This is a genomic window from Cetobacterium sp. ZWU0022 (assembly GCF_000800875.1).
GTDB lineage: Bacteria > Fusobacteriota > Fusobacteriia > Fusobacteriales > Fusobacteriaceae > Cetobacterium_A.
This window is the reverse complement of record NZ_JRJZ01000041.1, coordinates 115,343-156,932: the sequence shown is the minus strand read 5'-3', so window position 1 is coordinate 156,932 and position 41,590 is coordinate 115,343. Positions and strand designations below refer to the sequence as shown.

37 protein-coding genes, 1 tRNA gene and 1 riboswitch (1 of these 39 only partly in view) are annotated in these 41,590 nt (G+C 30.0%); of the genes, 11 read left to right on the top strand and 27 right to left on the bottom strand.

Annotated features, from left to right (window positions below; all coding sequences use genetic code 11):
• Positions 1 to 60 precede the first annotated feature (60 nt).
• The 8 genes from L988_RS04530 to recQ form a co-directional block, all read right to left on the bottom strand.
• Positions 61 to 846 (bottom strand): peptidylprolyl isomerase, encoded by a 786-nt coding sequence (locus L988_RS04530; RefSeq protein ID WP_047382007.1) that lies wholly within the window; start codon positions 844 to 846, stop codon positions 61 to 63.
• 45 nt (positions 847 to 891) lie between these two features.
• Positions 892 to 1,665, bottom strand: coding sequence for an ABC transporter permease (locus L988_RS04525; RefSeq protein ID WP_047382005.1), 774 nt, complete (start codon positions 1,663 to 1,665; stop codon positions 892 to 894).
• Positions 1,658 to 2,503: an ABC transporter permease gene (locus L988_RS04520; RefSeq protein WP_047382003.1), complete on the bottom strand. Its 846-nt coding sequence runs from the start codon at positions 2,501 to 2,503 to the stop codon at positions 1,658 to 1,660. The genes L988_RS04525 and L988_RS04520 overlap by 8 nt, the downstream gene beginning before the upstream one ends.
• The gene (locus tag L988_RS04515; protein WP_047382001.1) at positions 2,504 to 3,622 is read right to left on the bottom strand and encodes an ABC transporter ATP-binding protein; all 1,119 of its coding nucleotides are present in this window, start codon (positions 3,620 to 3,622) and stop codon (positions 2,504 to 2,506) included.
• 130 nt (positions 3,623 to 3,752) lie between these two features.
• Positions 3,753 to 4,313 (bottom strand): ribosome hibernation-promoting factor, HPF/YfiA family, encoded by a 561-nt coding sequence (gene hpf / locus L988_RS04510; RefSeq protein WP_047381999.1) that lies wholly within the window; start codon positions 4,311 to 4,313, stop codon positions 3,753 to 3,755.
• A 52-nt stretch (positions 4,314 to 4,365) separates the two neighbouring features.
• On the bottom strand, positions 4,366 to 5,046 hold the full coding sequence (locus L988_RS04505) for an ABC transporter ATP-binding protein (protein WP_047381997.1): 681 nt from the start codon (positions 5,044 to 5,046) through the stop codon (positions 4,366 to 4,368).
• On the bottom strand, positions 5,039 to 6,205 hold the full coding sequence (locus tag L988_RS04500) for an ABC transporter permease (protein WP_047381995.1): 1,167 nt from the start codon (positions 6,203 to 6,205) through the stop codon (positions 5,039 to 5,041). The genes L988_RS04505 and L988_RS04500 overlap by 8 nt, the downstream gene beginning before the upstream one ends.
• A 16-nt stretch (positions 6,206 to 6,221) precedes the next feature.
• Positions 6,222 to 8,141, bottom strand: coding sequence for a DNA helicase RecQ (gene recQ / locus L988_RS04495; protein WP_047381993.1), 1,920 nt, complete (start codon positions 8,139 to 8,141; stop codon positions 6,222 to 6,224).
• A gap of 134 nt (positions 8,142 to 8,275) precedes the next feature.
• Here recQ and mnmH point away from each other — a divergent pair, with 134 nt between their 5' ends.
• Both mnmH and L988_RS04485 read left to right on the top strand, forming a co-directional pair.
• Positions 8,276 to 9,316, top strand: coding sequence for a tRNA 2-selenouridine(34) synthase MnmH (gene mnmH, locus L988_RS04490; RefSeq protein WP_047381991.1), 1,041 nt, complete (start codon positions 8,276 to 8,278; stop codon positions 9,314 to 9,316).
• Positions 9,279 to 9,854: a hypothetical protein gene (locus tag L988_RS04485; protein WP_052191686.1), complete on the top strand. Its 576-nt coding sequence runs from the start codon at positions 9,279 to 9,281 to the stop codon at positions 9,852 to 9,854. Before mnmH ends, L988_RS04485 begins: the two co-directional genes overlap by 38 nt.
• Here the strand turns inward: L988_RS04485 and L988_RS04480 are convergent, their stop codons facing one another.
• The 9 genes from L988_RS04480 to yedF form a co-directional block, all read right to left on the bottom strand.
• The gene (locus L988_RS04480) at positions 9,855 to 10,421 is read right to left on the bottom strand and encodes a xanthine phosphoribosyltransferase (RefSeq protein WP_047381990.1); all 567 of its coding nucleotides are present in this window, start codon (positions 10,419 to 10,421) and stop codon (positions 9,855 to 9,857) included. It abuts the gene before it with no gap.
• On the bottom strand, positions 10,418 to 11,695 hold the full coding sequence (yqeC, locus tag L988_RS04475; protein WP_047381989.1) for a selenium cofactor biosynthesis protein YqeC: 1,278 nt from the start codon (positions 11,693 to 11,695) through the stop codon (positions 10,418 to 10,420). The genes L988_RS04480 and yqeC overlap by 4 nt, the downstream gene beginning before the upstream one ends.
• Before the next feature lie 28 nt (positions 11,696 to 11,723).
• Positions 11,724 to 13,976: a xanthine dehydrogenase family protein molybdopterin-binding subunit gene (locus L988_RS04470; protein WP_047381988.1), complete on the bottom strand. Its 2,253-nt coding sequence runs from the start codon at positions 13,974 to 13,976 to the stop codon at positions 11,724 to 11,726.
• The gene (locus L988_RS04465) at positions 13,963 to 14,427 is read right to left on the bottom strand and encodes a (2Fe-2S)-binding protein (protein ID WP_047381986.1); all 465 of its coding nucleotides are present in this window, start codon (positions 14,425 to 14,427) and stop codon (positions 13,963 to 13,965) included. Before L988_RS04465 ends, L988_RS04470 begins: the two co-directional genes overlap by 14 nt.
• The gene (locus tag L988_RS04460; RefSeq protein WP_047381984.1) at positions 14,427 to 15,221 is read right to left on the bottom strand and encodes an FAD binding domain-containing protein; all 795 of its coding nucleotides are present in this window, start codon (positions 15,219 to 15,221) and stop codon (positions 14,427 to 14,429) included. Before L988_RS04460 ends, L988_RS04465 begins: the two co-directional genes overlap by 1 nt.
• Before the next feature lie 28 nt (positions 15,222 to 15,249).
• On the bottom strand, positions 15,250 to 16,599 hold the full coding sequence (locus L988_RS04455) for a uracil-xanthine permease family protein (protein WP_047381982.1): 1,350 nt from the start codon (positions 16,597 to 16,599) through the stop codon (positions 15,250 to 15,252).
• Positions 16,600 to 16,743: 144 nt separating this feature from the next.
• A riboswitch (purine riboswitch) is annotated at positions 16,744 to 16,841 on the bottom strand.
• Between the two features lie 387 nt (positions 16,842 to 17,228).
• Positions 17,229 to 17,322, bottom strand: a tRNA-Sec gene (locus tag L988_RS04450).
• 29 nt (positions 17,323 to 17,351) lie between these two features.
• Positions 17,352 to 17,627: a DUF3343 domain-containing protein gene (locus L988_RS04445; protein ID WP_052191685.1), complete on the bottom strand. Its 276-nt coding sequence runs from the start codon at positions 17,625 to 17,627 to the stop codon at positions 17,352 to 17,354.
• Complete coding sequence (gene yedF / locus L988_RS04440; protein ID WP_047381979.1) at positions 17,627 to 18,214, bottom strand: sulfurtransferase-like selenium metabolism protein YedF; 588 nt, start codon at positions 18,212 to 18,214, stop codon at positions 17,627 to 17,629. The genes L988_RS04445 and yedF overlap by 1 nt, the downstream gene beginning before the upstream one ends.
• 170 nt (positions 18,215 to 18,384) lie before the next feature.
• Here yedF and L988_RS04435 point away from each other — a divergent pair, with 170 nt between their 5' ends.
• Complete coding sequence (locus L988_RS04435; protein ID WP_047381977.1) at positions 18,385 to 19,809, top strand: amino acid permease; 1,425 nt, start codon at positions 18,385 to 18,387, stop codon at positions 19,807 to 19,809.
• A 39-nt stretch (positions 19,810 to 19,848) separates the two neighbouring features.
• Here L988_RS04435 and selB read toward each other — a convergent pair whose 3' ends face one another.
• From selB to aroB, 4 genes are all read right to left on the bottom strand, one after another.
• Positions 19,849 to 21,684 carry a selenocysteine-specific translation elongation factor gene (gene selB / locus L988_RS04430; RefSeq protein ID WP_047381974.1) on the bottom strand — a complete coding sequence of 612 codons (1,836 nt, stop codon included), beginning with the start codon at positions 21,682 to 21,684 and terminating at the stop codon, positions 19,849 to 19,851.
• Positions 21,681 to 23,072: an L-seryl-tRNA(Sec) selenium transferase gene (gene selA, locus L988_RS04425; protein ID WP_047381972.1), complete on the bottom strand. Its 1,392-nt coding sequence runs from the start codon at positions 23,070 to 23,072 to the stop codon at positions 21,681 to 21,683. Before selA ends, selB begins: the two co-directional genes overlap by 4 nt.
• Before the next feature lie 10 nt (positions 23,073 to 23,082).
• Entirely contained in the window at positions 23,083 to 24,060 is a 978-nt protein-coding gene (gene selD / locus L988_RS04420; protein ID WP_197053376.1) for a selenide, water dikinase SelD, read from the bottom strand.
• 94 nt (positions 24,061 to 24,154) lie between these two features.
• On the bottom strand, positions 24,155 to 26,134 hold the full coding sequence (gene aroB, locus L988_RS04415; RefSeq protein ID WP_052191684.1) for a 3-dehydroquinate synthase: 1,980 nt from the start codon (positions 26,132 to 26,134) through the stop codon (positions 24,155 to 24,157).
• 130 nt (positions 26,135 to 26,264) lie between these two features.
• Here aroB and htpX point away from each other — a divergent pair, with 130 nt between their 5' ends.
• The 5 genes from htpX (at position 26,265) to L988_RS04390 (ending at position 31,193) form a co-directional block, all read left to right on the top strand.
• Positions 26,265 to 27,101: a zinc metalloprotease HtpX gene (htpX, locus tag L988_RS04410; protein WP_047381968.1), complete on the top strand. Its 837-nt coding sequence runs from the start codon at positions 26,265 to 26,267 to the stop codon at positions 27,099 to 27,101.
• Between the two features lie 96 nt (positions 27,102 to 27,197).
• A complete protein-coding gene (locus L988_RS04405; RefSeq protein WP_047381967.1) occupies positions 27,198 to 28,046 on the top strand; it encodes a DUF2156 domain-containing protein in 849 nt (282 codons plus the stop codon).
• A gap of 28 nt (positions 28,047 to 28,074) precedes the next feature.
• The gene (locus L988_RS04400) at positions 28,075 to 29,493 is read left to right on the top strand and encodes a leucyl aminopeptidase (protein ID WP_047381966.1); all 1,419 of its coding nucleotides are present in this window, start codon (positions 28,075 to 28,077) and stop codon (positions 29,491 to 29,493) included.
• A 64-nt stretch (positions 29,494 to 29,557) separates the two neighbouring features.
• Complete coding sequence (gene eis, locus L988_RS04395; protein WP_047381965.1) at positions 29,558 to 30,700, top strand: enhanced intracellular survival protein Eis; 1,143 nt, start codon at positions 29,558 to 29,560, stop codon at positions 30,698 to 30,700.
• A 19-nt stretch (positions 30,701 to 30,719) separates the two neighbouring features.
• Positions 30,720 to 31,193: a DUF2628 domain-containing protein gene (locus L988_RS04390; RefSeq protein ID WP_047381963.1), complete on the top strand. Its 474-nt coding sequence runs from the start codon at positions 30,720 to 30,722 to the stop codon at positions 31,191 to 31,193.
• Between the two features lie 56 nt (positions 31,194 to 31,249).
• On the opposite strand, the gene L988_RS04385 is transcribed toward L988_RS04390, so the two are convergent.
• Both L988_RS04385 and L988_RS04380 read right to left on the bottom strand, forming a co-directional pair.
• The gene (locus L988_RS04385) at positions 31,250 to 31,936 is read right to left on the bottom strand and encodes an SIMPL domain-containing protein (protein WP_047381962.1); all 687 of its coding nucleotides are present in this window, start codon (positions 31,934 to 31,936) and stop codon (positions 31,250 to 31,252) included.
• A gap of 12 nt (positions 31,937 to 31,948) precedes the next feature.
• Positions 31,949 to 32,527, bottom strand: coding sequence for a nitroreductase family protein (locus L988_RS04380; RefSeq protein ID WP_047381961.1), 579 nt, complete (start codon positions 32,525 to 32,527; stop codon positions 31,949 to 31,951).
• 143 nt (positions 32,528 to 32,670) lie between these two features.
• Between L988_RS04380 and L988_RS04375 the strand changes: the two genes are divergently transcribed.
• Entirely contained in the window at positions 32,671 to 35,184 is a 2,514-nt protein-coding gene (locus L988_RS04375) for an AMP-binding protein (protein WP_047381960.1), read from the top strand.
• Between the two features lie 135 nt (positions 35,185 to 35,319).
• Positions 35,320 to 37,782 carry an AMP-binding protein gene (locus L988_RS04370; RefSeq protein WP_047381959.1) on the top strand — a complete coding sequence of 821 codons (2,463 nt, stop codon included), beginning with the start codon at positions 35,320 to 35,322 and terminating at the stop codon, positions 37,780 to 37,782.
• A 49-nt stretch (positions 37,783 to 37,831) separates the two neighbouring features.
• Here L988_RS04370 and L988_RS04365 read toward each other — a convergent pair whose 3' ends face one another.
• From L988_RS04365 to L988_RS04350, 4 genes are all read right to left on the bottom strand, one after another.
• On the bottom strand, positions 37,832 to 38,176 hold the full coding sequence (locus L988_RS04365) for a histidine triad nucleotide-binding protein (protein WP_047381958.1): 345 nt from the start codon (positions 38,174 to 38,176) through the stop codon (positions 37,832 to 37,834).
• A gap of 19 nt (positions 38,177 to 38,195) precedes the next feature.
• Positions 38,196 to 38,624, bottom strand: coding sequence for a ribose 5-phosphate isomerase B (gene rpiB, locus L988_RS04360; protein ID WP_047381957.1), 429 nt, complete (start codon positions 38,622 to 38,624; stop codon positions 38,196 to 38,198).
• 40 nt (positions 38,625 to 38,664) lie between these two features.
• The gene (locus L988_RS04355) at positions 38,665 to 39,150 is read right to left on the bottom strand and encodes a peptidylprolyl isomerase (RefSeq protein ID WP_047381955.1); all 486 of its coding nucleotides are present in this window, start codon (positions 39,148 to 39,150) and stop codon (positions 38,665 to 38,667) included.
• Positions 39,151 to 39,245: 95 nt separating this feature from the next.
• Complete coding sequence (locus L988_RS04350; RefSeq protein WP_231549753.1) at positions 39,246 to 39,860, bottom strand: DJ-1/PfpI family protein; 615 nt, start codon at positions 39,858 to 39,860, stop codon at positions 39,246 to 39,248.
• A gap of 137 nt (positions 39,861 to 39,997) precedes the next feature.
• Here L988_RS04350 and L988_RS04345 point away from each other — a divergent pair, with 137 nt between their 5' ends.
• Positions 39,998 to 41,590: the 5' portion of an aminotransferase class I/II-fold pyridoxal phosphate-dependent enzyme gene (locus L988_RS04345; RefSeq protein ID WP_047381950.1), read on the top strand. 759 nt of this gene lie beyond the right edge of the window; 1,593 of the gene's 2,352 nt are visible here — the first part of the coding sequence; the start codon lies at positions 39,998 to 40,000; its stop codon lies off the right edge, out of view.

Sequence of the window (41,590 nt, the reverse complement as noted above, 5' to 3'; positions counted from 1 at the left end):
GAAATCTCCTATTATTTAGCTATTTTTTATTTTTTGTAATCTACCAGCTGAGTAGTTACTTTAATTATTTTTAGTTTCTTTTATCTTCTTTTCAGTTGCTCTAATAAATCTAGGTATAAGCCATTCTTTCTCTTCTTCAGTTTTAGTATCTTTTTTAGCATAGATTACTTTTAATTCATCATAATAAGCTTGAACATCTCCACTGAATTCAGATCTATCTTTTATTGGATATTTTTTTAAGTTTGGAAACTCTTTATCTAAAATAGCATTCCATTCTTCAACTTGTGATTTATGTAGTGATAAGAACAAGTCAATATCTCCTGAGAATCTAATCTCTTTAATAACATCTCCAACTTCAAGCTTTTTAATGTTGTTAAAGTCTTTTTCATCAATAAACTCTCCAAATATAGTGTGTTTATTGTTTAACCAGTCAGCAGGATAAAGAGTGAAGAAGAACTGAGAACCTCCAGTTTCAGGACCAGTATTAGCCATAGCTAACATTCCAGGTTGGTAGAAGTCTAACCATTTAGAAAATTCATCAGGAATAGAGTAACCAGGACCTCCATCTCCTCTACCAGTAGGGTCTCCACCTTGAACTACAAAGTTTTCAACGGCTCTATGTATTTTTGTATTGTCATAGAATCCTCTTTTAGCAAGATTTATAAAATTAGCTACAGTTATTGGTGAAGCTTCAGGATATAAATAGAAACTAATATCTCCTTGAGTTGTAACAAATGTAGCTCTAATATTGTTATATTTTACCGCTTGAGTTTTACTAGTAGATGAACAAGCTGTTACAACAACTAATAACATCACTAGAGATAGTAATTTAATGATTTTTTTCATATGTACCCTCCTGTATTTACTGCTAGTATTATACTATATAAGAACCTATTTTACAAAGTACTTTTGTAAACTTTTTGTTGAAAGAGTAAGTGCTATAGATAAAACAATAAGTAAAACTGATAATGCGTTGACAACTGGCGAAACCCCTAATCTAATCATTGAGTAAATTCTTAAAGGTAGAGTAGAAGAACCTGGTCCAGCAACGAAGAATGTAGTAACGAAATCATCTAGTGATAAAGTTAATGACATTAAAAATCCTGAAACAATAGCAGGTGTAAGCATTGGAAGAATTACTTTTTTTAATGTTTGCATCTCATTTGCGCCTAAATCATAAGCAGCTTCAACAATAGAGTAATCAAATTCTCCAAGTCTTGATAAAACTATAAACAAAACAAATGGAATATTAAATGTTGTATGAGCTATGAAAATACTTGTTAATCCTAATTGTAGTTTAACTGTTGCAAACATAATCAGAAGTGAAACCCCTAAGATAATATCTGGAATAACTAAAGGAAGGAATGTTATAACTTTTAAATAGTTTTTATGTTTAAAGTTATACCAGTGTAATCCAATAGCCCCAAGAGTTCCAATTAATGTAGAAGTAGTGCTCGAAATAATTCCAATGAATAAACTATATTTAAATGCTTTCCAAATGTTATCAGAATAAAGGAATAACTCTTCGTACCATTTTAAAGAAAATCCTTGCCAAGTACTTGATCTTCCCTCATTGAAAGAGTAGATTACAAGAATTAACAGAGGCAAATAAAAGAATATCATAGATAAAATGAAGAAAAATAGTGATGTTCTTCTCTTATTCATCGTCAACCTCCTTAGACTTTTTTTCAACTCTCATAAAAATTAAGAGAGCGATTGATGTAATTAAAATAAGCATAGCCGAAATAGCTGAAGCTAAAGGCCAGTTTCTAGTCACAGTAAGATGTTGAGCGATAACAGTACCAAGCATAGTTGCCTTTGTACCTCCTACTAGTTTTGGAATAGCGTAAGATCCCATAGATGGAATAAATGTAAATAAGACTGCTGTAATAATACCAGATTTTATATTTGGTAAAAATACCTTTCTAAAAGCTTGAGCATTAGTTGCTCCCAAATCTCTAGCTGCTTCAACTAAAGCGAAATCAAATTTCTCAATAATAGCATATAGTGGTAATATTGCAAACGGTAAACTAGTATATACCGTGATTAAAATTACAGAGCTTGTATTATAAAGAAGCTTTAAAGGAGCGTCAATGATTCCTAATTTCATTAAAAAAGTATTTAAAAAACCATTAGAACCTAAAATAGATATCCAAGCATAGATTCTTATTAAAAAGTTAGTCCAAAACGGAATAATAACAAGAATAAGAAGTTCTTGTTTGAATTTTGACCTAGCTATAAAATAAGCCGTTGGAATAGCTAAAGTAACAGTTAAAATAGTTACAATAGCTGAGATATAAGTAGTTCTAAGAAGTATTTTTAGAAATACAGGTTCAAAAAATACATTGAAGTTCTTTAAGGTAAAGATCATTTGAACTCCACCATAAGTACCTTTAGTTAAAAAAGCATAGCTTAAAACGATTAGCATAGGAATAACAAAAAATACAGACATCCATAAAGTTAGTGGAATACTATATAAACTTCCAGAAGAGATTTTTTTCAATTATATCACCTCTACTAAGAAACTATCATCAGCATGCCAAGAAATATAAGCATCTTCATCCCAGTGTATTGTATCATTATCATCTTCATCAAAGTAAACAGCATGCTGTTTAAAAGCTTTAAATAATAGATTTTTATCTCCGTTTACCCAAACAAAGTATTTACTTTGGAATCCAGAGTAAATAAGTTCATCAACATAAACTTTTAAAGTATTGTGTTTTTCTGATAACCCTGTAGGTATTTGTTTAGAAACCCTAATTTTTTCAGGTCTGATAGAAACTCTAATTTTATCTCCAACTTTAACTATTTTATCAAGTTCAAAAATAAGTTCTCCTAAATGTTCCGTTTGAATCTTACCATAAGTTTCATCAAAAATTTCTGTAACAATGCCATCAAAGAAGTTATTTTCACCGATAAAATCAGCTACAAAAGTATCAGCAGGAGCTTCATAAACCTCAGCAGGAGTTCCTACTTGTAATACTTCTCCTTTATTCATAACAGCTATTCTATCAGAGATAGATAACGCTTCTTGCTGATCATGAGTAATAAAGATAAATGTAATTCCTACTTCATCATGAATATTATCTAGTTCAATCAAAAGATTTTGTCTAAGTTTTGCATCTAATGCTGATAAAGGTTCATCTAATAATAAAACTCCAGGTTTATTTATAAGAGCTCTTGCTATAGAAACTCTTTGTTGTTGACCTCCAGAAAGTTGATTTGGTTTTTTGTAGATATGTTCCTTCAAATCTACAAGTTCAATAAATTTTTTAACCTCTTCATCGATTGTTTTTTCATCAATTTTTTTCAGTCTTAATGGGAAAGCAACATTTTCATAAACTGTTAAATGAGGAAATAGAGCATATTTTTGAAAGATTGTATTAACGTTCCTCTTATTTGGGGCTAAATCAACTATATTCTCATCTCCTAGATAGATTGCACCACTATCTGGAGTTATAAATCCTGCAATCATTCTTAAAAGAGTAGTTTTACCACATCCAGATGGACCCAAAATAGAAAAAAACTCTCCATCTTTAATCTCTAAGTTAATATTTTTCAAAACATCAACTCCGTCGAAACTTTTTTTGATATCGACAATTTTAATATCTGTTTTTTTCAATTTTACCTCCTAATATATAATAAATTTGTTTACAATAATAATATTTTACCACATTTAACGAATAAAATAAACCAGTTTATTTGTTATAAATAAAAAAGAATCCTAGTAGGACTAGGATTCTCATAAATATTTAAAAGTGAGCTGGTTCTACGTGACCGTAATCTCCATTTCTTTTTTTATAAACAATATTCATATCACCTGATTCTGAATTAGTGAATACATAAAAATCTTTATTTAAAGCTTCTAATTGTAATATTGCTTCTTCAACATCCATAGGTCTAGGATTAACTGTAACACTTTCTATTTTCTTTATAGATTGAACAGTTATTGAGTTGTCTCCAGGTTCGAAGGTAATTTTCTTACCAATATTCAGATTAGGAGAAACATGGTTATTATCTCTTAATTTTTCTTTATGTTTCTTGATTTGTTTAGCTAAAATTTCAGTTACACGATCTATCGCATTATAAAGATCATCATCTGTATAAACACCCTTAATAACATTTCCATTTACATGGACTCTCGCATCAACTCTTTGTAGAGGACCTGATTTAGATTTTGTAGCTGATAATGTAACGTTAACTGTTAAAATGTTATCAAAGAATTTTTTTAATTTAAAAAAGTTCTTTTCACAATGATTTTTGATGGCATCAGTAATAACAAGATCTCCGTTAGTATTATAGTTTATTCTCATACAAACCACCCCTTATGGATATTTATGTAGCTTTCTTAGTTTATCTATACAGCTATTCTGAAAGAATTCCTTTTTTTAAGAATAATTTTTTATTAGATATTTCAGCAAGCTCTCTCGAATGTGTTACTGTTATAATAGTTTGACGTTTTTTGTCATTAATTTGTTTGAAAATATTAAAAATTTTTTCACTTGTTTCATTATCTAAGTTTCCAGTAGGCTCATCAAGTAGAAGAATTTTAGGATTATTAATAAGAGCTCTAGCTATAGCAACTCTTTGTTTTTCTCCACCAGATAGCTCTGTAGGTTTATGACTAGCTCTATGTTCAACGCCAACCTCTTTTAATAGTTGAAGAGCTCTTTTTTCAATTTCCTCTTTTTTAGAAAAATCTTGAGTTAGTGCAGGAATCATAACATTTTCAAGAGCTGTAAATTCAGGTAAAAGATAATGAAATTGAAAAACAAATCCAATAGTTTTATTTCTAATAGAATCAATAGTGGAGCTATTTATGGAGATTTTTTCATTATTAATATATATATCACCAGAGGTTGGTGAATCTAAAAGTCCAATCAGATTTAACAGTGTTGTTTTTCCAGAACCAGATTGACCAAGAATAGATATAAAATCCCCTTCTTCAATTTTAAGATTTAGGTCTTTTATAATTTCTAAAGTTTCATTTTTAGTAGAATAATTTTTACAAATATTTTTAAGTTCTAGAACGATATTTTTAGTCATGTCTTAAAGCCTCCACAATTTTTAAATTTCCGGCTCTATAAGCGGGAAATATACTTGATAAGAATATTAAAGTTGTATTAGTTCCTATAATTGTAAGTAGTTCTTTTAAAGATAATTCAATAGGAACTTTAGTTAGATAGTATATCGACGATATTCCTGGCAAAGAATATGTTTTTATATACCAAAGTAAAAATAGGGAAACAATGACACCAATGATGATTCCTGTTGCTCCAAGAATAATACCTTGGATTAAAAATATTTTAATAACAGAGCTATGAGATATTCCCATAGATCTCATAATCCCAATATATCTTATTTTTTCTCTAACCATAGTATTTAAAATAACCCAAACAACGAATCCAGCTATAATAACAATTAAAGAAAAGCCTATTATCATAACAGTTTTTTCAAGTGAAAGGGCTCTTAATAAGTTTTGGTTAAGGCTACCCCAAGTTCTGTTAAAAAGACCAGTATCGCTATAAATTTTATTTGAAACTTTCTCAGCATCATATGGATTATTTAAAATTAAGTCAATAGAGCTTACAGTCTCATCTCTTTCAGTCATATATTGAGCAGTTCGAAGTGGTAAAAGAATCATAGAAAGATCATAATCATAGTAACCACTTTGAAAAGTTGCCATTATTTCAAGTTCTAACTCCTTATTATTAGCTGAAATAATAGTTATAGAATCACCGATTGATCCAGCAATTCTATTTAAAAGCTCGTCACCAATAATAACACCCTTCATATTTGAAAGATCAATATCTCCTCTTTTGATTTTACTTTCTAAATTAAGTGCAGGAATAGCTTTTCCTAAATCTAAACCATCCAATTTAACTCCAGATACATATGTACCTAAAATTCCGTTATACTTAACAATACCTTGAGTTGTAACTTTAGGAATCACTCCTTTGACTTCAGAATATGTTTTAAAAGTATCTTCTAGAGTATCATAGTTTTTGATATTTTCATTCCCAATAATAGTAACATGACTAGATAAAGAGAGTATGCTATCGATCATATTTTTATTTAATCCGTTAGATATACCTATAGAGACGGTTAAAACCATAATACCTATAGCAATCCCAATAATACCAATAAAACTTTGTTTTTTATGTTCTAAGATATGTTTTTTTGCTATAAAAAATTCAAATAACATGTAGTTCACCTCATAATTAGTTTGTAAAGAGAGTTTTTATAAGAATCTCTTTCAATTCATCAGTAGTAATATTTATATTTAAGGAGTTACGTAAATTTATAAGTTGATTTTCACCTAGATATTTTTCATCAATAATATTATCAACATGCAACATATCAATCTCTTGTGGGGAAAGTTGATTGATTGTTTTTAAGAATAGGTTTCCATAATTTTTAAATTTTTGATTACCAATACCACGAACTTTAAGCATCTCCCAACGATTTCTAGGCTTTTTTTCAGCCAGTTCCATAAGAGTCAAATCTGAGAAAATGATATATGGTGGAACGCCTTCTTTTTCAGAAATCTCTTTTCTTAATGAGTTTAAAGTCTCGAAAAGTGGATCTTCAAAATAATCGAATGTAACAGATTCGTTAGATTTTCTAAAAACAGCCTTAATATTTTTCAAAACTTCAAAAGATTTAGTTGTTAATTTTAAAGTAGGGAAGCTTCCAGCACTTTGTTCTAGGTAATTTTCTGATATTAAATAGTAAATAAATTCCTCTAAATTGATTCGATTATATGACGACATAATACCGAATGTAGAAAGTTTAAAATACTCTTTTCTCTCAATTTTACTATCAACTTTACCCATTAAAATATTTGTTAATGTAGATATGCCAATACTTTCTTTTGTACGTCCGATACATGAAAAAATTTTCTGTGCATCTAAAGTGAAAGATTGAATATCCTTAAAATTTTTACAATTGCCACAATTACCACAATAATTTTTTATTCTTTTGTCACCAAAGTATTTTAAGATATATTCACGATAGCAACTTTCTAGATAGGCGTAATCAATCATAGCATCCAGTTTTTTTCGTTTTGTTCTTTTTAATTCTTTAGAACTTTCTTCATTTTGTTCAATTAAAAATTCCTGAGTCGAAACATCCTCTTCAAAGAATAGCAAAATAGCTTCCGATGGAGCACCATCTCTTCCCGCTCTTCCAGCTTCTTGATAATAACTCTCCAAATCTTTTGGAATATTTCGATGAATAACATATCTTACATTGGATTTATCTATCCCCATACCAAAAGCATTTGTGGCAATCATAATTTTGATATCATCTTTTAAAAACTTATCTTGAAAATTAGTTCTTTCTTTTTCATCTAATCCAGCATGATATTTTCCAACATTAAATCCTTTAAGGAGTAAATAACTGTATAAATTATCAACTTCTTTTCTTGTTGCCGCATATATTATACCAGATTTTTTAGAGTTTCTTTTAATGTATTCAGATATAAATGCTTCTGGAACAACACCTTTTTCAACTTTAAAAGTTAGATTGTCTCTATCAAATCCATCAACATAGATTTTTGGAGCTTGTAACGCTAGTCTTTCAATAATATCTTTTCTAACTTTACTTGTAGCGGTTGCTGTTAAAGCTAATATTTGTGGACGTTGATTAATTTTATCTAAAAATTTAGGAATTTCCAGGTAACTTTTTCTAAAGTCGTGTCCCCATTGAGATATACAATGAGCTTCATCAACTGCAATCATTGAAATTGGAAAATCTTTAATAAAATTTATAAACTTATCACTCATTAGTCTTTCTGGTGCAATATACAATAGCTTAATACTTTTATTTCTAATACCTAAAATAAGCTTTACATACTCTTCTTTTGTTAGTGTTGAGTTTAAAAAACCAGCTCTAACACCTAGATATTTTAAAGAATCAACTTGATCTTTCATCAGAGAAATAAGTGGTGAGATTACAATAGTCAGATGAGGATAAAGTAGTGCAGGTATTTGATAACATATTGATTTACCTCCTCCTGTAGACATAACACCTAAAGAATCTCTTTTTGAAAGAGCATTGTTGATTATTATCTCTTGTCCTTTTCTAAAATTATCATATCCATAAATAGTTTTTAATAGTTCTTTTGCTTTTGTTTTCATAACGTCCTTTCTATAAAAAAAGCCTTTTTTATAATAAATTTTATCATATTAAAGTTTTTTTTTATATAAATAATATTCAATTTTATTAAAAATCATAGTAGAATATACTATAAGGATAAAAAATGGAGGAAGAGATGGTTATAGTAAAATACGAAGATTTATTAAAAGAGAGAAACTACACTCTAATAGATGTAAGAACCCCAAAAGAATTTGAAGAGGAAGGGATTCCAGGAGCTATAAATATTCCTTTACTTTTAGATGAGGAAAGAGTTGAGGTTGGGACAGCATATAAACAAGTCTCTCCTGAAAAAGCAAAAGAGTTAGGAATAGAGGCTATTTCTAAAAGATTGCCAGAAATATTTAAAGAAGTACAAAAACATGCAAAAGGAAGAGTTGTGTTTTATTGTGCCCGTGGAGGAATGAGAAGTGGATCGATGTCTGCTTTATTCGCAGCACTAGGGTACACAACTTGGAAATTAGAGGGTGGATACAGAGCATATAGACAATATATATTAAAAAATATTGGAGAATATAATAAAGGTGTAAAATATTTTGTGTTGCATGGAAAGACAGGAATTGGAAAAACAAAGATATTGAAAGCTTTAGAAGAAAGAGGGTACTCTGTTTTAGATTTAGAAAAAATGGCGGATCATAAAGGATCATTTTTTGGAGGAGTTTGTGAGGAGAGAGAGCAGAGCCAAAAAAGATTTGATTCATCAGTATTCGATTTTTTATATACAAAAAATCCAGAATATGTTTTAGCTGAAAGTGAAAGTAAAAGAATAGGAAATGTATATGTGCAAGATGATATATTTGATTCTTTAGCAGAAGGAATTCATATAGCTTTAGATACTTCTATTGAACATAGATTACAAATAATAGATGAGGACTATGCCGGGGCAACATTAGAGGAGTTGCAAGAGTGTTTAGATAAAGTTGGGAGATATATACCAAAAGCTAAGTATAAAGAGTACTCAGAGATGTTATCCGAAAATAAAATAAAAGAATTGTCAGAGATTTTAATGGTTGAATATTATGATCCACTTTATCAAAAAAGTATAGAAAAATATAGTTACGATGCAGAGATATTTTATGAAACTTTAGATGAAGGTGTGGAGAAAGTGGTGAGATATCTAAATGAAAAAGGTATTTTTGGAAAAGAGATCACTGAATAAAATAGTTATTGTATTGTCATCATTCGCATTAGGAGTTTTAATATATCTATTATTTAGAAGTAGAAAATTGTTTTATTATCAATTTATTGAGATGATATATTTAGACCCATATGTAAGAGCCATTAGAAAAATTGTGTGGGTTTATAGAAAATATATACCAAATTGGGTAATATATTCACTTCCAGATGGATTGTGGTTGTTTTCGATGGGAGTTTCAATACTACATAATAGATATTATTATAAGCAAGCACAGTATATATTTAATTTAATATTTATTTCTATAGTTGGAGTAGAGATTTTTCAAGGTATTTATGGAGGACATGGAACTTTTGTAGGAACTTTCGATTTAGCAGATGTAATATGTTATATAGTAGGATATATTTTAGCAACTGTAATAGGGTATGTTTATTGGAAAGAGAAATATAAGGGAAAAGATATTGAGAATAAAAATGAAGTATTAAAAAAAGAGCGAAGAAAAATCTTATTAATTGTAATTGTATTTACAATTTTAGGATTTTTCCCGGCTCTAATTAATTGATTATCTTAAAGTGATAATATTATTTTCTAATGATTCGATAACAGCAAGGGATTCTAAGTGGATTCCTTGCTCTTTTAATATTGTACCACCTGGTTGGAATCCTTTTTCAATAACTATTCCAACACCAGCAAGATTAGCTCCAGCTTGTTCAATGATGCTTTTTAAACCAATAATAGCATTACCCATAGCTAAGAAATCATCAACAACAAGAATATTGTCTTCAGGAGACAAGAATTCTTTTGAAACTGTGATGTTATAATCAGTTTTTTTAGTGAAAGAGTGTACGTTTGCATTATAAGAATCACCCATAGTTGATGGTTTTTTCTTTTTAGCAAATACCATAGGAACTTTAAAAGCATAAGCTGCAGCTATACCAATAGCAATTCCAGAAGCTTCAATAGTAAGTATTTTATTGATATTTTTTCCTTCAAAACGTTTTTTAAACTCTTCACCTATCTCTATCATTAAAACGGGATCAATTTGGTGATTGATAAAGCTATCAACCTTTAAGATTGAGCTATCAGTCACAGACCCGTATTTTTCGATGTATTCCTCTAATAATTTCATATTTGTTCCTCCAGTGTTTCTAATATTTTTAAATCATTTTGTGTATCTATATCAAAAAACTCGAACGAGTTTTTAAAATTGCATTTTATAAATTCCTCTTTTTTTAAAATTTCTCGGCCGCCACTATCTCCTTTTAAAGATGTTAAATCTTTAAAGTAGATTTTCGGAAATAAAATAGGGGCACTTTTTTCTCCATTAATAAATGGAACTATAATTTTATTATATTTTTGAAATTCAAAAATAATTTTTAGGAGAGATTCTCTTGTTAAGAATGGCATATCTCCAGGAATAAATATAAATCCTTGAAGTGTTGCTTCAGATGTTCCCAAAACAACAGAACGACTTTGGCCAAGTTCTGGATTTTTATTTTCAATAAATTTAAATCCAAATTTTTTAGATAGATCGTAGTGGAAATTATTTTTTCCAACCAAAATTTTTTCTTTAAAATCTATTTTATTTATATTTGTTAAAGTCATTTCTAAAATTGTTTTACCATTTTTAAGTTTATAGCTTAGTTTGTCACCAAAAAATCTTTTTGAGAAACCAGAAGCTAAAACTATGGGAGTTACATTTTTAAATTTGAAAAAATTATTACTAAAAATAGAACCAAAGTAAATATTTTCAAAATTCTCGATTTTGCTAACAATATCTAAAAAACTTCCAAAAGAATCTAAAGATTCTATTTTATTAAAAAAAAGTATTTTTTCTCCTAAAGAATTATTAAAAAATATATTTGAATTAATATAACCTATATAATCATTTTTTTCAATAGTTTTATTAAAATTAAAGTATTGTTTTTGAAAAAGTTCAAATCTATGGATAGTTGTTTCGTTTTTATCTTTATGTAGAGCTGTAATATCTATTACAGCAATGGTTTTAGTAGATTTTGGATATATATTAGGTTCATCATCTCTCCAACCTTTTAAAGCTTTATTAGCACTTCCATCAGCTTCTATCAAGATATAATCGAAATATTTTCTCAACACATTTAAATCTTCAAATTGAGCACTCATAATTTTATTATTTATAATTTCTGGACAAAAGATGTGTATAAAATTATCCTGAGGAGATAAAGTTGAAATCTCCTCAGGATATATGAAAATAAAACTATTATTTTCTGTAATTTCTGGTTTAAATATTTTTGTGGTTGTAGCGATTAAGACAGTTCCATTTTTTTTAAGTGTATTAGCTAGATGAAACATGAGCGATGTTTTTCCACCAGCTCCAGTAATTGATACTATATCACCTTTTTTGATATTGAATAGTTCTGTCATAGAGCTCCTCCCATTTTAATTTTTGAAGTTATAAGTTAAATATTCCCATAAGAACTTTTTCAGATGTTACAGGTAAAGATCTTACTCTAACTTTAGTTGCGTTATAAACAGCATCTGCAATAGCAGGAGCAGGAGTATTAACAACAACCTCACCAACAGATTTTGCTCCGAAAGGTCCTGTTTTTTCATAAGAGCTTGAAATTTCTACTCTTATACTTTTACAATCAAGTCTTGATGGTATTTTATATTGCATCAGAGAGTCAGAAATAACTCTTCCTTTTTTATCATACTTTATATCTTCGAAAAGAGCAAGTCCAATTCCTTGAGATGCCCCTCCTTCAACTTGAACTTTAACTAAGTTAGGATTTATAGGAGTTCCACAATCAACAACAGAAAGGTAATCAATAACTTCAACTTCTCCAGTTAGAGTATCCACTTCAACTTCGGCAAAACCAGCGATGAAAGGCGGTGGCGAAGTTTCTCCTCCCCAAGTTCCAGTAGTTGTAATTTGATTCATTCCTTCAAACGAGATTGAACGCTGTGCAAACTCTTCTAAAGAGATAATCTTGTCTCCAACTTTTAAATCAGTTCCAAGGTACTCAATTTCATTTATGTCGGTATTGAACATTTTTGCAGCGCCTTTAAGAATCTCTTCTTTCATTTTATTAGCAGCTATAATAACAGCATTTCCTGTAACATAAGTTCCACTTGAAGCATATGCTCCTGGATCATATGGAGATAAATCTGTATCAGCTGAATGAATTGCAACTCTATCCATAGGAACATCTAAAATTTCAGCAGCCATTTGTGTAAGAACCGTATCACATCCTTGTCCCATATCAGTAACTCCAATCATCAGATTGAAATCTCCTCTATCTCCAAGTTTAATAGTTGCAGCAGCAGTATCTACTCCAGCAATTCCAGATCCTTGCATAGTAACAGCCATTCCAGCAGCTCTAACTTTATTAGGTGCTACTTCTCTAGGAATAACTCTCTCTTCCCAATTAAAGTTTTCTTTACCAATTTCGATACATTTTTTAATATCTCCACTTGTAATATATTTCCCTTCAGCAGGTTCAACTAAATTCTTCATTCTAATAACTGTAGGATCTATGTTAAGCTCATGAGCTAACTCATTGATAATAGATTCAACAGCAAATGTTCCTTGAGTAGCTCCATATCCTCTAAAAGCACCAGCATTCATAGTGTTAGAGTAAACTATATTAGCATTAAATCTCATTGGAACAGTATCATAAAGTGGGAAAGTTTTATATGATACAAGAGATGTAACCGTAGGAGCATGTTCTCCGTAAGCACCAGCATTAGAAAGAGCTTTGATATCAATAGCCTTGATATTTCCTTCTAAGTCTGCACCAATTTTTACATCCAATCTCATACCGTGTCTTGTAGTTGTACAAGTATGAGTTTCTTTTCTATTATATATAATCTTAGATGGTTTACCAGTTTTTAAAGTAACAAAAGCTGAGTAAATTTCACAAACAGCTGTTTGTTTTCCACCAAATCCACCACCTATTCTAGGTTTGATAACTCTTAATTTGCTTGAAGGCATCTCTAGTGCTCTAGCAAGATGTCTTCTTACATGGAATGGAATTTGTGTAGAACTTACTGTTGTAAGTCTTCCATTTACATCGAAGTAGCTGTATGATCTATAAGTTTCCATCATAGCATGCATCTGAGGCTGAGTGTAGTAGGTTCTTTCAAGGATGATATCACTTTGTAAAAATCCATCATCTACTCCAGGCTTTTCAGCGTAAGCTTTAGCAGCTATATTTCTTTCTCTTTCATATCCAATTTCAAAGTTAGTGTGAACCTCTTCAGGGTGAACTAAGATATGAGAATCGATAGCTTTTTCAAAATCTAAAATTGGTTCTAAAACCTCGTATTGAACTTTAATTAATTTCATAGCTTTTTCAGCAGCTCTTTCATCTTCAGCAGCTATTATAGCAACAGGGTCGCCTACATATCTAACATACTCATCAAGAATTCTTCTATCGTATGGAGATGGTTCAGGGAAGCTTTGTCCAGCTAAAGTAAATCTAGTTTTAGGTGTATCTTCATGAGTGTAAATAGCTTCAACACCAGGAACTTTTAAAGCTATCGAAACATCAATAGCTTTAATTTTTGCAAAAGCATGAGGAGATCTAAGTAGCTTTATAGTCAGAACATTGTTATTTAGAATTAGATCTTCTGTATAAGCAGGATTTCCTGTAACAACACCCATTCCATCTACTTTTCTAACAGATGTATTAACAATTTTCATTATTCATCTCCTCCATAAAGTTTTTGATAGCTCTAAGTTGAGACACATATCCACTACATCTACAAAGGTTTCCATTTAAATAGTGCATAATTTCGTCATCAGTTGGATTAGTTAACTCTTTAGTCATAGCAAGTACTGTTAAAGTAAATCCAGGAGAACAAAAACCACATTGCTCAGCACCCTCAGTTGTCATGAAAGAGGCAAATTTTTTAGCTTCTACAGGGAAATGTTCTATTGTAGAAATCTGTTTCCCCGCAGCTCTAGCAGCAAGAGTGCTACAAGAAAGTATAGGTGATCCATTTAAAAGAACTGTACAAAGTCCACAAGCTCCAGTGTCACACCCTCTTTTAACACTTAGGTATCCCTCTTTTCTTAAAACATCAAGTAGGTAGTCGTCATCTTTAATAAGAATCTCTTTTCTTCTACCATTTATAGTAGTTGTCAATAACATTAATTTAAAACCTCCTGAATTCCTTTTTTAAGTAATGCTGTTAAGAGAAGTTCTCTATATGTCTTAGAACCTCTCATATTTGAATCTAAAGGAATTTCATCTCCAATATATTTAATAGCATTAATGATGTCTTTTTCAATATTTTCACTATTGTTTAAAATATCCATAGTTTTTTGAGCTAACATAGCTTTACCAGGTCTTGAACCAACTGCAATAGTTATTTTATTCTCTGAGTAAGAGATAGCTAAGTTAACAACAGAATAATCTGTTTTACTTTTTCTAACACATTGGAAAGATGTTTTAGAGATTTTTTTAGGAATAATAATTTCAACTAAAATATCTTTTCTAATCTCTTTCTCGTTTAAAAAGTCCTCTAAAGATAAAACTCCACCATTGAATAGTTTTATTTTAGCATTTAAAGATAGTAACACAGGTATTAAATCAGAGAAACCATATTTACTAAAAACTGTTGCTCCAACAGTTATGTTACTTCTAAATTGAACACCAATAATATCTTTTAAAGCAGTTAAAAAGATATCACCAAAATATTCTTTTAAAAGTGAGTTAGTCTCAAGGTTTCTAAAAGTTGTCATAGCTCCTATAGATATAGTTTCTTCATCTTCTAAAATATAGTTTAAATTTAGATTAGATAAATCAATAGCAACATTCCAAGCAGTATTTCCCATTCTTAAATATGAAGTTCCACCAAGAATAATATTTTTTTTATTTTTTACAAGTTCTGAATATGCTTCTTCAATGGAAGATGCTAGGAAAAATTTTGAAAAAGAAAACAATTTAAAACCTCCAATTAATCTAATTTATTTATACAGCTTTTTTTGCAACTGAAATATTCTCAACTGTACTCTTTTCAGTTTCTTCACTTTCAAGAGGTAGGATAATATTTAATAAAACAGCTATTGTACCAGAAACAACAATTCCAGATCCTCCAAATATAAGTTTAATACTTTCAGGGAAAATAGTAAGAGCTTCAGGAACATTTCCAAGTCCATATCCAAGACCTAAAGAAACAGCTAAGATAACAGAATTTCTATTTTTTAATGGTTCTTTTGTGATTAAGTTTATTCCACTGATAGATATCATAGCAAATACCATAACTAAGCTTCCACCGATAACACTAGCTGGGATTATAGTAAATAAAGCTCCAATTTTTGGAATGAAAGCCCCAACAACTAAGAACATCGCACCAGTTGCAACTACGAATCTACTCATGATACCAGTCATTGCAATGATACCTGTATTTTGACTGAAAGAAGTCGTAGGTAAAACTGAGAATACAGCAGCTAAAGCACTTCCAAGTCCATCTGCAAGAATTCCACCAGATAATTCTTTATCAGTAGTTTCTCTTCCAGCTCCACCCATAGTAACTCCAGACATATCTCCAACAGTTTCAACAGCAGAAACAATAAACATTAAAATCATAGCTAATATTGCATCAAGATGGAATGCAAATCCAAACATTAAAGGTCTAGGTACTGTTAAATAGTCAGCTTGAACAAGAGGTTGTAAATCCACTTTTCCAAGAAGTAAAGCAACGATAAATCCAACAATAGTTCCAATAAAAATAGATCCAGTACTTAAAATTCCTTTTGTAAATTGTTTGAAGAATACAACAGTGATAAGAACGATAGTTCCAATTAATAGATTTTCTAAAGATCCGAAATCAGGGGCACCTACACCACCAGCAAAACTTTTTACTCCAACTGGTAAAAGAGATAATCCTATCGAAAGAACAACAACACCAGTAACGATAGGTGGGAAGAATTTTCTGACTCTTTTAATAATTAAACCTAAAAGTCCTTCAAATAATCCACCAATTAAAGCGGCTCCAAGAACTCCTTCAAAACCATATCTAGTTCCGATAGATATTGCAACAGGGACGAAAGCAAAGCTTGTTCCAACAACGATTGGTAATCTAGCACCAATAGGTCCAAGAGTGTAAGCTTGAATTAAAGTGTTTAAACCGGCAACAAACATAGAAGCCTGAATAAGAAGTGTTTTTTGTTCAGATGAAAGTCCAAGAACTCCAGCAACTATAATGATAGGTGTGATATTACTAACGAACATAGCAAGTATGTGCTGTAATCCTAAAGGTAAAGCCGTTTTTAGTTCAGGTACTCCATCTAAGTGATAAGGTGATCTGTTTTTTTCCATTTTTGATAATCCTCCTAAAATTCTTTTTTGTGAATTTTACTCAATATATAGTTGGATTAAACTATATTTATAGAAAATAAAAAAAGATTATCTTTTTTCATCTTCTACAAGTGAAAAATAGATAATCTAAAATAGTTAGATAAGAAATCTATTTAATTCACCCATAGTGGCTAATTTAAGGTTAGCCGTAGAAACTTCCGACCGTATTACGGATATATATGAGTAATTCTTTAATTTCCCTTGAGTTTATCAAGGGTATTTATTAACTTAATAATATTGCTCTTAAAGTGTAATTTTAAAATAAAATTTAATGAAAATTAGTGAATTTAAGAACGTTTATTTATGAGAGATAATACCATAAATTCATAAATAATTCAACCATTTTTTAACATATAGAGGATTCTAATTTTTTATATACAATAAACAAACTTCAAGGTTTACAAAATATTTAATATAAAAAGTTTGACAAACAAACAGTTATATAATACAATACGGTGTAAATGTTGTTATTTACGCCAACCAAAAAATTAGTCAAAAAAATGAAGACCATTCCCAGGGTCTTCTTTTTTTATATAATTTATTGTAATAAAAAAAGCCTCACTATTTAGTGAGGCTGAAATTTTTTAAATTGGCGGAAGCGTGTAGGAATCGAACCTACCAGCGATTTGACTCGCCAAGACAGTTTTGAAGACTGCTGAGTACACCAGTAGCTCACCCGCTTCCAATTTATAAAATTATTATAGCATAAAAAATTAAAAATTAAAAGGGGAAAAAGTTTTTTTAAAACCAATTTTTTCACAAAGATAGATACTGTATATATTCTCTTCAATATCATTTTCTTTAAAAAGTGAAATTATTTTATGTATATCTTCTATTTCAGCTTTAATAGAAAATCCACAACTAGACTTTAATTCTCCAGGAAGTGGAATTATTTGTACAGAAACTCCAGCTTCAAGTAAAAATTTCTCAATTTTCATAACTAAATGAGTAGAATCAAAGGTTATAATTAAAAATTTTTCAATATTCATTATGGTCTAATCACCTTTTTAGCTTTTATTTGTTGTTCTATAATATTATACATGTTAGTTACTGAACCAGTACCTAAAGATGTTTCTAAATGATAGAAATTAAGACAAGCTCCACAAGATAAAATTTCGACTCCTCTTTCCTCTAAAGTTTTTAAATCTTTTATAGTTGATTCATTTGAAGCTGTTAAAAATACACCTCTGTTATAGAAGAGAATAGCTTTAGGAAGATTTTCCATCTCTGTAAGGGTGTAGATAAATCCTTTCATAAGTGTTTCTCCTAGTGCTGAATCCCCATCTCCCATTTTGTCAGAAGCTATAACAATAACAGTATCATCATTTTCTAATTTAACAGATTCATTTACATTTAAAAGTGAAGATTTTTTTTCTATTTGGATTAAAAAGATATCGCCTTCACTTTTAGAAGAAAAAGAATATCCCATCTCTTTAGAGAATTTTTCAATATTTTCTTTAGAGATTTTATTGTCGACAGATATTTCGATAGTACCTTCTGTTATATTTTTTAAAGCGTTTTTAGTCATAATAACTGGCATAGGACAAGTTTGCCCAATTGCATTAACTTTTATCATAAAACTCCTCCTCATAATTATTTATATACGTTTAATTATACAATATTTAAAACAAAAATTATACTTTTAAATTAAGAAACTTAGTGAAATAAAATCGTTGATTTTTGATGTAAAAGATGGTACTATAAAGGCTGTTTTTAAAAGATAATATAAAAAATAAGGAGTTGAGAATGAACAAGAAATATCTATCTGTATCATCTTTAGTAATGATGATATTCTTAGGAGTATTTGGATTTGGAAATATTGCCAATAATTTTAAAGAAGTAGGAATGTCTTCCGCCACGATGTTAGTTATCGGAATTGTTTTTTACTTCTTACCACTATGTTTGATAATGGCTGAATTTGGATCTTATGCTAAAGATAGAACAAGTGGAATATACTCATGGATAGAGATTGGATTAGGAAAGAAAATGGCATATTTTGCGATATGGTCATATTTTATAGCAAATATATTTTATCTACCAACACTAGCAACAAGAGTACCTACATATTTAAGTTTTGGATTATTTGGTGATGCTAACATGTCAAATTCAGAGACAGCGTTGTTATCACTTGTAGCATTAGTTATATCATTGGTTATTGGAGTTAAATATCAGAAAGCAATAGGGGCTTTATCAAAACCAGTTGGATATATCTCTTTATTTACAGTTTTAATATTTTTATTAGCGGGAGTATATCTACATATGACAGGTGGAAGTGCGACTGAGTTAACAGTTGATATGTTTACGATAGATGTATCTTCTAAAACAGAGCTAGCAAAAGCCTTGGGGTCATTCTCTTGGATACTATTTGCATTTGGAGGAGGAGAAGTTGTAGGTCCATATGTAAATCAAGTAAAAGAACCTGAGAAAAATTTTGTAAAAGGATTATTAATAGCATCACTTTTAATAGGAGCTCTTTATGTGATTGGAATCATTTCTGTTTCAGCGTTTGGAACTCAAGAAGATTTTTCGAAAATATCTTTAATAAATGCAGTTTTAGCAGGATTTAAATTTATGGGAGATAAAATTGGACTAGGAATGTGGTTTGTTAAACTGATGGGGTTAGCATACACGTTGATAACATTGGTGGCATTGATTTTATGGAGTACATCATTAGCAGCGGGAGTATTCAGTGAGGCACCAGAAGGAACATTCCCGGATTGGTTAACTAAAAAATCTGAGAAAACAGGAATTTTAATAAACGCTTTAGTATTCCAAACAATATTAGCATTTTTATTTATAGCTTTAACGATTTTCGGAGGAGAGGCAGCAGGAGAGTTATATTATAGAGTTTATGATATGACAACAATGGCATTGATAGTTCCATACTTCTGTTTGGGAATAAGTTACATATTCTTTAGAAAGAAAGGGATTAAATCACCATTCCAAATTTCTAAAAATGATACATTATCAATATTTGCTGGAATTTCAGTATCAGCGATGACATTTATAGCATTTATTTTTGCAGGATATAATTTTACTGTTCCAGTTCTTCAACAGATGGAAAAAATTAAATTATATTATGGTGGTTTATTGATGTTTATGTTAATTGGAATATCAATTAAGTATCTAAGTGAGAAGAGTCATAAAGCAAAAGAGAATAGAAATAAGTAAAAACAGAGGGTAGTATTATACTACCCTTTGTTTTTTTAATTATAGTAAAACTCTATAATCATCTATTTTTTTAGTTATTTTATTATGATCAAATTCTTCAAGATATATTAAAGCAATTTTTCGACTACAGCCTAAAAGATCTTTAAATTGAGCAAGAGTAATTTTGTCATTGTTATTGAAAAAGAGATTTAATTGAGTTAAAGCTTCTTTATAAAAACCATTTAAAATAAAAATCTCGCCAATCTCTATTATAAAATTATTTTTTAAAAGATATATGAAAATATCTTTAAACAATTTATTCTTAAAGAGGTCATTTAATTTATTCTTGTTAATGCCATTAAATTTTTCTTTTTTTAAAATAGAATAAATTTCATCTTTCATATTTTTTTCGTCTTTAGATAATTTAACTTTAAAACTTTCCAAAGAAACGAATCCATTAACCTCTTTAAAATATTCTGGAAAAAGTTTAATTATATTTAGATTATTAAAAAAGATACTGTTAATAGTGGCTGAAGATACTCCAAGACTTAGAGGATTCTGTTTGTGGAAATTCTCTAGGTAAAGAGATATGTTTGACTTTATTTTTTCAAAATTATTTTTATGAATCAATAGATCTTCATCATGAAATAAAAGGATATCTTTTTCTTTCGAAAGATCTATCTCTTTTAAATTAAACTCTTTTTTTAGACTTTGAATTGAAACGAAAAAACCTTCATCTAAAAGATATTCAGAGAAATTGATTTTTTTATTTAAAAAATAGTTTAACTTTTTGAGATATTTTAAATTATTTTTTTTAGTTGGAACAGCATTTGGGTTTAAAATACGAATACTACCTAATAATGTAGACTGAGAAAGGCTCCTTAATATTCCAATATCGTCAAAGTCAACACAGATATACTCATCCATTATTAATTGAAAGAAAATAGAATCTGAATATTCATCTTTAAGATATTTTAGCTTACCGTAATATTCAGCAGTTCCTATATTTAATCTTATTTTTGTATTATTCTTTGGAGTTTCACCATTATATATTTTAGAGAATAAGACATCTAATATTTTTGTATAAATAATAGAACCGTTACTAAGAATCGCCCCTCTTTTAACATCTTTTGCATTTATATTACTAATATTCAGAGCACATCTTTGATGAGAGAAAACTTGTTCGACATCTTTTCCATGAACTTGAATTCCTTTAATTTTAACTTTTTGCCCTTGTGGAAAAATAGTTAAAATATCACCTTTTCGAATATTTCCAATAGAGGTCCCACTAACAATAGTTCCAATTCCTTTAGGAGAATAGATTTTATCGATATCCAATCTGAAGAAATCAGAACTCTCCGAAGTAGATTGTTTAGAGGTTTCGAATAAACTTAATTCAGATATAATTAAGTTATAAAGAGTTTTAAAGGTTTGAGAATCTTTTGAACTAACTTCAATAATTGGAAAATTATTAAAGTAACCATCTGAAAAAGTTTGAGATATTTCAGCTTTGAGTTCTGAAACTCTAGAGTCATTGACTAAATCTCTTTTTGATAAAACGATAATTCCGTGTTCAACTCCTAATAATTTTAAAATCTCTTTATGTTCAATAGTTTGTGGCATAATTCCATCATCAGCAGCAATAAGAAAAAGAACAAAATCAATTCCTTTAGCTCCAGCAACCATATTTTTTATAAATTTTTCATGTCCAGGAACGTCAATTATGCTTATAGTTTTTCCATCAGGTGTAAGGAGAGGGGCAAAACCAAGATCAATGGTCATGCCCCTTTCTTTTTCCTCTTTTGAATTATCAGTATCTATATCTGTTAACATTTTTACTAAAGTTGTTTTACCGTGATCAATATGACCAGCAGTTCCTATAACCCAGTTTCTCATAAACTTCTACTTTCTAAAAAAACTTTAAAACTATTTAAAATAATTGAGTACTCATCACTGTGAATAGTTTTTAAATCTATAATAAAGTGATCATTTTGAATTCTACCTACGATTGGTGTAGAAGCTTTTAAGAAAAACCTATTCAATTGCACAGAATCTAGAGATTTTATAAGAACACCATAACTTTCAATACTTGCATCAGGCATTGAACCTCCACCAATAATTGCAGAAGTTTTGATGATGTCGCAATCAATGTTAAGAGTTTCTAATAGACTTTTTAAAATATTGGCTCTATCTAAAACGTTTTCTAGAGGTTCTAAGATTCTATTTAAAGTAGGATTTTTTTCAACAGCCACTTTTTCATCACAATATTGTTTAAAAACAAACTCAAGAGCTGTTATAGTCATTTTACAAACTCTAAAAGCTCTTAAAAATTGATTTTTTTTAAGTCTATCGATTAAAGATTTTTTACCTATAATAACTCCACATTGAGGACCACCAAGAAGTTTGTCGCCACTAAAAGTTATTAGATCCATTCCTGATTGGATAGAATCAAAAATAGTCGGTTCTTTTTTTATTCCATATTTCGAAAAATCAACAAGTACACCACTACCTAAATCTTCCATAGAGATTATGTTTTTATCTTTTGCTAAATCAGCAATCTCTTTATTGCTAACAGATTTGGTAAATCCGGAGATATGGTAGTTCGATGTATGTACTTTCAAAAGCATAGATGTGTTTTCATTTATAGCTTTTTCATAGTCGATAAGATGAGTTCTATTTGTAGTTCCAATTTCAACTAACTTAGCGTTAGATAATTCCATAATATCTGGAATTCTAAAAGAACCACCAACTTCAACAAGTTCTCCTCTTGAAATAACAACCTCAGTGTTTTTACTAAATTCATTTAAACACAACATAACAGCAGCAGCATTGTTATTAACAACAAGAGCTGCTTCAGCTCCAGTTACCTTGGCTATAAGGTCTTCAACATGAGAATATCTGCTTCCTCTTTCACCAGTCTTTAGATCGAACTCTAAGTTACTGTATCCAGCAAGTGAATTAGCTAGATGATCAATTAGTTCTTTAGAAAATAGAGCTCTACCTAAATTTGTATGTAGAATAGTTCCAGTTCCATTTATAACTCTTTTTAAGTTGAATTCTAAATTTTTTGATAATGATTTAGTAATCTCAATCTCTATATCATCTAATGAATAGCTAGAGATAGTTTCATTTAAAATATTTTTTCTGAAAAGATTAATGCTTTCATTTACAGCATCATAAATTTCTTTATATGGTTTATCTTTAAAAAACTCTTTCTCTTTAAGTAGATCAATTATTTTATCTACTTTTGGTAGGTTTCTTAAAAGAGTTTGTTTGTTATTCATAATTTTCCCCTTATCTAACTACAATATATTTTCCAGTAAATTTATCAACAGTTCCAATTAAAGCTGATTTTATTTTTAAGTTATTTAGTTTTTGCATAACTTCTGCAGCATATTTTGAAGGAAGAGAAAATAGTAGTCCACCAGATGTTTGTGGATCTAACATAATCTCTTGTAGCCAGAATGGAACAGAGGATATATCTACTTTATTGTTTAAGTAGTTTCTATTTTTTTGTCCCATAGAGTTTATATAGAACTCTTTAGCAAAATCTTTTGCAATATCAATATATGGAATAAGTTCCTGTTCTAAAGTAAATGTTTTTTCTGATGCGACAGCCATTTCGTAAGCATGACCTAAGAATCCAAATCCTGTGATATCTGTACATGCAGAAACAGGATAGTTCTTAATGATCTCAGCAGAGTATTTATTTAAAGTAGTCATAACTTCAATCCACTCTTCTCTTACATCTTCAGATAAAGTTTCCACTTTTGTAGCTGTTGATATAATACCAGTTCCTAAAGGTTTTGTAATAATTAAAACATCCCCATCTTCAGAACCGTAGTTTTTAAAAACTTTATCTGGATGTACTAAGCCAGTTACAGATAATCCATACTTTATTTCAGGATCGTGAATAGAGTGTCCACCACTTAGAACAGCTCCTGATTCAGCTATTTTTTCTGCTCCTCCTCTTAAAATCTCACCTAAGATTTCAATATTTTCCTTTTCAGGGAAACAAACGATATTCATTGCGGTTCTAGGTTCTCCGCCCATCGCATAGACATCACTTAAAGAGTTCGCAGCAGCGATTTGCCCGAATATATACGGGTCGTCAATCATAGGAGTGAAAAAATCTAAAGTTTGTATTAAAGCTATATCATCTGTTAATTTATATATAGCAGCATCATCAGATTTTTCAAATCCTACAATAAGATTTTTATCTTCCACACTCGGAAGATTTTTTAATAAATTTGAAAGAACCTCCGGTCCTATTTTACTCGCTCAACCACCGATTGAACATCTATCTAATAAAAGTTTCATTATAACCTCCTCTATCATTAAAATGAATTTTTAAATTATACCATATTTATATGTTTAATACCATACCACCTTCTAAATTATCAACAGTAGAAACAGTGATACTAGATTTATTTAGAATTTCTAAAAGTGTCAATAAAATTAAATTTCCAGCAATAATCACATCGGCTCTGTTAGGCTCTAATCCAATTATCTTTTTTCTATCATCTAAAGTTTTACTTAAAAATAGGAAAAGATTTTCTTCTAAATCGAATTTAGTAAGAACATGGCCATTAACTTCATTTTCTATAAACTTAGGAAGCCTTTTGACAATACTGACATTTGTGGTTACTGTTCCAGCCACTCCAATGATTTTAAATGAATTTTGACTAAATTTACTCAATTCATTGAAAAACCCTTTTAAATAGTTACGAGCTGAAAGTAGTGTCTCTTCGTTATAGTTTTCACCAGCAAAGAACATCTCTGTTAATTTTACAACTCCGATTGGAAAACTTTTAACATAATCTATTCCATTGTAGTTACCAATAGTTATTTCGCTACTTCCACCACCGACATCAATAGTAGCAATTTTTTCTCTGTATATATTGCTATTCCCGTTGAAGCTTAACTTCGCTTCGATCTCGCCAGGAATAACAAGAGTATTTATATCAAATTCATTTTTGATTCCTTGAACAAACATACTTCCATTGCTAGCTTCTCTAGTAGCGGCCGTAGCAAAAGCGATAAGTTCAGTGACTCCCATAGAATCAGATTTTTCTTTGAATTTTTTAATTATTTCATAAGTTTTTTCAATAGATTCTTTAGATAATACACCAGTTTGATTTAGATTTTTTCCTAATCTAGAAACTTCTAAATCTTTAAAAATAGGAGTTATTATCTCAATTTTATTATTAGACTTCTCAACTTCAGCAATAAAAATTCTACATGAGTTAGTTCCAATATCGATAACACCTTTTAAAATCCTATTTTTGAAATGTCTATTAGCTTCTAAAATAATATCTTTTTCAACAGGTAGATTTTCAAAAACTCCATTTTTATCTATAATAAATTTAATTTTGCTATAACTATTTTTTTTGTCTTTTTTCATTACATTGATTAACATCTCTTCATCTATATAGATAGGATTTGAATCGATTCTATATAGTTTAAAAAGTTCAATGATAGAATTTATATATACATCAGTTGTAAAACCTAAAAGTTTTGATATTTGAAGTTCAAATACAATTCCTTTTGCAACCCCTTCACCATGGGACATGTGTTCATAGTCAAAAAGTGTTTCTAGTGCATGTCCATAAGTGTGGCCAAGATTTAGAAATGCTCTATCGGCTTTTTCAAATTCATCTTTTTCAACAAAATCTTTTTTAATTTTACAAGATTCATAAATCATCTCAATTAAAACTTCAGGCTTTAATTTTAGAATCTCTCGGTATGAATCTATAAGGAATTTTTGATAAGATTTATCTGTAGAAATTATGCTATGCTTTATAACTTCTCCCATTCCAGATTTAAATTGACACTGTGGAAGTGTTTTTAAAAAATCAATATCAATAATTACAGCTATTGGCTGTTTAAAAGCACCGATTAAATTTTTTCCAAGTGGATGATTAATAGCAACCTTTCCACCAATACTAGCATCAACCTGTGCCAATAAAGATGTTGGAACTTGTAAAAAATCTAGACCTCTCATAAATGTAGAGGCGATAAAACCACCTAAATCACAGATAACTCCACCACCGACACAGATGATTAAAGAGTTTCTAGAAAAATTATTTTCTATTAAAAATGAATATATCTCCATAGTGGTATCCATATTTTTATGAATCTCACCATCTTCAATTTTATATGTATAGGTTTTCTTTTTTGGTAGATTAGATAAAACTTTATGAGCATATAAATCTCCGATAGTTTTATTTGTTAAAAGTAGTATTTTGTCGTAATTTTCAGTAAACTCATTAAGTCTATTTATTGTATTTTGTCCAATAAGAATGTCGTATGAATTTATAGAGGTTTTCATAACTAAATTTTTCATAGAACTCTCCTTTTCTTTTTTGTTGTTACACTATATAAAGTATAATATTTTTATTAAAAAAAAGCAAATTTACAAAATATAAAAAGTATGGTATTTTATAGAAAAGTCAAAAAGAATCTGGAGGTTAAAAATGCAAGGATTTAAAACATTTATATTAATGCTAGTAATGACTTTCCTATTGCTATTTATAGGTGGAGCTATAGGTGGAAGAAATGGAATGACAATCGCTTTAGTTTTTGCAGGAGTAATGAATTTTGTATCATATTGGTTTAGTGATAGAATTGTTTTATCTATGTATAGAGCACAAGAGTTACCAGAGAATCATAAAGTATATTGGATAACTAAAAAATTAGCTGAAAGTGCAGGATTACCTATGCCCAAGGTCTATATGATAAACGAAAGTCAGCCGAATGCATTTGCAACAGGAAGAAATCCGCACCATGCAGCAGTTGCTGTTACAAGAGGATTGGTAGAATTGATGAATGATAATGAGCTAGCAGGAGTTATAGGTCACGAGTTAGGCCATGTATCAAATAGAGATATACTAATTCAAAGTGTAGCTGCGACATTAGCTGGAGCTATTGCTTATATGGCTAACATGGCAAAATGGGCTGCAATTTTTGGTGGTGGAAGAAGAGATGATGATGATAATCATGGTGGAATTTTTGGTCTCTTAGCGATAAGTATTTTCGCACCATTAGCAGCAATGATGATCCAGATGGCTATTTCAAGAAGTAGAGAGTATAAAGCTGATAAGTTTGGAGCAAAAGTAGCGGGACATCCAAGATATCTAGCTAATGCTTTAAGAAAGTTGGAATCATACTCAACAAGAATTCCAATGGATGCAGCACCGGCAACAGAAAATATGTTTATTGTATCACCACTAGCTGGAAATAAGATGGCTAATTTATTTAGTACGCATCCAAGTACAGCAGAAAGAATAAGAAGATTAGAAGAGATGAATTAATAAGTTTGAGCTAGATTTAAATCTGGCTCTTTTTATTTGACAACAGATGAGATATTGTTATATACTTTCAATAGTATATAAAGGCGGTGTAGAATAATGAACTGGAAGAGATTGTTAACAGAAAGTAGAGCTGAAATTAATGAATTTTTAGAAAATAGATTTGAGACATCAGATCTAAACTTTACAAATTTTTATTTATGGAGTTTTAGCGAAAATATAGAATACGCAATTCAAGATGATGTTCTTTATATAAGAGGTTATTACGAAGGAAAAGAGTATTACTTTGCACCAATTTCTAGAGAGAGAAATCAGAAAAAAATAATAGATGCAGTTAAATGGATAAAAAACCAAAATGGAAAACTAGTATTTATTCCTGAGGAGTATGCACAGTTTTTAGAAGGTGATTTTGAATTGAAAGAGGAGAGAGATTCATTTGATTATATCTATCTAAGAGAAGATTTAGCATTTTTAAAAGGAAGAAAATTTTCTTCGAAAAAAAATAAAGTAAATAAATTTATAAAAACATATGAGTATACATATGAAAAAATTTCAGATAGTAATATTGAAGAGGTTAGAGCTTTTCAACAAAAATGGAGTGAAAATAGAAAAGATGATGAGATAATTTTATCTGAAACTCTAGGAATTGAAGGAGTTTTAAATAACTATGAGAAACTGAAGTTGAGAGGTGGAGTTTTAAAGGTAGATAACAGGATTGTAGCTTATGCAATTGGTGAGAAGTTAACAGAAAATATGGGTGTCGTTCATATAGAGAAGGGAGACTTTGAATATATGGGAAGTTATCAGATGATAAATATGCTTCTTGCTAGAGAGGAGTTTCCAGATGTTGAATTTTTAAATAGAGAGGATGACTTTGGAAGCTTAGGTTTGAGAGAGGCTAAATTGTCATATCAACCGATTAAATTTTTAAAAAAATATAGTATGTAAGATAATACAAGAGCTGAGGAGGTAATTTATGTTTAACGTTATTAATAAGATAGGGAAAAGTTATGATTTAAATGTTGCTTTAACATTTGAAGGTGAAGTGGAGATTTGTGAGCATATCTCGGCAGGGAATAGGGAATTAATAAAGAAGTTGATAGATAAAAAAGAGTTTACAGGGAAAAAAGGCGAGTTATTAAAAGTAGATTTTTTAGAGGGAGAGTATCTGATTTCAATGGCTTTTCTTGGAATGGGAAAAGAGGATGAATTTAGCCTTGATATCTATAGAGAAGTGATGTTTGATTTCTTATCTAAAGAGAAAGGTTCTATTTTAATATCTTCAGATAAAACTATTCTTACAAATTATGAAATCTTAGGAGAGATAGTATCTAATGTTAACTATTCATTTGATTCGTTCAAAGAGAAGAAAGCTAAAAAATTACAAGTAGAATTATTCATCTCAGGAGAGGAAAAAAACATTTCAGAAACTGTTCTATTAGGAGAAGCTACGGATATAGCGAGAGATTTAGTTGATCAACCAGCAAATGTTATTAATCCAGTTACTTTAGCACAAAAAGTAGTTGAGTTAGGAGCTGTATACGGATTTGAAGTAGAGATCTTAGATGAAAATGATATAGAGAGATTAGATATGAATCTACTATTAGCTGTTGGAAGAGCTTCAATAACAAAACCTAGATTAATAGTGATGAGATATTTAAATGGAAAAGACAAGAATGAAAGAATAGGATTGATAGGAAAAGGGTTAACTTATGATACAGGGGGTCTTTGTATAAAACCAGCAGACTCTATGTTTGAAATGAAAAGCGATATGGCAGGAGCAGCCTCTGTTATAGGTGCTATGTGTGCTATTGCAGCAGGAAAAGTGGAGAGAGATGTTATAGCGATTGTTCCAGCTTGTGAAAATGCCATAAATGAAAATGCTTATAGACCTGGAGATATTATAAAATCAATGAATGGAAAAACAGTAGAGATTATAAATACAGATGCAGAAGGAAGATTAGCTTTAGCGGATGCAATAACTTATGCTGTAAGAAATGAAAAGGTTACTGAGATTGTAGATATAGCAACACTAACTGGAGCGATAATGGTAGCCTTAGGAAGTTTAACTACAGGAGTATTCTCAAATTGTGATGAGAAATATAATATGATAGAAAAGGCAAGTGAAATCCATGGAGAAAAAGTTTGGAGAATGCCATTATTTGAGGAGTATGCAGAACAATTAAAATCTACAGTTGCAGATGTCAAGCATACAGGTGGAAGAATGGGAGGTTCTGTAACAGCGGCTAAATTCTTAGAAGGATTTGCTGAAGGATTACCATGGATACATATGGATATAGCGGGAACTTCATTTAATAGTAGTGTTAAATGGCTTAAAAAAGGTGCAACAGGTGTAGGAGTAAAAGCTTTATATTCTTATGTAAAAAATAGATAAAAATTTTAAAAGGTGAGATAAGAAAGTTATGCTCACCTTTAATTTTATAGGTGGTGAAATTTTCATGATAGAAAATCAATTGAAAAAAATGTGGAGAGATCTTTTTTGTGATGAAATTGAATACATAAATTGGTATTTTGAGAGGATTTATAAAGAGAAAACTACAAATGTAGCCCTAGAAAATGAGATATTAGTAGGTATGTTATATCAAAACTATTATCATTTATCCATAGATAGAGATAGGTTTTTAGGACGTTATCTTGTTGGGGTTGGGGTAACGCCAGAAAAAAGAGGAGAGGGAGTTATGAAATCTCTTCTTTTAAAAACCATGAAAGAAGCTTATGAATATGGAGAAGAGTTTATATATTTGACTCCAATCGATAAAAATATCTATGAGAGATTTGGATTTGGATTTATATCAAAACTTTCGATGTATAATCTACCTTTTTTTAAACTAGAAGATATGAAAAAAGAGTTTAGAGTTCAAAAAATTTCAGAAGAGAATTATGATGAAAAACTTTTAATAGATTTAAAAGAATTTTATAGAGAGATTACAAAAGAGTTTTACATAAGTGTGGCTAGAGAGAAAGATGACTATAAAAATATTTTATCAGAGATATTTTGTGAAGAGGGAAATGTTTATCTAAGTTATGATATAAGTGGGAAAATAAATGGGTATATGAGTATACTCAGAGATGAGAGTATATTTATAAAAGAGCTTTTATTTAAAGAGAAAGCTGCGTTAGAAACACTACTATCGGTTGTTTATGGATATAAGGATTACGCAGATGAAATTAAAATCATATTACCTGAAAACACATATTTAGAAGATTACTTTAAAAGTGAAAACCAAATAAGAAAAACTTCGAAGAATAAAATTCAAGTTAGAATTTTAAGAGTTGAAAAGACTTTAAATAGGCTTTCAAAGGAGATGTTTGATGGTGAAGACTTAACTATTTATATTCAAGATAACTACATACATGAAAATACAGGGGTATATAAAGTAAGAAAAAATAATGTAGAAAAAACAGAAGGTGAATTTGATATAAGTTTAAGCATAAGAGATTTCACAGTCATGGCTTATGGATTTAGAGATTTTAACTCTTTAAAAAAAATAGAAAGTTTTTATATAAAAAATAAGGATAAAGAGGAGATGTTAAGTAGAATATTTAAGAAGAGAATAAACTATTTTAACCAAGACTTTTAATTATTTTTAAGGAGGGGCCATGGAGAGTAGGATAGACTATGTAGATAAACACCTCGGAAGTTTAGAGGATTTTGTAAGAGGGAGTTCAAAATATTATTTAGAAACTTGGAGAAGTGACAAAATAAAATTTAATTTCGCTGCATTTTTATTTGAAGCTCTGTGGTTTGCTTATAGAAAAATGTATGATTGGGCATTTGTCTTGTTGACAATAAATATTTCAATAAATCTATTGACATTTTTGGTTCTTATAAAAACTAAGTTTTACATGGGAGGAATGTTATTAACCCTTGTAATTAGAATTTTTTTAGGTTTTAAAGCAAATGATATATATTATAACAGAGCAAAAAAAATTCTTGAAAAGTGTGAGTTTGAACCCGAAGATAAAGATTGTGGGACAAGTTTATTGGGTGTTTCCTTAATAGTATTTTTAGGGATAATATTTCAAGTTTTATTGGATTTTTATTTGGGGATTACTTTATATTATCAAAGTTAAAAAGAGCTAGACAAGGTGACTAAAACTTGTCTAGCTTTATTAAATTTGAATTAAAATTATTTCTCCATATAGAAAGTGACGTTTAAACTGGCAGTAACTTCGATGTTACTTGGAACAGTTACTGGAATTGGAGCACTATCACCTTTGAATGTTCCATTGAGCATAAATGGAAGTGGTCTAGGTGAATTGAAGTTTAAATCGATATTTTTAGGAGTTATTTTTAAATTTTCTAAGTTTGCAATTAAAGAAGCTTTAGATTTTGCATCCTCATAAGCTAATTTATAAGCGTTATTTTCAAGCTCTTTTCTATCTGCAATATAAAAATTTACTTCTCCAATATTATTTACTCCGCCTTTATTTAAAGCTGTTAAAATTTCACCTGCGTTTTTCAAATCGTTGCTTGTTATTGTTATTTGATTTCTAACAAAATATTTCATATCGTTATTAGAATTGCTGTTTGTATTGTAGTCAGTTCTATAATTTAAAGTATAATTTTCGGTTTTTAGGTTACTATCTTTTAGTCCAGCTTTCTTTAGAAGCTTTATTGTGTTGTTGATGATATTTGTGTTTTCAGTTATAGCTGTTTTAGATTCTTTATCAGAAGTTTCAACGGTAGCTATAAGTGAAAATGTATCTGGTTTTCCAGAGACAGTTCCTGTTCCTGTAACGGATATTGTCGGAGTATCATTAGCAAGAACTACAGAAGATGCTAAAATGAAAATAGAAGTTACTATCTTTTTCATGATTAAAACCTCCTAGAATTTTTTTAATATTAAATTTTTTAATGATAATTTAGGAACATAATGAATATTATTTTCTAAATCTCTATGATATTTTAAATTATCTTCATTTCCTTCAGTAAGAACTACTCTATCTGTAGGTTTACCTAAAGCTACAAGAATTTGAGGAGAGTATTTCTCAAGGTCTAAATCAAGGATTTTAGGAATTTCCATCTTATTAAAAGAACCAATTAAACATCCTCCTAAATTAAGCTCAGTTGCTTTTAAGAGAATATTTTGCGAAGCGATTCCAATATCCATTCCTAAAGTAATCGGAGGTAAAGGAGAATCCTTTAAGCTACTAATAAGGATGTAGGCTTTAGGTCCCTCTTCTAAAGTAGGGCTCCAAGGGATTGCTCCTGCCCAAGCTGTATGTGGAAATATTTTGTGACATAAGCTTGCAGAGTTTACAAGAGTATATCTTAATGTTTGACTATTTCTAGCTGAGCCACCTAATCTAGCAGCATTAATCATCTTTTCTAAAGTGTCAAAATCAATCTCTGTTGAATCAAATGTTCTATAAGAACGAGTCTTTAATAGTAATTCATCTAACATAAAAAACCTCCTTAACATTTTAAATCAATACTACTTCATAAACAGTAAAAAGTCAACATCCTAAGAGGAAAAAGTAGACAATTGCTGTAAGTTATTATAAAATAGGTTATTATTTCTAAGCAAAATAGGGAGGATTGAAATTTATGAATTTTATATATGATAGAAAAAAAACTGCAGTAGTTTATAAAGATAAAGAATATTCATACTATGAACTTATTAAAATGGCTAAAATATATTCTGAGTTATTAAACATAGAAAAAGAAGATAGGGTTGTTGTGTTCATGGAGAATAGACCTGAATATATGGCTGCTGTTTTAGGTGTGTGGGATAAAAAAGGAACGTGTACAAATTTAGATGCTAGTTATAATTCAGATCAATTGGAGTATGTTTTTAATGATTCTCATCCTAAGTATATAATAACGTCTAATGAGAATATAGAGGTTGTAAATATAGCAAAGTTAAATTCAAATTCTGACATAATTATTTTAAATGTAGATGAAATTGATATAAAAAAAGAGATAAGAATGGAAAATGTAGCAATTGAGTGTCTGGAAAAAGAGGCAGTAGCGGTTATGTTATATACATCTGGAACAACAGGAAACCCTAAAGGAGTAATGTTAACATTTGATAATATAATGTCTAATGTTGAAGCAATTAAAGAGATAAAAATGGTAGGGGCAGAAGATAGATTATTAGCTTTATTACCGTTTCACCACATATTACCATTATCATTTACAGTATTGATGCCTTTGAATTTTGGATGTTTTGTTGTTATTTTAGATGAACTTTCTTCAGAAGCTATAAAAAGAAATTTACAAAAATATAAAATCACTATTGTAATAGGAGTCCCTAGAGTATGGGAGATGTTCCATAAGGGAATAATGGGTAAAATAAAAAGTAGTCCAGTTACTTATAAACTATTTAATATTTGTAAATCTTTAAATATTATTCCATTAAACAAAATAATATTTAAAAAAATTCAAGAGGCTTTCGGAGGAAATATAAACTTTTTAGTTTCAGGAGGAGCGAAGTTAGATAAGGAGATATGCGAGGACTTCAATGCCTTTGGATTTAAAATGTTAGAAGGGTATGGGTTAACAGAAACATCACCAATTATATCTTTTAATAGAAAAGATAATATTATTCCAGGAACAGTAGGAGTGCCATTACCTGGAGTAAAAGTAAAGTTAGAAACAGATGGAGAGATTGTAGTTAAGGGTAGAAACGTAATGAAGGGCTATTATAATAAACCTGAAGCGACAGCAGAAGCTATAGATGAGGATGGATGGTTCCATACAGGAGATTTAGGGCAATTTGATGGAGACCATTTAAAAATAATTGGAAGAAAAAAAGAGATGATAGTTTTATCAAATGGAAAAAATATAAATCCATCAGATGTAGAAGCTGAAATTATAAGAGAAACAGATTTGATTGAAGAGGTTGCAGTAACTGAGTACCATAAACATTTGGTAGCGATTGTATATCCTAACTTTAAAGTTTTAGAGGAGAGAGGAATAGCAAATGCAAAAGATGCTCTTAAATGGGAGGTTATTGATAAATATAATGTAACAGCTCCAGCTTACAGAAAAATATTGGATATAGTCGTAGTAAAAGAAGAACTTCCAAAAACAAAATTAGGTAAATTAAGAAGATTTATGTTAAAAGATTTAGTAGCTGGAGTGACTGCGAAAATCGAGGGATCAGAAGATGAAATTGCGCCTTCAAAAACTGTTGAGAAAAAAATATCAACTTCAAAGGAGATAAATACAGAAGAGTTTAAACAGATTTCTAAATTTATAAATACTTTGCATGATGATGCACATATAATACCAGAATCTCATTTAGAAATTGATTTAGGGTTGGATTCTTTGGATATAGTTGAGATTATAACATATATTCAGAATACATTTGGAGTAACTATAGCAGAGGAGGATTTTGCAAGAATAAAAACAGTAGAAGCGTTATGTCAGTTCGTAAGAGAGAAGGGTGGAAATTTTGAAGAGGGTGAAGTAAATTGGAAAAAGATATTTGATGAACCAGTTGAGTTAGATATGCCAACTTCAAAGGTTGTCGTACCAATTACAAATATCTTAAAACCGTTATTTACTCATTATATAAAATTAGAAAAGGATACGAGTAAACTTCAAGGTAGCTCACCAGTTATATATGTTGGAAATCATCAAAGTATGTTAGATGCATTTGCCTTTAGTCAAACTTTACCAAAGGATATTCTGAAAAATACATATTTCTTAGCAATAAATATTCATTTCGAAGGAAAAGTGAAAAAATATTTAGCGCAAAATGGAAATGTAATATTAGTTGATATGAATAAAAATCTAAAAGAAACATTGAAGATAGCAGCAAAAGTTTTAAAAGAGGGTAAAAATTTAGTTATATTCCCAGAAGGAGCAAGAACTAGAGATGGAGAGATTCAAGAATTTAAAAAGACATTTGCAATATTGTCAAAAGAGTTGAATATTCCAGTAGTTCCATTTGCAATAAAAGGGGCTTATGAGTTAATGCCGTATGGAAAGAATAAACCATCTTCAGGAAAAATGAGTGTAACAATATTAGATAAAGTATCTTCTGAAAATAAGACGGTTGAAGAGATTTTAAAACTTACAAAGCAAGAGATTATGAATAGCTTAAATTCATAATAAGAGATAAAATATAAAGCTGAGAGAAAAAAGATACTCTCAGCTTTCCTTATTTCATTGAGTTGAAATAATAACACAAGTATGTTATAATCATTCTGAGATTAAAAAAACACCTGTAATAATTGGGAGGAAAAATTGGAATTTGTAAAAAATCATAATAAAACAGCGATATTTTATGAGGGTAGAGAATATTCATATAAAGAGTTAATAGCTGGAGCAAAAGAATATGCTACTATGCTAGATTTAGAAAAAGAGGGGAAAGCCGTAGTATTTATGGAAAATAGGCCAGAATTACTATATGCTTTTTTAGGAATCTGGGATAAAAAAGGAACATGTGTGTGTTTAGATGCAGCTTCAAAAGTTTCTGAGTTTCAATACTTTATAGAGGATTGTAGGCCAAAGTACATATTTGTATCAGAGAATACTTATGAGGTTGCAAGGGAAGCAGTAGAGATTTCTGGCGTGGATACAACAATTTTAAATGTAGATAAAATTGATTTATCAAATGCAAATAAAGAGGGGATAATCTATTCTCCAGATGGGGATGCAGTTGCTTTAATCCTTTATACGTCGGGGACAACAGGAAGTCCAAAAGGAGTAATGCTAACATTTGATAATATTTTAGTAAATATAGAAGGTCTTAATAAGTATAATATGTATCAACCAACAGATAGAGTATTAGCTCTATTACCGATGCATCATATATTCCCACTTTTGGGTTCTGGAATAGTTCCATTACAACAAGGAGCAACTATAGCATTTTTAAAAGAATTATCATCACAAGCTATGGTAGATGCGTTAAAGAACTATAAAATAACTATGATGATAGGAGTTCCTAGACTTTGGGAGATGCTTCATAAAAAAATAATGGAGAAAATTAACTCAAATAAAGTTATAAAAACATTGTTTAAAGCTGCAGAGAAAGTAGATAGTAAAGATTTCAGTAAGAAATTATTTAAAAAGGTTCATGAAGGATTTGGAGGAAATATAAGATTCTTTGTATCGGGAGGATCAAAATTAAATCCAGAAGTTTCAAGAGATTTTAAAACTTTAGGAATAGATGTCTGTGAAGGATATGGACTTACAGAGACGGCACCGATGATATCATTTACTCCGATAAATCAAGTTGTACCAGGTTCAGCTGGAAAAATAATGGATGGAGTAGAAGTTAAGATAGCTGAAGATGGAGAGATTCTTTCAAGAGGAAGAAACCTAATGAAAGGATATTATAATAAACCAGAGGCAACGGCAGAAGTAATAGATACTGATGGTTGGTTCCATACAGGAGATTTAGGAGAGGTAAAAGGAGAGTATCTGTATGTAACTGGAAGAAAAAAAGAGATGATAGTTTTATCAAATGGAAAAAATATCAATCCTATTGAGATAGAACAATGGATAATGTCGAATACTGATCTAATAGAAGAGATGGTTGTAACTGAATATAACGCTTTATTAACAGCAGTTGTATATCCTAACTTTGCAAAGGTGAAGGAGCATAGAGTTACAAATATAGCTGAAACATTAAAAAATGAAGTTATTGATAAATATAATGGAACTGCACCAAATTATAAAAAGATTTTAGATTTAAAAATAGTTCAACAAGAGTTGCCGAAAACAAAAATCGGAAAAATAAGAAGATTTATGGTTACTGATTTGTTAGAGGGTAAAGTTGAAATAGAAAAAGAGGAGAATGCTCCAACATTTGAAGAATATGTTGTAATTTCAGAGTATTTAAGCAATTTAAAAAGTAAAAAAGTTACATCTAAGGCACATTTAGAATTGGATTTAGGATTGGATTCGCTAGATTTAGTTGAATTTATGGCATTTGTTCAAAGTAGTTTTGGAGTGAACTTAACAGAAGAGATTTTAACAGAAAATCCAACGGTTATAGCAATATCTGAATATTTAAAAGAAAATTCAGAAGGTTTAGAAGTAAAGGATATAGATTGGAAAACAATATTAGAGAAGGAGAGTTTAGAAGGATTCCCTAAATCTAACTGTGCCGGAAAAATAGTAAAAACAATTTTAAAACCTTTATTCTCTGGATATATTAAAATAGAAAAAGAAACAGTGGAAAACTTAGATGTAAATAAGCCGACTATCTTTATAGGAAATCATCAAAGTTTCTTAGATGGATTTATATTTAATCAAAGTGTAGATAATAAAATATTAGATAATACATATTATTTAGCGAAAGTAGCTCACTTCCAAAAAGGATTTATGAAATCTTTAGGTGAAAACTCAAATGTGATGTTAATAGATATAAATAAAAATTTAGCAGAGACACTACAAAGTGCAGCGACAGCTTTAAGAAAAGGAAAGAATATAGTTATATTCCCAGAGGGAACAAGAACTAGAGATGGAGAGATGAAGGAGTTCAAAAAGTTCTATGCAATTTTAGCTAAAGAGTTAAACGCAGATATAGTTCCGTTTGGAATTAAAGGTGCTTATGAACTGTTCCCAGCTCATAGAAAAACTCCGATGAAAGGAACTGTAAAAGTTAAATTCTTCCCGAAAGTTTTACCAGCAACTTTAACTGTTGAAGAGATTGTAGAGAAGAACTCTAATGATATAAAGAGATGGTTAGAAATAAAATAGTGAGATAAAAATAAAGGTTGCCTTTCAGGCAACCTTTTTCTTATTACTATTAAATTGATAGCATAGGTCCAAGGTGTTGACCACCTAAGATGTGGAAGTGTAAATGAAACACCTCTTGCCCACCATGAGAATTACAATTAGTAATTACTCTATACCCATCTTCAGAAATATTTAAATCTTTAGTAATATCTTTAATTGCTAAATACATAGCTGTAAGATATTCTGAATCCTCTGCTGTAATATCATTTAAAGTTGGAATCTCCTTTTTGGGAACAACTAAAATATGAATTGGTGCTGCAGGATTTATATCTTTAAAAGCAATTACTTTATCATTTTCAAAAACGATAGAAGCTGGAATCTCTCTATTTATAATTTTTGTAAATATAGTAGCCATAAGTTCACTCCTTTTTTAATTAAAGTTCTATAGCTTCGATTCTTGTTAAGTGTCTACCACCTTCGAATTCAGTTCTTAAGAATTCATCTACAATTTCAAGAGCTAAAATATCTCCAGTCATTCTAGCACCAAGAGCTAAAATATTAGCATCATTGTGCTCTCTAGTAAGTTTAGCCATAGTTGTATTTGAGCAAAGAGCCGCTCTGATTCCTTTAAATCTATTAGCTGCAATTGAAATTCCAATTCCAGTTCCACAGATAAGTATTCCAAAATCAGCTTCTTTTTCTAGAATAGAGTTAGCAACAGATTTTGCATAAGTTGGATAATCAACAGAATCAGTTGAATAACATCCTTTATCTAAAACTTCAAATCCTTTTCCTTCTAAGTGTTTCTTAACAATTTCTTTTAAAGCAAATCCACCATGATCTGCACCTAAAGCTATTTTCATTTATTTATACTCCTTAAACTCTTATAGTAATGTTTTTAGATTAGTCTTCAAATCCGTGGAAGTGAGCGTGACCGTGCTCAATCTCTTCTTCAGTAGCTTCTCTAACATCAGAAACTACAACATCGAATTTTAAGTTTTTACCTGCAAATGGGTGGTTTCCATCAGCAGTAACAATTTCATCTTCGATTTTTGTGATGATGAATGATTGCTCAGTATCGTCGTCCATATCAGCTATGAAGTCAAGCCCTTCATAAAGATCATCGAATTCAACGAACTCTGATTTTTCCATTTCAACGATTAAATCTTCGTCGTATTCTCCGTATCCTTCTTCTGGAGTTAATTCAATAGTAGTAGTATATCCTTTTTCTTTACCTTCTAAAGCTTCTTCGATAGCAGGAACAAAGTTTCCAAATCCGTGAATGTAGAAAAATGGTCCTACGTCTTGTGTATCCTCTAAAAGTTCTCCGTTGTTTTTGTCGTAAACTTTAAACTCAAGTGTTACTACTTTTCCTTCTTCTATTTTCATATAAAACACCTCACTAAAATCCCTATATATAATAGGGTTATTTGACACTTTAAAGCATAGCATAAAATAGAATAAATTTCATTAAAAATCTTAAATTATTTAAAAAATCCCATATTTTTTTTGACAATCTTACAATTTTCCTCATCCGTAAACTTTTTTAATAGATAAAATGCAACATCAATTGCTGTACTAGGTCCAGAGGAAGTAATGATATTGTCAGAGATGACTATATCTTCAGATATAGGAATAGCTCCGTATTGCTTTAGCTGTTTAAAATATCTTTCATTATCTAATAGATAAGTAGTTGCGGGAATATTTTTTAAAAAACCATGAATTGCAATAGCAAGGGAACCAGTACAGATTCCAATAACAACTTTTTTATTTAAAATAAAATGATTTAACAAGGATTTTAACTCATGAGATTGAATATCATTAAAGAATCCGGCTTTACCAAATCCGCCAGGGATAACAAGAGCATCAAATTCGTTGAGAGGTAATTCTGTAGTTCTTAAGTTAATCTCAGGTACAATTTTTAAGTTCCAAGTTGCATTAAGTTCATCATGAAGGGCACAAATCGTGGAAAAAATTTTTTTATTTCCTACAATATTATTCCAACCGAAGACATCAAGAAATGGTGCTAGTTCTAGTGTTTCAAAGCCATTTGAGACAAAAATTAAAATTTTTTTCATAAAAATTATATTTCCTTTCAAAAAATAGTTGACTTAATTTCTAAAAAGCTCTACAATATCTCGTATTTTAAAAGAAATTAATAATGTAAATTATATATTATTTTGTAACTTTTTAATATCATTTTTTAAGAACAAAATTTATTAAACAAGGAGGTAAGATGACTAAATTAAATCAATATCAAACACCTATATTCTCAACACTGAAGGACGTATATGCGAAAAGAGACATAGTTCCATTCCATGTTCCAGGGCATAAGAGAGGAAAGGGAATGGATAAAGAGTTTTACGAGTTTATGGGACCAAATCCCTTTTCAATTGATGTAACTATCTTTAAGATGGTTGATGGATTACACAATCCAAAAAGTTGTATAAAAGAAGCACAAGAATTAGCAGCTGACGCTTATGGAGTAAAGAAGACCTTCTTCGCTGTCAACGGAACATCAGGAGCAATTCAAGCTATGATAATGTCTGTTGTAAAGCCAGGAGAGAAGATATTAGTCCCGAGAAACGTTCATAAATCGGTTTCTGGAGGAATCATATTAAGTGGATCAATTCCAGTTTACATGAATCCTGAAGTGGATGATGAATTAGGAATAGCTCATGGAGTTAGACCAGAGGTTGTTGAAAATATGCTGAAACAGCATCCAGATACAAAAGCTGTTTTAATTATTAATCCAACATACTATGGAGCAGCAACTGATATTAAAAAGATTGCAGATATAGTTCATAGCTACGATATTCCTTTAATAGTTGATGAGGCTCACGGAGCTCACTTACACTTCCATGAAGAGTTACCAATATCAGCGATAGATGCAGGAGCGGATATTTGTTGTCAAAGTACACATAAAATAATTGGAGCGATGACACAAATGTCAATGTTACACGTAAACTCAACAAGAGTTGACGTTAACAGAATTCAACAAATATTAAGTTTATTACATACAACATCTCCTTCATACCCGTTAATGGCATCATTAGACTGTGCTAGAAGACAGATAGCTACTGAAGGTAGAGAGTTATTGACAAGAACATTGAAATTAGCGAGAGATTTAAGAGCTGAAATCAATAAAATACCAGGAATTTTCTCATTTGGAAAAGAAATCGTTGGAAGATATGGAATTCATGACTTTGATGATACAAAACTTTCTATATCAGCAAGAGAGTTAGGATTAACAGGATTTGAATTAGAAACTTTATTAGTTGATGATTATAATATCCAAGTTGAGTTATCAGATTTCTATAATGTTTTAGGATTAGTAACATTAGGAGATGATGAAACAAGTACTGGAAGACTTTTAGAAGCTTTAAAAGATATCAGTAAGAGATTCTTTGGAAAGGGAAAAACTATTGCAGAATCAGTTGGAAAGATGCCAGCTATTCCAGAATCAGTTTTAATTCCGAGAGAAGCATTCTACAGTGAAAACAATAGAATTAAATTCTTAGAAAGTGAAGGAAAGATTTGTGCTGAGATGGTAATGGCATATCCACCAGGAATTCCAGTAATCACTCCAGGAGAAAGAATATCAAAAGATACAATCACTTATATTCAAAATCTGAAAGCAGCAAAACTTCATGTTCAAGGAATGGAAGATCCAGAATTAGAGTTTATAAAAGTTATAGACGAAGAGGATGCAGTATACCTATATACAGAGAAAATGAAAAATAAGATGTTTGCTGTTCCAATGAACTTAGGAGCTAATAAAGCAGGAATCGAGTTTGGACCAGAAGTATTAGAAGAGCATTTCCCAGAT

Bases quoted from the DNA above. Each gene is read 5' to 3' on its own strand.
- L988_RS04530 (WP_047382007.1), bottom strand. From the start codon at position 846: ATGAAAAAAATCATTAAATTACTATCTCTAGTGATGTTATTAGTTGTT.
- L988_RS04525 (WP_047382005.1), bottom strand. From the start codon at position 1,665: ATGAATAAGAGAAGAACATCACTATTTTTCTTCATTTTATCTATGATA.
- hpf (WP_047381999.1), bottom strand. From the start codon at position 4,313: ATGAGAATAAACTATAATACTAACGGAGATCTTGTTATTACTGATGCC.
- L988_RS04505 (WP_047381997.1), bottom strand. From the start codon at position 5,046: ATGACTAAAAATATCGTTCTAGAACTTAAAAATATTTGTAAAAATTAT.
- L988_RS04500 (WP_047381995.1), bottom strand. From the start codon at position 6,205: ATGTTATTTGAATTTTTTATAGCAAAAAAACATATCTTAGAACATAAA.
- recQ (WP_047381993.1), bottom strand. From the start codon at position 8,141: ATGAAAACAAAAGCAAAAGAACTATTAAAAACTATTTATGGATATGAT.
- mnmH (WP_047381991.1), top strand. From the start codon at position 8,276: ATGGTTATAGTAAAATACGAAGATTTATTAAAAGAGAGAAACTACACT.
- L988_RS04485 (WP_052191686.1), top strand. From the start codon at position 9,279: ATGAAAAAGGTATTTTTGGAAAAGAGATCACTGAATAAAATAGTTATT.
- L988_RS04480 (WP_047381990.1), bottom strand. From the start codon at position 10,421: ATGAAATTATTAGAGGAATACATCGAAAAATACGGGTCTGTGACTGAT.
- yqeC (WP_047381989.1), bottom strand. From the start codon at position 11,695: ATGACAGAACTATTCAATATCAAAAAAGGTGATATAGTATCAATTACT.
- L988_RS04470 (WP_047381988.1), bottom strand. From the start codon at position 13,976: ATGAAAATTGTTAATACATCTGTTAGAAAAGTAGATGGAATGGGTGTT.
- L988_RS04465 (WP_047381986.1), bottom strand. From the start codon at position 14,427: ATGTTATTGACAACTACTATAAATGGTAGAAGAAAAGAGATTCTTATT.
- L988_RS04455 (WP_047381982.1), bottom strand. From the start codon at position 16,599: ATGGAAAAAAACAGATCACCTTATCACTTAGATGGAGTACCTGAACTA.
- L988_RS04445 (WP_052191685.1), bottom strand. From the start codon at position 17,627: ATGAATATTGAAAAATTTTTAATTATAACCTTTGATTCTACTCATTTA.
- yedF (WP_047381979.1), bottom strand. From the start codon at position 18,214: ATGATAAAAGTTAATGCAATTGGGCAAACTTGTCCTATGCCAGTTATT.
- L988_RS04435 (WP_047381977.1), top strand. From the start codon at position 18,385: ATGAACAAGAAATATCTATCTGTATCATCTTTAGTAATGATGATATTC.
- selB (WP_047381974.1), bottom strand. From the start codon at position 21,684: ATGAGAAACTGGGTTATAGGAACTGCTGGTCATATTGATCACGGTAAA.
- selA (WP_047381972.1), bottom strand. From the start codon at position 23,072: ATGAATAACAAACAAACTCTTTTAAGAAACCTACCAAAAGTAGATAAA.
- aroB (WP_052191684.1), bottom strand. From the start codon at position 26,134: ATGAAAAATTTAGTTATGAAAACCTCTATAAATTCATACGACATTCTT.
- htpX (WP_047381968.1), top strand. From the start codon at position 26,265: ATGCAAGGATTTAAAACATTTATATTAATGCTAGTAATGACTTTCCTA.
- L988_RS04405 (WP_047381967.1), top strand. From the start codon at position 27,198: ATGAACTGGAAGAGATTGTTAACAGAAAGTAGAGCTGAAATTAATGAA.
- L988_RS04400 (WP_047381966.1), top strand. From the start codon at position 28,075: ATGTTTAACGTTATTAATAAGATAGGGAAAAGTTATGATTTAAATGTT.
- eis (WP_047381965.1), top strand. From the start codon at position 29,558: ATGATAGAAAATCAATTGAAAAAAATGTGGAGAGATCTTTTTTGTGAT.
- L988_RS04390 (WP_047381963.1), top strand. From the start codon at position 30,720: ATGGAGAGTAGGATAGACTATGTAGATAAACACCTCGGAAGTTTAGAG.
- L988_RS04385 (WP_047381962.1), bottom strand. From the start codon at position 31,936: ATGAAAAAGATAGTAACTTCTATTTTCATTTTAGCATCTTCTGTAGTT.
- L988_RS04380 (WP_047381961.1), bottom strand. From the start codon at position 32,527: ATGTTAGATGAATTACTATTAAAGACTCGTTCTTATAGAACATTTGAT.
- L988_RS04375 (WP_047381960.1), top strand. From the start codon at position 32,671: ATGAATTTTATATATGATAGAAAAAAAACTGCAGTAGTTTATAAAGAT.
- L988_RS04365 (WP_047381958.1), bottom strand. From the start codon at position 38,176: ATGGCTACTATATTTACAAAAATTATAAATAGAGAGATTCCAGCTTCT.
- rpiB (WP_047381957.1), bottom strand. From the start codon at position 38,624: ATGAAAATAGCTTTAGGTGCAGATCATGGTGGATTTGCTTTAAAAGAA.
- L988_RS04355 (WP_047381955.1), bottom strand. From the start codon at position 39,150: ATGAAAATAGAAGAAGGAAAAGTAGTAACACTTGAGTTTAAAGTTTAC.